This is a genomic window from Halomonas sp. 72 (assembly GCF_052379785.1).
In the GTDB taxonomy this organism is placed as follows: Bacteria; Pseudomonadota; Gammaproteobacteria; order Pseudomonadales; family Halomonadaceae; genus Vreelandella; species Vreelandella citrativorans.
Genome location: NZ_JBQSYY010000015.1, coordinates 1 through 56585, shown reverse-complemented (window position 1 = coordinate 56585; position 56585 = coordinate 1). Strand labels below are relative to the sequence as shown.

Here is a 56585-nt window from a genome sequence, read left to right as displayed (position 1 = left end):
TTGAAAAACCATATTCTCTCTTTATATCGTTTATAAGTGATAAAATCGATTATTTTTCAGGGTAGAATAATATAATCAAGAGCGTTAGCAGGCGTCAAACGGAATAAATGATATGCGCTCACCGGTGGATGAAAGGACCCTACCATGAACCAGTACATTCAGCCCTCCACAACGACAGCATCTAGCCGTATTTACGATATTTTACGCAAAGACCTGGTTAATGGGCGTTTTGCTGCTGGCGAAAAGTTGGCAATCAATGCGCTTAAAGAGCTGTATCAAGTGGGCTTAAGCCCCTTGCGTGAAGCGTTAAACAAGTTGGCCGCCTATGGTCTGCTGATACAGGAAAATCAGCGCGGTTTTCGGGTGCCGACTCTTTCACGCAGTGAACTGGATGATATTGTAAAAACGCGCTTGGCCTTGGAAAGTATGGCATTTGAACAGGCAATTTCGCTGGGGGATGCGGCGTGGGAGGCAAACCTTCTCGCGGCAGAGCATCGCCTGAAATGTGCCGACATGACGCTGGATAATGACGATGAGTGGGAGCGATTGCATACCCAGTTTCATCGCACGCTGGTCGCATCGTGCGGCTCTATATGGTCGCTGCGGTTTATTGAACAGCTGCACGATCAATTTGATCGGTACCGGCGCTTGGGCCCCAAAATGCCGGTCATTCGCCAGGAGTTGGATCAGCAGCACCATGAGCTAGTGGCGCTCGCTTTAAAGCGCGACGTGAAAGCAGCGCGAAAGCTTCTTGATGAGCATATCCTTAAATCCTATGAGGCTGCACTAACGTGCTTTGCGCAGCACGGCTAAAAGCACCAGCTAAGCCGTCAGCGATCAGTGTACACTGGCGCGTACTAAACACGATAAAGTGGATGTAAAAGAGCGATGCAATATTCAGATAGTGATGTCATTGAGCAAACGTTGAGCTGGGTGCGCAACTTTATTGTGGCTGAAAACGTATGTCCCTTTGCTCAGCGAGAAGTAGAACGTGACACTATTCGTGTGGGCGTCGTACGCTCAAAAAAGCTTGAGGTGGCATTGGAAGAGCTGATGGTCGAAGTGCAGTGGTTGGATGAGCATCCGGAAACAGAAACCACGTTGCTGGTCTTTCCCACGCTTTTTAAGCACTTTGACCACTATCTGGACTATGTAGAACTGGCAGAAAGCATGCTGGCCGAACAGGGCTATGAAGGTGTTTATCAGCTGGCGACTTTTCATCCGGACTACTGCTTTGAGGACGCCACGCCAGAGGACGCCTCGAACTACACCAACCGCTCACCCTACGCAATGGTGCACCTATTGCGCGAAGCGAGCGTTGAAAAAGCCATTGAGTTTTATGGTGATACCTCGGTCATCCCGGAACGCAATGTGGCCCACTTGACCGCGATGGGGAGCAGTAGGGCAGAGCGCTATCTTCAGGATGCGTTAGCGCAACGGGCATTTCCGGGTAAAACGCCATAACGCCTTATTCGTGCTGTTTATGTAAAGCTCAAACGCCCTTGCTTTGGATCGATTGTTGCGCTTTTCTCTGCTTGTATGCCAAGCGCCGCCACTACAATCAACATGACAACGAGTAAACCTAATGCACCTGCAAGAGCATAGTTCACAGGTAGATCTTTCTTTACGTTAATCTCTCACTTAAGGGCAGTGGAGCAGGAAAGGGACAACCGCTTCTTAATGAATCAGGAAGGCTCATCGGGGTGGTTGTAATATCGATTAAAAATCATAAAAATTAATATGTTAGTCGATTAATTTATAAAAATTTATGCATCACGTAGCTGTCTACGAGTCCTTGTGCCGCGTGACAATAAGCCTTCGGCACCGTGCCCACAATACTAAATCCTAAACGCTGCCAAAGCGCTACCGCTGCGTCGTTCGTAGCTACGACAGCGTTAAACTGCATGGCTTTAAAATCATGGGTGCGGGCGAGTTGCTGAGAGTGTTCACACATCGCGCGCGCAACGCCTTTACCGCGGGCGGCAGCGGTGACCATATAGCCGCAGTTACACACATGGCTACCCGGGCCTGCCGCATTGGCTTTTAGGTAGTAGCTTCCCACCAGTTCGCCTGCTGAGTCTCTTACGGCATACGTGGCTTTGGGTACTTGGCACCATAGTGAGTAGGCCGCCTCGTAGCTAATGTCGGGGTCAATGGCATAGGTGTGTTGTTCCGCCACAATCGCCTTAAAAGTGGGCCAGAAAATAGCGAAGTCGTCTTGCGTCATCAAGGTGAAGGTAAGTGTAGACATGGTTAATACCTGGTAGAGATAAGCCGCGTAGCATGTGATGGGCGTTAATGGTACCAGGCCGCAGCGATACATGCGGCTGTCAACATGGAAGGGGCATCTGCTGAAGCCCCTTAAGCGGCTGCACGTTGCACTTATTTTGCTACTTGAGCAACGATTTCGTAGCTACGCACGCGGTCGGCATGATCAAAAAAGTCACTATTAATCATTAATTCATCGGCGCCTGTACGTTCCTGAAAGTCTTCAAGTCCCGCTTTAACTGTTTCTGGACCACCAATAATCGCGGCACCCAGGAACTGGTTGACTTGCGACTGCTCCATGGGTGACCAGTCCAGCTGCTCTACCGGGGGCTGCGACTGAGTCGGCTTGCCACGAATAAGGTTCAGAAACTTCTGCTGGGCGGAGGTAGCAAGGTAATGCGCCATGGCATCATTTTCAGCGGCCATCACCGGCAGTCCGACCATGGCATAAGGCTTATCCAGATGCTCAGACGGGCGGAAGTTATCGCGGTAGAGGCGTAACGCTTCAAATAGATAGCCGGGTGCAAACTGCGCCGCAAACGCAAAGGGCAGGCCCAGCCTGGCGGCCAGTTGGGCGCTGTAGCCGCTTGAACCCAACAGCCAGATAGGCACGTTAGTTCCTTGGCCAGGTACCGCTTTCACCTGCTGGCCGGGCTCTGCATCACCCAGGTAACGACGCAGCTCGCTTAGTTGCTCGGGGAAATCATCTACGCCAGAATGCATGCTGCGCCGCATGGCACGCATAGTGGCACCGTCAGAACCAGGCGCCCGCCCAAGCCCCAGGTCAATGCGCCCAGGGTAGAGCGTTTCCAGCGTGCCAAACTGCTCGGCAATCACAAGCGGAGGATGATTAGGCAGCATTACCCCGCCCGAGCCTAGCCGTATAGTGGAAGTGTGGCCTGCCAAATGGCCAATCAGAACGGACGTGGCGGCACTGGCGATTCCAGGAATGTTGTGATGTTCGGCAAGCCAGTAACGGGTATAGCCCAACTGCTCGGCTCGCTGTGCCAGTGAAACGCTATCACGGAACGTTTCAGCAGCGCTGCCGCCTTGGCGTATAGGGGCAAGGTCGAGAACAGAGAGCGCGGTCGAAGAGAGTTGGCTCATATTTCACCTACTAATAAAGACGTGGAGCATGCTTAAGAATTTGGGCGCGTATGCAATGAGACGGTACGCGGTTAAATCATTAGCACGCTTGTTAGTAGAGTGTATGCGGGCTACGAAGGCCAAATGCAAGGAGCAGCCCTTTTGGGCTGCGTAACCTGTTTGATCGGTTAGTCACTCGGCGGGGTGGGGCGAACCAGGATCTCGTTAACGTCGACATGAGCCGGTTGAGAGAGCGCATAAATAACCGCGTTGGCAATATCGCGAGCTTCCAGCGCCGTTTCAGGCGGTCCATCAAAAAAGGGCGTATCGACATGCCTGGCTCAATCAAACGAGGTGACATCAGTGGATGGCCCGTTTAGCGTGAGTATGCTGGAGCCTCTTTGAGCATGGAGGAGAGGTCGAGAATGGCTTGCGCCATGTCTGCCATGCTTTTGCTTTGATCCATTGATGTCTTGCGAAGGAAGCGGTAAGCCTCCTCTTCACTCATTGATTGGTGCGCCATAATAAGCCCTTTAGCGCGTTCAATAAGCTTGCGCTCGCGCAGTGCCTTACGGGTATTTTCCAGCTCATCGCTTAATCCTTGTAGGCGGCTGGACTGGGTCTGGGTTAACGCTATCAGGGAGCGGCCAAGCGGTGAGGTCAGCGCGCTGGCCGTTAAATCACCCGACGGCTGAGGATGGTTAAGGGCCAGTAACGGTTCGCAAGGCGCGGGTTTATGCGCGTAAGGCTTGGCTTTGGTCTGCTCAAGCGTTGCTTCTGCCTGGTGTATTTTGCGATAGCAAAGCGCGGCTAGCTGTGCGTTTAACGTATCTTCGACGCTTTTGATTGCATCAATGCGCAGCGTGGTTAGCTCGTACCAGGTTTCACCCAGCGGGTTAGACGCTATGTGCGGCGACGCTGGCTGGCAGGCGGCCTCGCGCAGTTGTTGAATGCCGGTTAGCGCGCTGGTTGAAACGGCTTGCTGCCAGGCAAGCGCGGCGTCTGGAGTAGCAAATTCGATAAAAGTGTCAAAACAGCGCTGCTGGTCGTTAACCAGTTGGCCGAGAAGTTGGCGGTGACTGTCATCAAAATGGCCAAGGGTATAGCCAAAGGCGCCACAGGCACGCTCTTGTCCGGCCAGCTCCTTGCCTTGCATGAGATGGAAAATAGCCACCAGCGCGCGGGTAATATCTGGATCGTCTGAAGTGTCGGCAGCTTCGAAGACAATCGCTAACAAACCGCCAATAAGGTGATTAAAGGCTTGGGTGGCGGCATCGGGAGAAATAGCAACGTTATCAATGGCGCTGCGCAGTGCGCTTAAGTCGTCCAGGGCGTTCCACATGGCGGCTATTCGGCGCAGCAGGCGCGCCGCTGCCTGTGGGCGTGCTTCCTGGCTTAGCGCCTCTAAGCGCCTGCGCATCAGCGCTTCGGCCTCTTTGCTCTTGTTAATATACGTCTGGCGGCGTGTTTTAAAGCGCTGACCTTGAGAGGCGAGATAAATCGTTGAGGCACCGCGTTCGCGCTGAAGCACATGGATAAAACGGCTAATATCCGCAACGATTTCTGAGGTCGTTGCTAAATAGCGAAAATTGTCGATATCGCAACGAATGGCGGTTAAGAGTAGCTGCAGGGCAGATGACATAACGATTTCCTTTTACTCGCCGCGTTGCCCCCTTCTCCCATGGCTGGCTTGCGGCGGAGAGTAGGGGGCTGCTTGAGTGTAATGCCTGGTGTTAACGTAATGCCTAGCGCTAACGTAATGAAAGGGCCCCCGCACCGGTATCATCGCCCACGGCATCACGGTAAGCGTTTGCTTCTTGTGCTTCCGTTATGTCGTTAAACCGAACGACTAATACACACGAGGCCAGTACCAGAACGGTCACGCCCAGGTAAAATAGCCCTTGTTGATAGCTTAAGCTTTCACTGCGAAACAGAAAGGCTGCCGAGACGGCGCCGACATTTCCGCCTGCACCCACAATCCCGGCAACTGCGCCCAAGGCTTTTTTATTGATAAACGGCACGACACCGAACGTGGCGCCTTCGGCCATTTGTACGAAGAGGCTAAACACCAGCATGATGCCAATGGCCAAGCTTAGAATGTGCATTTGCGAAAAGGCGACCAGCGCAATGCCTTCACAAAGCAGCGCAATAAATAGCCAGCGCACGCGTCCTTTTAACCCGCCCTGTTTGGCGAATAGGTCCGAGAAAACACCACCCAGTGTGCGGGCAAAAATATTCATCAACCCAAAAAGCCCTGCAATCATGCCAGCCATTGCCAGCGTTAAGTCGAATTTGTCGAAGAAGTAGATAGCCGCAATATTGTTGATCGTAAGTTCAACACCAAAACAGAGCCCATAAACGACAAACAGTGCCCAAACGCGGATGTCTTTCGCCGCTGCTAAAAAGCATTGAGTGGCGCTGTTCTCGCCCGTTGCCTCGGGCAATTCACCCCGTGCGCGCAGGTCACTAAAGTTGCCGTCAGGCGCATCCTGCGTGAGGAACCAGTAACCGAGCCCGGTGATAAACATCACAATGCCGGGCACGACCATGGCAAGACGCCAGCCTAGCGCTTCGTTAACGCCCAGCATTAGCATGCCTGCAAAGATAAGCGGCATGAGAATTTGCGTGGTACCGCCTCCCAGATTACCCCAGCCCGCACTCGTTGCATTGGCGGTACCCACGACATTGGGCGCAAACATCATGGTGGTGTGGTACTGCGTAATCACGAATGAGGCACCGATAGCGCCAATGGCTAAGCGGGCTAGCAGGAACGTCTCAAAACTATTGGCAAAGCCGATGCCCATGACCGGTAGGGAGCCTAAAATGAGCAGGCCCGTGTAGGTTTTGCGCGGTCCTAATCGGTCACACAGCAATCCGATCAGGAGCCGTACGATAACGGTAATCGCGACAGACGCGATGATCGTGTTGCCAATTTGTGTCTGTGTCAGGGAAAGGTCATCGCGCACCACCGCCATGAGTGGCGCGATGCCGAACCAGCCAAAGAAACAGATATGAAAAGCAAACCACGACAGGTGGAAGGCACGCATCTGAGGCGTGGAGAACGTCAGCAGTCGAATACGATTGGCTTTATTGCGTATGTCCATGAGATGGCCTCGGGGATCTTGAACCAGTTGAGCATCACGCAACGCTAAATCGCTTTGCTGCGTTACGTGTTCACGAGAACATGCCTTCGTCATTGAAGGTCAGGCTCGACGCACTCGTACCCGGTTGGGCCTGGTCTACGCCTACCATCACAAGAGATAGTTAAGCAATTAATTCGCCATCGGGGTTTTTTGTAAGCCTTATCAGTTGGTTACTTTTTATAGGCCGGAGATTTACAGAAAGAGGAACAGCCCCACGCGCTGTTGATGGGCATGCCGTAGGCGGCATGCATCACAATAGTGCTGTTTAGTCGTGCAGGTAAACGGCGTCGATATCCAGCGTTGAGTGATTGCCGATTGCCTCGAAGTGCTCATCCAGCCAGCGCTGCGCGGCGTCTCGGCCTTGTTCAAAAAGATGTGAAAGAAACGCCCATTCCGAATTCATCTTGCTGGAAACGGAAAGGTTTTCCAGCGCCTGCTCGCCGCTAATACGATGAAAGAGTGCCTGCTGGTAACAGTTTTTAATCCCTTGCTCTTCCAGGGCGTGTTGCAGCAGTGCAATCATGCGTATCTCTTTAATCAGCGCGGCGTTAAAGGTAATTTCATTAAGTCTGTTCAGGATGGATGACGCACAGGTCGGCACTGAGTCGCGGCTGATAGGATTAATTTGTACCAGCAGGATATCGCGTGAACTGCACTCCTCCATTAAGGGAAACAGCGCGGGGTTACCCATGTAGCCGCCATCCCAGTAGGCCTCACCATCAATTTCAACGGCCTGGAACATCAAGGGTAAACAGGCAGAGGCCATCACGGCATCAAGGCTCATCTCTTCGCGACGAAAGACACGCTGTTTGCCCGTGCGCACATTGGTGGCTGCCACAAACAGCTTAAGCTGCTCGCATTGTCGCACCCGCTCGAAATCAATGTGTGCATCAACGATGTCACGCAGTGGGTTAACGTTCAACGGGTTGAATTGATAGGGCGAGATCAGGCGCGTCATAAGGTCCATCGCGATATAGCCAGGCGAATGATCAAGGCTCCAGTTGCCTGTCCAGACATCCATCGGCGAACGGCGTACCGGGCTTGCCATACCCGCGCGGCTGACCGCCTGCCAAAAATCTGTAAGTGCTTGCCTGGCTAACGGCTTGCCGCCCCTGGTAAGGGCATCTGCCATCACCACGCCATTCATGGCGCCGGCGCTGGTGCCGCTAATACCTTCTATTTCGATGCGCTCATCTTCAAGCAGGCGGTCAATGACGCCCCATGAATAAGCGCCGTGCGCCCCACCGCCTTGCAATGCGAGATCCAGCTTCTTGACTTGAGTCATAAGGCCTCATGCGTTAGTAAGCTTATTTATGCTGCACTGCTTCTCAGCATGGCATAAGAACCAACACATGCCACCACCAACGCGTATGAGACGAATTTAACGCTGCGCTAAATGGGGGGAGCCTGGCGTTTGGCAGCGTAAGAAATCTGAGCTGGCGAGCCACTCTTCATCGGGGTAATAGGCAAACACATACTGATCTTCTCTTAAGCTATCAATCAGCGGGTAAGTGATATCCTCGCGTACAGCGGGGCAGCCATGGCTGCGGCCGAGACGACCTGTTTGCGCAATAAAGTCGTCGCTAACGTAGTCGGCTCCATGAATCACAATGGCACGTTCGTAGGCGAGGTCGTTGACCTCGGGTTCCAGCCCGTTAAGTCTAAGGGAGTAGCCGTTGCGTCCGTAATAGCTATTCATGGTACGAAACAAGCCAAGACTTGATTGATAACTTTCAGGAATATTCGAGAAGGTTTCGGCTTGCGTATCACCAGAACCCTGACCATGGGAGACCAATTCCTCAAACAGTAGCGTGTGCTGGCGCAGGTCAAAAACCCACAAGCGCCGCTCGGTGGAAGGCAGTGAATAGTCGATAACTGCCAGCCGCTCGACATTGGGGTCCGCACAGCTGAGCGCTTGGGCGGCAAGGCGCAGCGCTTCTGGGGTAGCCGAAGGCGCTAATTGAAGCAACTGATGATTAAGCGATAACACACCGGGAGGGGGCGTTGAGGCGACATCAGAAAAGAAACTGCTCGCGTATAAAGGGAGGCTAATGAACGCGAAAGGTAAACAGCATGACAACGATAGTGGGCGCAAACGGGTTACCATACAGAACAATCCTGCTGACAAGAGCGACGACGAAAAACAGTAAACGGCTATGATGAAAGTAAGCATGCCGCGAATGGGAATTCATAGTAACGCAAGGAGAGGGTGATGAACGAGATGCAGTCACTAAGACAATGGGCGATAGGGGCCGCTCTAGGTCTAGCACTGTCCCATATCCCCTTCGGTGTAACACCGGCGTATGCGGCCTCTGAGCCGCTTAAACAGGCACTTATACAGCGCTTGGCGGCTGAAGATCAGGCGTCGCTGCCGATCCGTGAATTTTATGAATTGCGTAATGAGCAGCTAGCTTGGCGCGAGGCTTCATCGGTTGAGGCGTTAGCCAATGCGCTTAACCTGCTTGAAAGTGATGGTTTGACCCCTAGTGACTACCGTGCCGATAGATTGTTGAGCGCTTTCCAGAGTAGCCAAAACGCTGGAGAGTCCGCTCAGGTCGCGTTTGATATTCAGGCAACGTCGTCGCTGTTATTGGCGCTCGATCACTTGGAGCGTGGCAAGGTCAACCCGCGTGACGTTGAGCCAAATTGGGATGCCCCACGCCCTGAGCGTCGCTATTCGCTGGCTCGCGTTGCTCAGGCCGTTGATGACCAGGCGTTGGAGCGCGCCTTTGAGCTGGCTCGCCCAGCCTCAAGTGAGTATCAGCAGTTGCGAGAGGCGCTCAGTCGCTATCGCCAGGTGGCCACGCTAGGCAGCACCCCGTATTTGCCGTCGCGCGAAGACTCGCTGCGCCCGGGTGATAGGGATGATGCCGTAATCCTGCTGCGCCAACGCTTGGCGATGTGGGGAGAAGATGGCCTGGTCTCGGCAGACAGCAGCGCCTATCCCATGATTGGCGTTCAGGCGCCAGGCGGCGATAGACGCACCTTTGATACTGAACTCGAAATGGCCGTAAAACGCTTTCAGCGGCGCCATCAACTAACCGCCGATGGCGTCGTCGGTGATCGTACTCGCTTGGCGCTTAATGCACCTGCCGCCTCACGTGTTGATCAGTTGCGGGTTAATCTGGAGCGTGCTCGCTGGATAGGCCCCCAGCAGTCTAGTGAGCCGCGGGTCTGGGTAGATATCGCAGGCTACCAGTTGCACTATATTCGGCCAAACGGCCAGCAGTGGAATGCCCGGGTGGTCGTTGGGTCGCCGCGCCGTGAAACGCCTATTATTCACTCATCCATCAGCCACCTAACGATCAATCCCAGTTGGACGATTCCGCCTACCATCCTGCGTGAAGATGTTCTGCCCCGGATACGTCAGAACACCGACTATTTAGCCCAGCATAATATGCAGGTGATCAATATGTCCGGTGCGCAGCTAGACCCCGCCGAGGTCGATTGGCAACGCCCTGGGGGCGTTATGTTGCGCCAGGTAGCGGGGAGCAGTAACCCTTTGGGTCGGGTAGTGGTGCGCTTTCCCAATAATGACATGATCTATTTACACGACACACCAGCACAGGGGCTTTTCCAGCGTGATCAACGGGCATTGAGCTCGGGCTGCGTACGCGTGGAAGGGGTGCGCGAATTTGCCCAAATGCTCTTGCAAGATAGTGGCAGTCGTTACCAGCTCAGCACACTAATAAATAGTGGTGGCAGCGACCGTAATGTGAACTTGCCTCAGCGCATTCCTGTCGCGCTACATTACTTAACCGCATGGCCCAACGCCCAAGGGGAAGTGGAGTTTCGCACGGATATCTACCGGCGAGATGCGTCACTATTGGCAGCACTCCAGCGTTCTGTATGAACGTAGAGGAGCAGGCCCGCGAGTAGATAGCGCAAGGTGCGTGGCTACCGTTCAGAGGGTAAAAACGACAATGCCGCCCTTGGGGGCGGCATTGTTATAGGGTGTTAAAGCTTGGATTACAAAACTTGGATTACAAAAACCTGGATTACTCAGTATCGCTTTCTGACTGGTAGCCCGCCACGCTAATCGTGCCGGTTTCGCCACTTTCAAGCGCAGCAAGCATCGGCTCGGCCTGGCGTTGGAAGGCAATTAGTGTGTCGCCGTTTAAGCCCATGTTTTCAGGAAGGTCTATCGTCATTGCATTAACGGGCGAGTTATTAACGATGACCTCGTAATGCAGGTGAGGGCCTGTACTGCGGCCAGTGTTACCCGAAAGCGCGATGCGCTCGCCCATGGTGACGCGCTGCCCCTGGCTTACCAACTGCCGGGACAAGTGCAGGTAGCGCGTACGATAGCCATTGTCATGGCGGATAATAATATAGCGGCCTGCGGCTGGGTGGTTGGCAATTTTCTCAACACGGCCATTGGCGGGGGCAGTCACCGGCGTACCAATAGGCATTGCAAAGTCAGTACCGTTGTGCGGGCTGATCCGACCCGTTACCGGATGTTTACGGCGTGGATTGAAACCGGAGCTAAGGCGGTAACTACCGTCAAAGGGGTAGCGTGCAAAAGAGGGATCCAGGCTATTGCCTTCGGGCGTATAGAAGTTATTGTCGGTGGCATTACGTACGACAGTGAGGTCCATGCGCTCTCCGGCATACTTTACTGCTAGTACGCGGGAGCCCAGCGTTTCTCCATCAATCATGTCGGACTCAACCAGCACCTGGAATTGGTCGCCACGGCGACTGTCCCGGCGAAAATCAAGTTTCTTCTCTAGCAAGTGAGTAAGCTCGGTAACCGAGCTGCTGCTCAAACCTGTTGCCTGAGCTGAACGGGCGAAACTACCGCTAACACTACCCGCAAAAAGGCGTTGAACCGGCTCACCCTGTCGCTCAATAGACGTAATGGCGAAACTGTCAGTATCGCTTTCTATTAATACCCCGTCGCGCATGTTTTTCATCATGCGAAGCGCAAGCAGGCGGCCGTCCTCATCTAGCTGGTAGTCGAAGCTGTGGCCTGCACGCCAGTTTGTCAGCATTTGAGATTCTGGCATGTCATCTAACAGTGCCAGTACTTCGCTATAGCCTAGCCCCAGCTCATCTTGTGCCAGAACGGCAAAGGTTTCACCTGGCTCAACAAGGTGGGTCTTCCATTCAGGGGCATAGGGCTCTTCAGCAGCCAGTTCCAACTCAAGAAAAGAGACGTCATCGAACAGATCAATGCCGTAATCTTCATAAGAAGTAGCATCTGCGATTTCGACAGAGGACGACGGATCGATATCGAGCATGCCGCTTGAAAGTGTGCCTACGACAATCGACATATGCAGTGCGCCGTTATCGATTGCGCTGTCGTTGAGTACTGCACTGGGCGGCTGGTGTTCTGCTACCGCCGCATCCGCACTAGAGATAAGATCAAGATCAACGATTTCTGTTGCCGCTAAATCGCTAAGGGGAATATGTTCGCGGGTGGCATCAATGGCCCTTGAGGCGCGATTGATGGCATCAGCAACCGGCGCTCGTTCCTGACCAAGGGAAGGCAGACCTGGCGCTGAATCGCTGGGAAGCGGTACTAACACGCTTTCAAGCGGTGTATGGGGTTGGTTTAAATCGTGATACGTTGTAATTAATTTTTGTGCGCCCAGCACAGTGACCATTGTAGCCACAGGTAACAGTAACAACTTATGCGTGCGGGGCAGCGAATGAAGGATTCGCAACATGGGTAAATAGACCGCCGAGTTCGTGATCGAAAACGAATATGAAAGTAAACAAACCCCGGAACCATACCCCATGGAGCAAAAGGTGCATAGACTGTATGTCTATACATAAAAGATACTTTTGCTATATGAGCATAAGTAAATGGCAGATATCACTGTTTGTGAACACTGTTTGCTAACAAAGGTAAATAAAAGCTTGGATAAAGCGAGTCGGCTACCTCTGTGTATTGCATACTTCTGATCATGAAAAACATGAGAATTACTAACCTAACCATAGACAGGCAGAGAGTAGTGTAGAGGTTTTGTGGCGGTTAGGAGTGTCGGGTAAGTAAGGTCTAATAGGAATTATTATTGTTGTTGTTTGAAAACAAGAACTTAAGCTATTGTTAATATTAGTTAAGAATTTTTAGGTTGGGCGAAGATAATACCGTGAGCCGTGGATACTGTCTGTCAGACTTAAGGCGGGGTTAATCTTGACGTTTTTTTTGTAACAAAAGGTTAATTGCGGGTTTTTTAGCGTTTTAACGTGGTTAGGGCGTTGGCCAGACGAGCAATAGAGCGCGCTGCGTATTTGAGCGACGCAGATAAAACCAACATGCACTGGCAGGTCTTTGCTGATAGGCGCTTTCAAGCAAGCCCTTTCAAGCAAGCTCTTTCAGAAAGAGGCTGTATCGTGCCGGGTGGCATAAATAAGCGCTGAATAAGCGGTACTTTTTATTGATTACTGGCATTCTAGTGAGATTTTTTCGAAGATTAAGCGGATTGTATCGCTGTATAGCATCGAGGAAATCGAAATGTCCCGGGTAACACTTGCGCAATGGCAAATGCTGGCAGCCGTGGTAGACCATGGAGGATTTGCGCGTGCAGCGGAAGCGATCCATAAAAGCCCCTCTACGTTGAACCATGCCGTTCATAAGCTGGAAGAGCAGTTAGGTGTTCAGGTGCTTGAGCCGGTTGGGCGTCAGGTGCGCTTGACGGAGGCCGGTGAATTACTGCTGCGTCGCGCACGTCAATTGGTAGAAAGCGCAGCCTCTTTAGAAGATGTGGCGTCAAGGCTGGCGGCAGGCCTGGAAGCTGAAATTATCGTGGCAATCGAGCAGATATTCCCTGCGGCGGTCCAGGCGAAGGCGCTAGAGCGCTTCTCGGAAGAGTACCCACAAGTACGCGTGCAGCTACATGAGAGCGTGCTCCACGGTGGAATTGAAATGCTCTATGACGGCCGTGCAGACCTCGTGGTTTCGGGTATATCGGCGCAGGGTTTTTTAGGCGAGCCTCTGGTGCTCGTTCGCTTTATTGCGGTTGCCCATCCGGATCATGCCCTACACCAGTTGGGGCGATCACTGGACCTCCGCGATCTGGCGCAGCATCGCCAGTTGGTGGTTCGTGACTCAGCCTTGCGTCAGCCTTTGGATGCAGGGTGGTTAAAGGCCGAGCAGCGTTGGACGGTAGGTCATTTGAACACCTCTCTGGATATGTTAAAGCGTGGCCTGGGGTTCGCTTGGATGCCTGAATCCCATATTACAGAAGAGCTAGCGCGTGGCGAGTTAAAGCCGCTACCGCTTCCGGCGGGTGGCATACGTGAAGTACCTGTTCAGATGATTTTTCGGGATCGTGATCGTGCGGGGCCTGCCGCTCATGCCATGGCTACTGCGTTAAAGCAGGCGGTCGACGAACTCTATTCTCATGGTTCGATTATCTCGAATGAAACACCGTAAAACATCCGCTTGAGCATCTGTGCACCGGGGGTATGCTGAAGGTAGCGTCGTCAGATACTTATTACCCCCTTTAGGAGATGCCTTATGGGCTTGCTTGTTAATGGTGAATGGCACGACCAGTGGTACGACACGAAAAAGAGCGGCGGTGAATTTGTGCGTGAGTCTGCTCAGCTGCGTGATTGGGTCGGTGATCAACCGGGAACTGACGGGGCCTGCTATCCCGCTGAAAAGGACCGCTACCATCTATACGTTTCGTTAGCCTGCCCTTGGGCGCATCGCATCCTCATAATGCGTAAGCTAAAAGGGCTGGAGTCGTTGATAGGCGAGTCACATGTGAGCCCTTTGATGTTAAATAAGGGGTGGACCTATGAGCAGAATGAAGGCTCAAGCGGTGACGCCGTTAACGGCGTTGATTACCACTATCAGCTATACACCATGACTAACCCCACCTATACCGGTCGGGTAACGGTCCCGGTGCTCTGGGATAAAAAGCGAAGTGCCATCGTTAATAATGAGTCGGCCGACTTGTTACGTATATTGAATGTCGCGTTTGATGATCTTACTGGCAACCACTTGGATTTTTATCCGGAGGATTTGCGCGAACAGATCGATCAAGTGAATGCCGATGTCTATGACCATATTAACAATGGCGTCTACAAGACCGGTTTTGCCACCGAGCAGGCTGTGTATGAAAAGCATGTTCACGCGCTATTTGAAGCACTAGAGCGTGTGGAAAAACGCTTGGGTAACCAGCGTTACTTGGCGGGGGAGTGGCTAACAGAAGCGGATATCCGCCTGTTTACGACGCTGATTCGTTTTGATGCCGTGTATTACGGCCACTTCAAATGCAATTTTAAGCGTATTGAAGACTTTCCCAACTTGTCCAACTATGTGCGTGAGATCTACCAGTGGCCGGGGGTGGCTGAAACGGTTGATATGGATCATATAAAACGTCACTACTACTATAGCCACGATACGATTAACCCAACACGCATTGTACCCGCTGGGCCGCTGCTTGATTTTGAACGCCCCCATGATCGAGAGCGCTTGCCGGGACGTGGGGTACGTTCTAAGCAGAGCGCTTAGGCAGCCTGTTCAGCACAGCCGCCGTTGCAAACCAGAAGACCGCCGAAAAGGCGGTCTTCTGTTATTACGTTAGCTTGATGATTAACGGTGTTAATCGTGATCTGAAATGGCTTCACGTGTTGATTGCCAAGCGCTTTGTGCGCCATCGCGGGTAGTTTCCCACGCATCGCGCGCATTTACTTTGGTTTGTTCCCACCAGTCATGGTTGTAGGCAGGAAATTCTTCAACTTCTTCGGGGGTTGCATCAAGAATAATGCGGTGCTCGGTATCCCCGTCGCTCTCAGTGTGAGTTTCAAGCGAGAAGTAATCAGTGCCTACAACGATCTCACGACCACCAAGGCCTAATACGGCGCCACTCTCAATGACCAGCGCATTGATACGCATCTCTTCATCGAACAGAATATTATCGACTTCACCGATCTCATCGCCGGATCCATTGTTGAAGTAGACGTCAGCGTCAAGGATATCTTTAGCGGAGTACATGCCTTGGGGCTCTTCTGACGCTTGCACTCCGAAGGCCAGACTGCCTAGCAGGGCGGTACCGATAGCGGTGGTTAACATTGTCTTACGCATAGCTTCTCTCCATGTGGCTAAAATACAGAATGGTCAACAATTGGCTGCCCATTCATTACTCGTCACCAATAACTTGCAACGTTTGACTAAAATAGAAGCGAGTAGGCTTATGGCGCTGACGGGTTATAGCGTGTTGGCCCAATCATCAGCACGTCTTTCAGCTTCTTCACGCGTCAGACCATATTTTTGCTGAAGCTTGCCCACTAGCTGATCTTTCCTGCCACCAATCTGATCAAGCTCATCATCGGTAAAGTCGCCCCAGCTAGTGCGTGCTTTACCTTTCATTTCCGTCCACTTGCCTTCAATTTGATCCCAGTTCATACATCACTCCTTGAATGGCTGAACGTGTTGAGGCATCTAATTAAGTTAGACGATGTTTACACAAGTGCAAGTGAAGATGTTTGTTTTGGGTGAAGTAAAAGAAGGTGAAGTAAAAAGGCTGGTCATTCATTATTTGAGGTGTTAGGATGCGCGCTCCTCGCATGTGTTGACCCCTCCATCACGACGATAAGCGATGTCTACGTAGTTTTTATATTTGATGCGTAGCAAGGCTTGCTGGAACATCTCTATGATTGCAGATGTTCATTGCTGTGAAGATGGCGCGCCTCCAGCATTTCACCAAACGGGTGAAATCGGCGCAGAAGGTCGCCACAGCGGTTGGCCCTTTATATAGATTTGAAAATATATAGGTTTGCCAGCCGTATGCCAGGTGCGACCGGCGTCTCCGACTCCACTGATGACATTATCCGCTTATTGACGGAACCTGTTTTTCGATGCTGCCTTTTAGCGCACGTCGATGTCAGAGTCAGAGACGCTTACGATGCTCTTTTGCCGGTACTGCCGGCCTACCAAGGTGTGATTAATGACCTCGACTTCTGTCGCCTCGCCGAGCTTCGGCGATCTGGCTCTATTGCCTGCCGTTCTGTCTGCTGTTGAAGCACAGGGCTATGTAACCCCTTCACCTATCCAGGCGCAAACTATTCCTGCGTTGCTGGAAGGTCGCGATATGCTGGGCCAAGCACAAACGGGTACCGGTAAAACCGCAGCATTTGCTTTACCGTTATTGTCACGACTGGAACTTCAACGTCGTGTACCCCAAGTATTAGTCATGGCCCCAACCCGCGAGCTTGCTCAGCAGGTGGCAGCCTCATTTAGTAAGTATGGCCAAAACCTGCAGGGCCTTGAAGTGGCAATCCTGTGTGGTGGCCAAGAGTACCGTGAGCAGTTAGGCGCGCTGAAGCGCGGTGCCCAGGTTATCGTTGGCACCCCCGGCCGTATTATTGATCACCTGGATCGCGGCAGCTTGAAGTTGGACGGCCTGTCAGCACTCGTGTTAGACGAAGCTGATGAAATGCTGCGCATGGGCTTTATCGACGACGTTAAACGCGTGGTCGCCGATACCCCGAAAGATGCACAGCGTGTGTTTTTCTCGGCCACACTGCCAACTGAAATTGAGCGCATTGTTAACCGCTACCTGGTTGACCCGGTAAAAGTGGCGATTGAGTCGCGCACGACCACTGGCGAAAACATTGAGCAGCGCATTGTACGCGTTGACGGCGGTGCCAAGCTTGAAGCGCTGGCACGTATTCTTGAAGTCGAGCCGGTCGATGCCGCTATTGTCTTCGTACGTACTCGCGCCGCTTGTACTACCCTGGTTGAGCAACTGACGGCTCGTGGCGTCAACGCCGCTGGCCTGTCCGGTGACCTGGACCAAAGCCTGCGCGAGCGTACGATTACTCGCCTGAAGCGTAGCAAGGTCGACGTACTGATTGCGACTGACGTTGCTGCCCGTGGTCTTGACGTGCCGCGCATTACGCACGTTATCAACTACGATCTTCCGCAAGATGCAGAAGCGTATACGCACCGTATCGGCCGTACTGGTCGTGCTGGTCGTAGCGGCATCGCGATTACCTTTGCCGGTTTCCGTGAAGGTCGTAAAGTAGGCTGGATGGAGCAGGCAACCGGTCAGAAAATGACCGAAATGCCGCTGCCTGACGAAGCTGCTATTCGCGCTCACCGTGACGAAGTTTTCCACCACCGTGTGGTGGCAGCGCTTACCAAAGGTGCAGAAGAGCAGCAGGCACTGGTAGAGCGCCTGGTAGAAGAAGGTCACGACGCTATTCAGCTGGCCTGCGCCTTTGCTGCCATGGCACGTGCTGATGAAGCGCCGATTGGCCGCTTGCAAGCGCCGCGTAAAGAGCGTGCACCGCGTGAAGGTGGCAGCGCCAAGCCAGGTGCTCGCCGTGAGCGTGGCGAACGTGGTGAGCGTCCGCGCGCACCTAGCGAAGGCATGACTCGCTACCGTGTATCCGTTGGCCATAAAGATGGCGTTAAGCCTGGCCAGCTGGTTGGCGCGTTAGCGAATGAAGGCGGCATTGAAGGTGCGCGTATCGGTCGTATCGATATCCGTAACGCCTTCTCAGTGGTTGAGCTGCCTAGCGGTTTGCCTTCCACTATTCTGACCAAGATGGCCCGTGCTCGTGTCGCTGGTCGTCCGTTGGAAATCAGCGAAGACCGTGCGCCTGAGCGTGCTCCGCGCCGTCGTCGTGATGATGGCGATGCGCCGATCCGTCGCCGCGAAGCGTAATCGCTTAAGCATGCGATAGCGGTATTAACCGCGCCTAAAATGCCCTCGTACCGGTTTCCGGTGCGGGGGCATTTTTTTGCTACGCTAAAAGATGACACACCAAAAAAGCGACAGGGAGTCGACAGTGAAAGCAGCCTTGCATGAATGGAACCTGGCGCCTAAAGAGGCTATCGCGCTTCAGAAAGAGCTTGCTACACGGTTAGAGTCTGATGACCGTATTGCGCCGGTAACGCACATCGCCGGGATGGATATTGGCTTTGAAGACAACGGAGATACCACGCGGGCAGCCGTGGTGGTGCTCAAGTGGGACCCACAAACAGCACCTGACTTAACGCTTGTTGAGCACGTTGTTCATCGTGAGCCGACGCGAATGCCGTATATTCCAGGACTGCTCTCTTTTCGCGAAATACCGGCGGCTCTGGGCGCCTTTGAGCAGCTCAATATACTGCCCGAATTAATCATGGTGGATGGACAAGGGATCGCCCACCCCAGAAGGCTCGGGATCGCCGCGCACTTGGGGTTGTGGCTGGACCTGCCTACCATCGGCGTTGCCAAATCACGCCTTTACGGCAAGCACGATGAGGTAGGCGAGGTACGTGGGGATTGGGTGCCACTGCGAGCCGGTAACGAGACGATTGGCGCCGTACTGCGCTCGCGTGACAAGGTGAAGCCGGTATTTGTCTCGCCTGGCCACCGAATTAGTCTTGAAACATCGCTTGATTGGGTAATGCGTTGCCTGGGGCGTACCAAGTTGCCAGAGCCTACCCGCTTGGCCGACAGGTTGGCTTCAAGGCGCGACCAGCATGTCAAAAAGCCACAGAATTTGCTGTTTTAAGATGTCTGGCCCACGTGACCATGTGATGAGCGTTTTATAAAAGCGTGATAAAGCGCTTGAGTAAGCTTGTAGCCTCCTGTGTTTCAACCACCTGAGCGGCAATTGCCTCTGCGTCTTGTTGCTGTTCAAGCAGCACTTCGCGCTGATGCGCTATATAAGCGCGCATGACAGGTACAGTGAACTCAGGGTGAAACTGCACGCTCCACTGGCGCGGTCCGTAACGCAGTGCCTGGTGCGCATCGTGGGAATTACAGGCCAGCACCTGGGTATTGGAAGGCAACCCTAACACAGACTGCGCATGGGTCAGGTGGGCCATGAAATGTGCGGGTAACTGGCTAAACAGGGGGTCTTGAAGGCCCGCATCCGTCAGCGTAACGCTATGCGTACCCAGCTCACGCCCCTTGGGATGGAAGTCGCTGACACCTCCAAAAGCCGCTGCCATTAACTGATGGCCGTAGCAAACGCCTAACATGGGAATGTCCGCTTGAAGCGCCTCCTGTAGCCAGGGTTTTAAGCGTTCGCTCCAGGGCTCTTGGTGGCTCACCATGCTGTGGGAGCCAGTAATGAGAATGCCTGCCAGCGCGTTTAGCGGTAGCGGCGAAGACTCCGTTCGGGCGTCCCATACGCGAAGTGTTAAATGCTCAGGCAGCGTATCGTTTAGCTGTTGCCCAAAGAGGGTTTCAAAGTCACCGTGCTGTTCGGCAACGTCAGAAAATGCATCGCCGGTTTTAATAATGACGACAGAGGCCATATTGATTCCTGTGAAAAAAGGCAGCCTGGTGCGCACACTGTTGATGCGAGCACCAGGGGGATAAAGCATGTCATTATGCGACAGGGCGAATAGGATGTAACCGCCATTCAGTGAGTAACGCCAATAATGAGCGATCCTGCTCATTAAGCTTTAATAAGGAGATGACAATGCAACACGTGACGCGTGCCGGTGAACCGATGGATGTCGCCGGGGTAATACCTTCCGTTGATCAAGCCGCGCCAGAGATGGTATTAACCGATGGCAATCTTCAAGACGTAACGCTGGATACCTACGCAGGCAAGCGGAAAGTCCTCAATATAATTCCCAGCGTCGACACGCCGACCTGCGCCATGTCGACACGGCGTTTTAATGAGCTTGCTTCTAATTTGGACGATACCGTGGTGTTGGTGGTGTCAGCTGATTTGCCCTTTGCCGCTCAGCGATTTTGCGGTGCGGAAGGGTTGGACAATGTTAAAACGCTTTCCACCTTCCGCCATCCCGAGTTTTTAGAAGCCTGGGGTGTCGCGCTGCGTAATAACCCTATGGAGGGCTTATGTGCACGTGCCGTGGTGGTGCTGGATAGCGATAATCGCGTACTGCATAGCGAGCTGGTCAGTGAAATTAAAAACGAACCGAACTACGATGCGGCGCTGGCCGTACTTACGGCGTAGCTGACTGCTGACAACGTTTAGCGGCCTCCAGCAGCGCACTAATCAGGCGTTGCTGGGGGCGATTAAATATCAGCCATTCGGGGTGCCATTGAACCCCGATTAAAAAATCATGTTCGCGCGATTCGATGCCTTGCACCAGGCCATCACGGTCACGCGCGACAATCTCTATCCCTTGGCCCGCTTGGTTAACGGCCTGATGATGAAGGCTATTTACCCGGCACCAGGTGACGCCGAGTAGTTGATACAGTTGGCTTGCCCCCACGATATCGACCGTCTTACGGGGAAGTACCGTGCGTCGACGTTTTAAGCCTTCGTGGGTGGTGTAAATATCGGGGTCCAGCGTGCCGCCTAAATGCACGTTGATTAATTGCGCACCTCGGCAAATACCCAAAACGGGTGTGTTTAAGGGAATGAATCGTTCGAGCAAGGCAAGTTCTAGGGCGTCGCGTGCTGGGTCAAGACGTACATCCAACTGGAGTTCACCGCCGTAAAGGGTCGCCTGAATATCATCGCCACCGCCAATAATTAACCCATCCAGATACGCTGGCAACGGGCGGGAAGGGGATAGCCGTAAGGGTTTTCCGCCATGCCGCCATACGGCAAACCAGTCAAACCACCAGGCAAGGTGGCTTTTATAATCCGAGGTGGTAATTCCAATAAGCGGCCGTTGCATTCAGATAGGTTCTCTTGAGTCGTCAAAAATAGCCGTGCTGCTGACATGGAACGCTGTCTTAACGGCGCATCCACGTTGTCAGTTTGTCTTTTAAGCGCATCATGAACGGTCGATTTTGCTTGGCGATATATTCATCACAGCGTGTTTGAAGACGCGGAGTGTCCGCCGCGAGTTGTTCCACTTCAACCCAGCGGTTCCATTCCACTACTGCCCCCCAGCCTGGCTGAGAGAGCTGTGTATTGGGTAATCGGTAATGAAACGCGGGACGCGGCTTTATAAGTTTGGTATGCAGCAGCGCGTGAGGATGCTCTGGACACAAATATGCAAATAATGGCAGTAGGTCAAACTCACGATTTCGCGTGGCGTTATAGTGCAGGTAATCGTTAATAAACGATGCAAGGTCTGGTTGGTAGCGCCTATCCAGCACCTTTAATGCGTACTCCTTGGGGAAAGGATTAGCATGGGGCAACACTTCACGGGTGATATCCACTTTGATCTCATCGCGCAGCCAATGGGCCAGCAAGAGATAAGCACGCAGCACCGCCAGCAGGTAGTCAACGTCCAGACGCGCTACCTCCAAATTAAGGTGCAAACCAAAACCATACAGCAGGCTAGCATCCGTGCCTTTTGCACCCTGGTCGCGTAATGCCTGAAAAATAGTATCCAGCTCTTCAAGTTCATTCCACGGCACCGGCGGACAAATAAGCTCGGTGGGCACCAGGCCTGTTACCATGTCGCCAATAAATTCGCGGGTCTTTTGGTGAAATTCCAGGCGGCGCTGGTGCCGATGCCGCTCCCATTCGCTATCCTGGTTGGCCTGCTCTTCAAGCAATGCCTGATCGGGGTGGGCATACTGGGTGTCAAGCTCAATGCCAAATACACCCCAGCGGGTTCCCTCAACCAGTAGCCGGTGGGGGCTTACCACGTTAAGCTCACCTTTAAACAGATCGCGGACCACTAATGCCGTGTCGTGGGGTGGCAAGCCGGCAAATTCGATCTCAATGCCCACACGGCGTACCTTACCGTCGCTATTTAACCGGTTTGGGGGAGCTTGCAGCGTCATCTCGGCATCCTGTGAGGTGAACGTTTAGACCATCAGCCTATCATAGTCGCGCAGGTAGGCTGAGCGGATTCCGGGAGGCGAGAGGGAGTAGGCGCGGTGTCATTTTTGAATCCATTTTAGGAGCATGGTGTGCGACAGCACTGGATAATTAACACTGCCATTTACATTGCGTTAACGGTACTGGTCAGCGTAATGGCGGCTCAGGTTCAGGCCCAGGTCGTCTCGCTTTCCGGTTTAAGTGGAAATGAGCCGAACCAGGAAGAAGAGGTCAGCAGTGATGAATTCCAACGCTCGCTGAATGATGTTATCGCCATGCTCGACAATGAAGAGCAGCGTACGGCGCTGCTTAACTCGCTGCGCGAGCTACAGGTAACAACGGATGCTACTCAAGAGGAAGGCATCGTACGCCAAGGGCTGCTGGGCGCGCTTGCCGACACGCTAACGGATCTCGGTGAGCAGGCCCAAGCAGGCAACTCACCGATTGATGAGTGGTCACGGCAACTGGTGCAAGGGGCCGCTGATCTGCGTGCCTTAAATGCTGGCACGGACCGTGGGCAGGCGATCCGCGAAGTTGTTGACGGCGCAGTGATGGGGATTATCTGGGTCACGCTGCTGGTACTGATGATTGCCTTTGGCCGCTTGGTTGCGACGCGCCGAGAGTGGCCCCTGGATTTGCCTCGTGACCCCAAGGCGTGGCTGCTGGCGGCGCATTTTCTACGCCGCATGCTGCCTTGGGCACTGGCCTTTGCGATTATCCTGGGCATTGCCCAACTGCTGCCCTACAGCCCTGGGCGCACGGTGGTGTTGGTTATTGCGTATGTCTGCCTGTTTGGGCGTGCGTTATCGGTAGTGTTCGAGACCGTCATTGCCTTCTTTAGTCGAGGGCACCGCTTTACCGCTGTGCAGCTGTTGCAGCAGCAGGCACTGCGTGGGCTGTTTGTGATCGGGGCGTTGATCGCTTTGGGCGATGCGGTAAATTCAGCGCGCCTGGTGGATCTACTGGGGACCGAACTCTCAAGCCTTGTCTCGATGCTGTCCAATATGCTGGCCGCGCTGCTGGCTGCGCGCTTTATTATCAAGTTCAAGCAGCCAGTACGCCATCTCATTTGTAATCGGCCCTATAAGCAGCGCCGGGAGGCCAGCACGGCCGTTGAGATGGTTCGTACCCTGGGCGGCTTATGGCATATCCCGGCACTGCTACTGGTGGGCGGCTCGTTATTGGCTATTTTTATCACCGTGGGCGATGTCGGGACCGCGCTGGCACGTTCGATAATTTCTGCGAGCTTGCTGGTACTTACCCTGGTGGTTACCGGGTTGATACGCCGTCAATCCGAGCGCTTGAGTAAGCGTCGCCGTCGGCGCTTTAGCCAGTACCGAAAACGCCTCGAGCGCTTTGGGTTTGTGTTGGCGCATATCTGTTCATGGATGGTATTTGCTGAACTCTCCATGCAAGTGTGGGGAGGATCGCTGTTTGGGCTAGGTCAAGAAGCGGTGGCCAGTACGCGTATCGGCCAAGCGCTGGTTAGCCTGGGGGCGACAATTTTGTTGGCATGGTTGGTGTGGATATTTGCCGACACGGCCATTCAGCGGGCGCTGACTTCCTCGGGCCGCGCTCGGGGTCGGCGGGTTAACCAGGCGCGGGCGCAAACCATTACGCCGATGATTCGCAACGTGATCTTTGTCGCCATTTTGATTATCGCGTTTATTGTCGGGCTGGCTAACCTGGGGGTGAACGTGACACCGCTGCTGGCGGGTGCCGGTGTGATCGGCTTGGCGATAGGTTTTGGCGCACAGACGTTGGTTCAGGATTTGATTACCGGCATCTTTATTCTGATTGAAGATTCGTTGGCGGTAGATGATTTTGTGCGCATCAACAACCATATGGGAACGGTAGAAGGGCTGACTCTGCGTACCGTGCGGTTACGCGACCTGGATGGCGTGGTACATATTATTACCTTCAGTCGTATTGAATCGATCCACAATATGTCGCGTCAGTTTGGTATTGCGCTAATGCGGATACGCATTCCCTATGATATGAAAATTGATGATGCCATTACGCTAATGCAGGAAACCGCCCAGGAGCTGCGCAATGACCCGATGATGCGTCATTACATCTGGTCGCCGCTTGAAATGCAGGGGGTCCAGGGATTTGAAGAGGGCTGCCCTATCTTGCGCATGCGCTTTCGGACCGCTCCTGAAATGCAATGGGATGTTTCGCGGGCCTTTAATCTACTGCTTAAACAACGGATGGAAGCGCAGTCCATCGATTTGGGTGTGCCGCGTCTAAGTGTCAGCATGGAAGCGCGCTCAGAAGACCATATGGAGCCGACCGGAGGCACCGACCTATCGCTTGATAATGGGGAAGCCACAACGGGTGAGCACGAGGCCAATAAAAAGCCTGCACCGCCCAAGCCCGCCCCGCAGCCTACTCAAGCAGAGATAGAGCGTGATGAGGGGAGGACGTATCGCGGCTCACCTTAAGCCGCAATCGTCTAGCTCAAGGTGAGTCCCAGCGCAATCCCCAGGCCTGTACCGATGGTGAAAATCGCAATGAGTAGCCAAGCGCCGCGCAAGCCACGCCAACGGTTGTAGAGTTTTACGACGTGGCTGACGCGGTCGACCAATTTATCGTGACGGGAAACTATCTCGTCAGGCGGTACTGAAAAATCGTTGGCAACATCATCCTGCCAATGGGCACCGTGGGTTAGCCCAAGCTGAGTACGCAGCTGCCCAATGTCGCTCAGCGTGGCGTGCAGCTTATCGTAGTCTGCACGCCGCTTGGCGACGGCGAATGCGGCTTCCGCATCCTGGCGCAAAGCGCTGTTGGGGCAGCGAGCAACGGCTTGCTGTAGCTCTTCATTGTTTGCTTGGGGTGGAACGTTAAGGCGTTGGTACAAATCCCGCATAGGTGCATTGTTCTTTTAAGGTTGGAGGTTAACACCAGAGAGTGTGCCTATTTTACCGATAGGTTTGCATCAAGTAATCATAGGCGCTTTTTATACGTTGAAAACGTGCTGAAGCAAGGGCAATTTGATGTTCACTTTGGGTATAGAAGCGATCCGGATGGTGTAGCTGTGCCATGCGCCGGTAGGCACGGCGCACTTCTGCTTGGGTAACGCCAGGTGATAATTCCAGTACCGCCAAAGCGCGGGTGGTGCGATCAGGTGGCGGCGGTGTGGACGAGCGCTGTTGATGGCTGTGCTGATAGCCTTGGCGTGAACCTTGGTATGAGCCCTGCTGTGAGCCTTTTTGCGAACCGCTTTTCGAGTTTTGTTGCTGGCGTTTTGCGCGCTCACGCTCCTCTTTTTTGCGCCGAGCATGTTCCTGCTGCTGTCGAGCCTTTTCGTTGCGCGCTTGGTCTTTACGCGCTTTGTCGTCACGAGACTTGTCGCTGCGGGCTCTCTCACGTTCGGCCTTTTCCTGGGCTTTCGAATGCGCGCGTTGGGCCTCTTCTTCCTGGCGCCTTTTTTCCTGCTGTTCGGCTTTTTCCTGCGCTTCGCGGGCCTGGCGGGCAGCCTCTTCAGCCTTGCGTGCTTGCTGCGCGTAATAGTCAGCGTCATGGACACGCCAATAGGCGTCGCGGCTGGGATCTTCCGGCAGAGCGAGCGCGCGTCCTGTAAGCTCTTTAAATAGCGTGCCAAGTGTTGTGGGCAGCACATTGAGCAAATCTGCCACGAACCGCAATATATAATGGTTCGACAGAGAAAGGTCGCCATTGTCGGTTGCCACTGTGATGGCTTGATGCATGACGCCAAGGCTATGCTCTTCAGAGCACTCCTTGCGAATGACTTCAGCGGCAAGCTGAATAGCCTTGAGGTCGCGCTGCCGCGCAATATGCATGACTGGCGCCAGTTCATGCCCATGACGAAAGTGCGCACACACCTGGGCCAAACGGCGTCGCCGTTGACCTTCTGAAACGTGTTGGCGGTGTACCAATATCCAGGCCAACAGCAGTAGCTTTGCCGTATCCACTTGGCTGCGGCTTTGCAGTAGCAGCAGCTCAAAGGGGGAGAAACGGGCAATGGGCATTCCCAGGCTCCAAAGGGTAAAAGTAAACCATTCCCGCATGAAGCGGACCACCATGACAATTGGTGTCATGGTATATCATCGCTCAAGGCAATGAAGTAGGAGATTGACCAGGTGATTAACGTCGAGCGTAAAAATAGCTACCAGCTACGCCTTACACGGCGGCTCAAGGAAGAGACATCGCATAGGCTTGACGTCTATCTTTTTGTACCTGGCGAGCTGGGTTTAAATGCTCACGTCATCTCGGAAGAGGCATTTTATCACTCATCCATTAGTGTCTCGCGGACGTACTATAGCGATGCCTACCACCTGCCGCTAGTGCATAGCCGGCTCGCCAGCCGTAATCAGTTGGGCAGCGAATCCTACCGATTAAGCTTAAGTCTTTATGCGTATCAGTATGTGACTGCCATGGAGCGGACGACTCAAAAAATGCTGGTCCGTGAGCGCAAACTGCGTAGCGAACGGCAAAAAGAGTCCAGCGATGTGCAGACGCTAAGAGAAGAGCTGTGTGAGCAACTGAATGAAATGCAGAAGCTCAGCGAAAGCATTTTAAGGAAGATGCGCCGCAATCAACCCACGGATGAGCGTTTATACAAATATTTTGCCAATATTGATAACTATCTCTCCTGGTTTACTGAGCAGCAGCTGCTGTCACTAGTGGCCTATATGCCAAGAGGTGGCGAGTTTAGTGATATCAAGCGCCAGTTTATCAATGTTTGCGAACGTGAAAGTGAGTATCGACGCGAACAGAAGTACAACTCAGAGCGTGTGATGGAAGACCCGACACGCATGTCGAATAAAATGCGCTTGCTACGACGCTTGATTGAATATCCGATTACCTTGAAGCAGGAGGCGCTGGAGTTAGGCGGCGGTGAGCAAAAAGCTGTAAAAGCGTTGGCAACCGCACTGGTAATGGCCTGTGTCACGCTGGGAGTATTGCGCGTACGCGAAGTCGTTGGCGATATTACGGCGCTGTTTGTGCTTGCCATGGCGCTGCTGTATGCCTTGCGTGAAGTGTTTAAGGACGACCTGCGCAATACGCTTTGGCGCCTGCTGCGTCGGGGGCGGCCAAAATGGCGTCGCCAATATGTTGACCCCACGCGTAATGCACTGGTGGGGCGTCAGCTTGAATGGTTTGATTACAAGCGCTACACCGCCCTGAATGAAGACATCAAACAGATGCGAAGACGGACCGTGGCTGAGCGGGAAGAGGATGTGCTGCATTACCGCTCCAGTTCGCGTATGTCGCCCACGCGGTTTTTGAGTGGTTACGAGCATACGCGAGAGACGCTGTATATTGATCTCTTGATGCTGACCCGCTTAATGAGCAAAGAGAAGCATCATATCTTTCGGTTAAAAGATGGCCAGGCCGTACGTGAAAGCGTTGAACGGCGCCATTTGTTCAACCTGGTGGTGCGCGAAACCGGCAGTGAAGATGCCCCTTACCTGGCGCGTTGGAAGGTGGTGGTTAGTCGTTCGGGCATTGTCGATGTCGAAAAAGTTGCTGAAAGTGGCGTCTCAGAAGGCACATCCAGTGAGCTCAGTCCTTAAGTGCAGCCTCTGCGCATACGAGTGCCAGCCAGCTGCAGGCGATTCACTCAGAGGCGCCCGAAAAGACGCCTCTGAGCGGATATAGTCAGCGTTAAGCACTGTGTAACGGCTGATTAATTGAATGAATCAAGGGCCTTTTCCAGGTTGTCCACGCTGCGTTTAGTGTGATGCAGTTTATCCAGCCCAAACAGGCCGATACGAAAGGTCTGGAAGTTATCACCTTCATCGCACATTAAGGGCACACCGCCCGCCACTTGAACGCCTGCTTGGGCAAACTTGCCGACAAGCCCGGCGTCCTCGGTGTAGCTGACCACGACACCCGGCGCTTCGAAGCCGTTGGCGGCGACACTGATAAACCCGTGGCGTGCGAGCATGTCCCGAACGCCCTGACCAATCGCCTGCTGCTCTTGCTTCACCTTGGCAAAGCCGTATTCACGAGTCTCCTGCATGATATCGCGCAGCTGGCGCAAGGCATCCGTTGGCATGGTGGCGTGGTAGGCATGTCCACCGTTTTCGTAGGCCTGCATGATCGCGTGCCATTTGGCTAAATCGCAGGCAAAGCTATTGCTTTGCGTTTCGCTTAAGCGCTGTGTGGCGCGCTCAGAAAGCATGACCATGGCGCAGCAGGGTGAGCCGCTCCAGCCTTTTTGCGGTGCGCTGACCACCACATCGATGCCCAAATCCTGCATATCCACCCACAGGGTGCCTGCGGCAATGGCGTCCAGCACAAACAGGCCACCCACCTCACGCGTCGCTTGTGCCACGGTGCGAATATAATCGTCGGGCAGCAGTAAACCCGCAGAGGTTTCTACCTGGGGGGCAAACACCACAGCGGGTTTTTCCTGGCGGATACGCTCGGCGGTTTCTTCCGCAGGTACAGGCATAAACGGCGACTGCGGGTCATCAGCCGTCATGCGGCGTGCTTTGAGCACTGTGTGTTGGTCGGTTAAACGGCCCATCTCGATAATTTGCGTCCAGCGGTAGCTAAACCAGCCGTTACGAATCACCAGGGTTTTCTGGTCCAGGGCGAACTGACGTGCGACCGCTTCCATGCCAAACGTCCCGCTACCGGGAACAATGGCCGTTGCATGGGCGTTATAGACCTCTTTCAGCGTGGTCGAAATATCGCGCATGACGCCTTGAAACTGCTGCGACATGTGATTGAGCGAACGGTCGGTATACACCACCGAGTATTCAAGCAGTCCGGTGGGATCAACGTTGGGCAGTAGGGCCGCCATGGCGTTCTCCTTAATGAGTAAGCGTACAGTTCACGCGAGATAAATTGCCTTACAGGGTTTGAGGAATTAGAGCCCGAGGAAATAGAGTACGAGGAATTGTTAGGCGAGGCCAGTGCTGGCAGTGTGGTTCGTAAGGCAATAAAAAACCGCCGTCATGAAGACGGCGGCAGAGTGACAACCAGCCTGATGCGGCTAACCGCAGTAATGAATGCGGCCTAGCGTTGAGGCAATTGCTCGGGGCCAAAGGCGTCCGGCAGTAATGTTTCCATGGTGTAGGTTTTGAGCACCTCACCCTGGCGGGAGATAACCATGATTTGCGTATCGGGGGTAGCGAACTCACGAATACGCTGACGGCAATCCCCGCAGGGCGTGCACAGGTGCTCGCCTGGCCCCATTACATACACCTTGGCAAGCTCGCGCTGGCCAGCGGTTACCATCGCACTAATGGCCGATGCTTCTGCACAAAGCCCCTTGTAGTGAGCAACTTCGACGTTAGCGCCTACAAACTGCTGGCCGTCCGGGCACTCCATGATGGATGCCACCGGGTGGTCGGAGTAAGGGACATAGGCATTGTTCAGTGCATCAAGCAGTGTGTTGACCAGCGCGGAGTCTGCTTGGCTCATGGATGATTCCTCGGTTTAACCCACTTAGGCATTGTGAACCACTTGGGCATTGTGACCCACTTAGGCGTTGGCGGCGTCATCACGCAGGACGGTATCCAGCGCGATGATCATCATATCGTTGAACGTCGTTTGACGATCGGCGCTGGAGAGCGCTTCACCTTTCAAGATATGATCCGATACGGTGCAGATGGTCAGTGCGCGGGCACCGAACTCGGCGGCAACGCCGTAAAGGCCAGCCGCTTCCATCTCAACGCCTACAATGCCGTAGCGCTTCATCAGCTCGGCCATATCGGTCTGCGGGTTGTAAAACAGATCGGCGGAGAAAATGTTGCCCACTTTCACCGGCACGTTTTGCGCTTTGGCGGCGGCTACGGCGTGGCTTGTCAGCTCAAAATCCGCAATCGCGGCAAAGTCGTGGTCGTTAAAGCGCATGCGGTTCACCTTGGAATCCGTGCACGCACCCATGCCGATCACCACATCACGAACGTTAACGTCGTCGCGTACTGCGCCGCAGGAGCCTACGCGAATAATCGACGTCACGCCGTAATCGGTAATCAGCTCTTTGGCGTAAATAGAGACCGATGGAATACCCATGCCGTGGCCCATCACGGAAATTTTGCGGCCTTTATAGGTGCCGGTATAGCCCAGCATGCCACGCACGTCGTTCACCTGACGCACGTCATCAAGGTAAGTTTCGGCAATGAACTTGGCGCGCAGCGGGTCGCCGGGCATCAACACCGTATCCGCGAAATCACCCTGTTCAGCATTAATATGCGGAGTAGCCATGTGGTTTCCTTATGTCTTGTTAAATAGCGTCATCAGGCAGCATACGATAGAAAGCTTTTGCCATCGTCCATTGCGGGAAGGGCGAAGTAATCCGCCAGTGTCTGGCCAATATCGGCAAACGTATCGCGCGCGCCCATCGGCCCAGGCACGAACCCAGCGCCGCTGACCATCACAGGAACGTATTCGCGCGTGTGCTCAGTACCTTCCCAGCTTGGGTCGCAGCCGTGATCCGCGGTAAGAATCAGCAGATCGTCACTGTTCAACGCAGCCAGCAGCTCCGGCAGGCGAGCGTCAAAGTGCTCAAGGGCGGCCGCGTAGCCCGGCACGTCACGGCGATGACCGTAGACCGAGTCGAAATCGACAAAGTTGGTCATGATCATGGTCGGGCGGTCGCTGGTTTCAGCAGCGGTGCGCGCCACTTCACCCAACGTCGCGTCCATCAGTGCATCGTGGCCGCTGGCTTTGACCTTGTGGGTAATGCCGCAGTGGGCGTAGATATCGGCAATCTTGCCAATCGATACCATTTCACCACCGGCATCGGCGAGCTTTTGCAGTACCGTGGGCGAAGGCGGCTCTATGCTGTAATCGCGACGGTTACCGGTACGCGCAAAGCTTGCGCTGTCTTCACCTATAAACGGGCGGGCAATTACCCGGCCGATATTGTAAGGCTCCAGCAGCTCACGCACGGTTTCGCACAGCGCGTAAAGGCGATCCAGGCCAAAGTGCTCCTCGTGGGCGGCAATCTGGAAGACCGAATCCGCTGAGGTATACACAATCGGTTTGCCGGTTTGCACATGCTCATCACCCAGCCGGGCGATGATCTCGGTGCCTGAAGCATGGCAGTTGCCGATCACGCCGGGCAGGTCGGCTGCCTGAACAATCTTGTCCAGTAGCTCTTGTGGAAAGCTTTCAGCCTTGTCGCTGAAGTAGCCCCAATCAAAACGCACCGGCACGCCAGCGATTTCCCAGTGGCCGGACGGGGTGTCCTTGCCGCTGGAAATTTCCTGGGCGTGGGCGTAGGCGCCTTCAAGCACCTCGGGGAGGGCAACGCCTTCGGCAACCGTGCCGGTGCTATCCCGGTGGGCATGAAACAGGCCAAGTTTGGCCATGTTGGGCAGCTTCAAAGGACCCGAGCGCTCAGCCGTATCGGCGTCGCCACGCGCGCAGGCGGCAGCGATGTGGCCCAAGGTGTCCGAGCCTTCATCGCCAAAGGCGGCAGCATCGGCAGCGCTGCCAATGCCGAAGGAGTCTAGTACCAGCACAATTGCACGTTTCATGGCGTTTTCCTCGTCAGGCGGTGCTCATTAAAGCGCTTCACCGCGATAGGTTTCTTGAAGCAGTGAATCAATCGTCGCTTCGCCCGTGCCAATGGTGATGGCAGCACGCAGCTGGGCAGCGGCGCGGTCAGCTGCTTCATCGCTACGCGCGTGAACGAAGGCTAGCGGCTGCTGGCTATCCACTTGGGTGCCCAGCTCGGCAATCGCACTAAAGCCCACGCTATGATCGATACTGGCGTCGTTACGCAGGCGGCCACCGCCCAGTTCCACAACGCTCATGCCCACTGCGCGGGTATCGATGCGCAGCACATTGCCCGACTGCTCGGCATATACGGGTTTGACCACGTTGGCTTTGGCAAGGTAGCTGTCAGAGCGCTCCATAAAGTCACCCGGGCCGCCCAGCTCACGTACCATGCGTGCGAATACTTCGGCTGCGGCACCTGAGGTCAGGGCTTTTTCAAGCTGGCTCAGGGCGTCTTCACGGCTTTTCGCCAGTTTGCCTGCCATAAGCATTTCAACCGCCAGCTCACGAGTGACTTGCATCACGCGGCTGTTGGGGCGCTCGCCGCGCAGCAGCTCTAGTGTCTCAACGATTTCAACCGCGTTGCCCGCGCACGGTGCCAGCGGCTGGCTCATGTCGGTCAATAGGGCTGTCGTCGGCGTACCGGCCTGGGTGGCGACCGAGGCGATGCTTTTGGCAAGCTCGTGGGATTTTTCGGTGGTGGGCATAAACGCGCCACTGCCGACTTTGACATCCATAACCAGTGCATCGAGGCCGGAAGCAAGCTTCTTACCCAGAATGGACGCGGTAATCAGCGGAATGGACTCAACCGTGGCGGTAACGTCACGCACGCCGTAAATGCGCTTATCCGCCGGTGCCAGGTTGCCGGTCTGGCCGATGATCGCCACACCAGTGGACTTCACCACATCACTGAAGCGCTCAGGAGCTGGGTAGGGGTCGTAGCCGGGGATCGACTCAAGCTTATCCAGCGTACCGCCGGTGTGGCCAAGGCCACGGCCTGAAATCATCGGTACAAAGGCGCCACACGCCGCGACCCACGGGCCGAGTACCAGAGACACCAGATCACCCACGCCGCCGGTGGAGTGCTTATCGACCACCGGGCCTGGCAGGTTTAAGGAGTCCCACTGCATGACGTGGCCGGAGTCACGCGTGGCGGTGGTTAGGGCTACGACTTCCTCACGGCTCATGCCGTTAAGAAATACCGCCATGGTGAAGGCGCCAATCTGAGCATCGCTGATACGGTCATCGGCAATGCCCTGGACAAACGTTTTGATGTCCGCTGCTGCCAGCGGGTTGCCATCACGTTTTTCGCGAATTAATTCCTGTGGGAGCATATTAGTAGCCTTCCTGTGGTGCTGCGCTTTCTACGCCGCCCAGTGTGTTTAATAAATTGGCTAAAAGACTCGATGCACCAAAGCGAAAATGTGCTGGTGTAATCCATGCACTGCCCATGATGTTGCTTGCCAGTGCCAGGTACTCAGCGGCTTCTTCTGTGGTGCGCACGCCGCCTGCGGCTTTAAAGCCAACGTCTTTGCCGCTTGCCTTAATCGCGTTCAGCATAATTTCGGCGGCTTCCAGCGTGGCGTTGGTGGCCACTTTGCCGGTAGAGGTTTTAATAAAGTCGGCGCCGCCTTCAATAGCAAGCTCGCTAGCACGTTTGATAAGCGCTGGGTCTTTGAGTTCGCCTGACTCGATAATGACTTTTAACAGGGCCTGGTCTGCGCAGGCGGCTTTACACATTTCAACCAGCTCAAGGCCGGTTTCTTCGTCACCTGCCATCAGCGTGCGGTAGGGGAACACCACATCGACTTCGTGGGCGCCAGAGGCAACGGCATCACGGGTTTCACGGGCAGCCGCCATAATGTCATCGCCGCCATTCGGGAAGTTGGTAACGGTCGCGATTTTTACCAGCTCGTTGAGTTTGTGGGCAGTCAGCGCACGTTGAGCGGTAACAATAAATTGCGGATAGACGCAGACGGCTGCCGGGTTGCCGTAAGGCGTTTTAAGCTGCTGGCAAAGCGCTTCAATCGTGCTGTCGGTGTCGCTGTCATTCAGGCTGGTCAAATCCATTAAGCTCAGCGCTTGGCGGGCGGCCTGGATGGCGTGGGGAGAGGCTGTCGCGGTCATTGGATTCTCACAAAATTGATAAAAGACAAAACGGGCACTGCGAGATCAAACAGCAGCGCCCGTTGCATGGTGTCGTACTCGCTGCGTTATGTCGTAATACTGCTCAGCGAGATGAAGAAGCCAGCAATAGTGGCTGACATTAAATTGGACAGTGTACCGGCCAGAACGGCTTTGCCCCCAAAGCGGGCAATTTCAGCGCGACGGCTCGGTGCAATACTGCCTAAACCGCCCAACAAAATAGCGATTGAGGACAGGTTGGCAAAGCCGCACAGGGCGAAAGACAAGAAGGCCGTGGTATGAGGCGTCATTAATTGACCCGTCGCGGCAACCACCTGCTCCCCATCAATGTAGGGGGCCAGGTTAATAAAGGCGACGAACTCATTAACCACTAGCTTCTGGCCAATAAAGGAGCCCGCAACGGTGGCTTCAGCCCACGGCACACCCAGCATGAAAGCCAGCGGAGCAAACAGCCAGCCCAGGATCATTTCAAGGCTCAGCGACTCAAATCCAAACCAGCCGCCAACGCCTCCTAAAATGCCGTTGATCAGTGCGATCAAGGCAATAAAGGCCAGCAGCATGGCGCCAACATTGGCCGCAAGCATCAGGCCAGAGGTAGCGCCTGAGGCAGCAGCATCCAGCACATTGGCGGGTTTGTTTTCCTGCTCTTGAAGCTCTTCCTCGACTTTAGAGATGCTGTCGCTGTCAGTTGCGTCCTGGGTTTCCGGCATGATCAGCTTGGCGAACAGCAGGCCCCCAGGAGCTGCCATAAACGACGCTGCGACCAGATACTCCATGGGAATGCCCAGCTGCGCGTAACCGGCAAGTACCGAACCCGCTACCGAAGCAAGGCCACCGCACATAACGGCAAACAGCTGCGAGGGCGTCATGCGAGCAATAAACGGGCGTACCACCAGCGGCGCTTCGGTTTGGCCTACGAAGATATTGGCGGTCGCAGAAAGCGACTCCGTACGCGACGTGCCGAGCGCTTTTTGCAGCCCGCCACCCAGAATACGAATCACCCACTGCATGATGCCCATGTAGTAAAGCACAGCGATCAGCGAGGAGAAGAAGATAATGACCGGCAGGACCTTGATCGCGAAGATAAAGCCAACGTTATCCACATCAGCCAGGCCACCAAACAGAAAGCCAATACCATCGTTGGCGTAAACCAGTACCTGGCTTACTCCCATGGAAATGGTTTGCAAAATGGTTTGCCCAAACGGCACATAGAGGACAAACGCCCCGATGGCTGCCTGGATGCCAAAAGCGCCCAGCACGGTGCGCAAGCGAATTGACTTACGGTCGTAAGAAAAAATCAGAGCGATAGCCACCAGAGTGACCATGCCAACCAAGCTCATAAGGAGGGTCATATGGGAATCCTTTGAGTCCGCTAAGGGGGCTCGTTTAAAGTAAGTTGAGCCTGCTTAAAGTATGTTGAGCTTGATAGAGTAAATCATCGCGTTTTGATAAGCATTCGGCGTGCCGAGCTTATTCTCCGAGTAGCGATACTGAACGCCCGTTGTGATCAAATCGCTGGGGTGCCACCACAGGCTCAGCGCACCGTTGGTGCCTATGCTTCCGGCTTTGCCACCTACATAGTTCTGTTCCAGGTAGTCACTGTCGCGGCCAAACGTTTGCTCGTGCCAGTTGGTGACGCTGAAGTTTTGATTAAGGGCGGCGAAGTCATAGCCCGCGACCCAGCCAGCCATGTAGCCGTTCATGCCAGTATAGCTTTCGCTCTGAACGCGTGCTGCGCCAATAAAGGGTTTAAACCATAAACCGTTGGCGAACGTGGTGCGGTAGCCCAAGCCCAGGATTTGGTCTTGTTCGCGGCTGTTATAGCCGTAGTCACGGAAGTCGTACACGTGGGCGTACAGCGACAGCGGGGTATCCCCCAGGTAAATGTGTGACGTTACCTTGCCTGCCGTGCGGAAGTTATCTTTACCGCTGCTTGATTCATCGAACTGGTCGTTGGTCGGGTTTTCGAAATCAAAGAAACCGTAGAACTCGCCCCAGCTAAAGCCCGCGCCGCCTTCTATCTCTACGTAGGTGAAGTCACTTTTTGCCGCGTTGGAGGCCGTGCGGCGCTCGGTACCGTTAGACCAGTCGAGGTAGTTAACCGAGACATTGGCAAAGGACCAAAGAGGTGTCGTCGGCTGGGGCGGCGCATCGGCAGCTATTGCCGGTGTTGCCAGTGCCAAGCCAGCGGCTAAAACGCCAACGCTGGTGGTGAATGAAAACGTACGCATTGAGATCGGAGCAGTCATGTAAGCCTCAAGAGGGGTTGCCACAGTTTGGCCGTCGTTAGAATTATGTGGGCTGGCGGAAATGTTATAATTATAACATTGCATGTTATTTTTTTAACGCCCATTTGCAATAAACTCACACCAATGCTTATTGGATGCTGCTATCGGGGTATCGCAGGAGGGCTTGCATGTTCCAGACGTTAAGTTTGCGGCTTTAATGTCACGGCCATAGGCTAAGCACGCCGTTGAGTAACAAGGGTCATGGCACCCGCCATGCACGACACATTATAAAGTGAATAATAACGGTAATGAGGAGACGCCTGGTATGAGCGACCGTAGCGCCCAGCGGTTGGCATTGCTTCAGGAAACGCTTGCCGGTGGTGGTACGTTGCATTTACGTGACGCCGCTAGTTTATGCGGTGTTTCAGAAATGACCATACGCCGCGACCTTTCAACGCAGCCTTCTGCGTTAACGCTGCTGGGCGGAAGGTTGGTAATGGCAAGTTACCCAAGTAACACTCCTGCGTACGATTTGGCGGAGCAGCAAGCCAACGACTATCCGTTAAAGCACTTGCTCTGCAAGCGGGCCGCAAGCTTTATTGAAGAGGGCGATACGCTGTTTATTGATTGCGGCTCAACGCTGGTGCCTCTTTTGGGACAGCTGGGGAATTTTCATGAGCTAACGGTGGTGACCTATGCGTTAAATGTCGCCACGGCGGTATCGACGCTACCCAATGTGCGTTTGGTGCTATTGGGCGGGCTATTTTATGCGTCATCACAATCATTTGGCAGCGATGACATGCGCGCCGCCATTGAGCGTATCGGTATCAATAAGGCATTTATTTCCGCTGCTGGGGTTGATTGCACGCGAGGCGTTAGTTGTTTTCACTTTCATGAAGTAGCCCCCAAGCAGGCGGCTATTGCCTGTGCTGCGCAGCGCTTATTAGTAATCGACGCGAGTAAAATCGGCATGATTCGCCCCGCCTATTTCGCATCATTGAACGATTTTGACATTGTTGTGACTAATGAGGGTGCTGCGCCCGCATTATTTACCCATTTTACGGGGCGTGTGCTTACCCACCTTTCTGTTTCATCTACTTATGAACAACCGCGTTAAGAGGGTGCGGCTAGGTGCGTCAAATCGTCGCTTTGATTCGTTGCCTGGATCAAAGGAAGATACGCCGGTTAGAGCGGGCCTCCTTCATGTTAGGATGTCGGTTCAATCCGCTACCTGCTTCTAATCCCGGTAGCGCATGTTTTTCCCGGAGCACAGGCAGTACCTTTGGCAGAGTGTTTTGGGAAGAGTATGGGGTGTTAGTTAGCTGACATATGGCATATCGTTTGGCTTGCTGTTTGACGGCTAGTTTTGTAACGCAACTCTGACGAGATCGCACCATGCAACAACCTTCCTACTGGCGCAGGTCAGGCACTCTGGTGCTCATTGCGCTGTGCTTGCTGCTTGCAGGCTGTAGCTCGGCCTTGATGGACCCAAAAGGTGTCGTTGGTGAAACCCAGCGTTCACTGATTCTGAGTTCATTTGGCTTGATGCTGATCGTGGTCATCCCCGTTATTGTTATGACGATAGTGTTTGGCTGGTACTATCGCCGTAGCAATACGATGGCTGAATACCTTCCTGACTGGGCGCACTCTAACTGGATCGAGGGCATTGTTTGGCTAGTTCCTGTCGTAATCGTCGCTATTTTGGGCGTAATTACCTGGAAAAGTTCACACGACCTTGACCCCCATCGCGCACTTGAAAGTGATACACCTGAGCTTGAAATCCAGGTCGTGGCACTTGATTGGAAATGGCTGTTCATTTATCCCGAGCAAGGTATTGCAACGGTAAATGAAGTGGCATTCCCGGTTGATACGCCCGTCCGCTTCCGAGTGAGCTCCGGTTCGGTGATGAACTCTTTCTTCATTCCTCGACTAGGCAGCCAGATTTATGCCATGGCAGGAATGGATAATGACGTTTATCTCGAAGCTAATGAGATCGGTACCTATAGCGGTCGTTCGACCAACTATAGCGGTGCAGGTTTCTCTGGAATGATCTTCGATGCTCACGCGACATCAGATGAAGACTTTGATGCGTGGGTAGAAGAGGTTCGGCAGTCACCACAAACGCTGACCTACCCAGAAGGCTACTCACAATTGGCTGAGCGCTCTTCGTTCAACCCCGTTGAGTACTTCGCAAGTGTTACACCTGAGTTCTATGAGCGTCTGGTCTCCAGCTTCCGTACTGGCAGCGATCCTGAAACCGACACTCAAGATGCGCCTCGCGCACCAGCTATCGATAGCAATGAAGCCTATCAAACGACCGACAACCAAGCGAGTGGCGAGGCTGAAGAAGGCCAACCTGTGAGCAATGAGGCGGGAGAGTAACCGTGTTCGGTAAATTAACCCTAGAAGCAATTCCCCTTCACGAACCCATTCTGGTTCTTGCGGGTCTCGTGGGGATTCTAGGCGGCGCGGCGTTGTTAGGCGCGCTGACCTATTTCCGTAAGTGGGGCTGGCTATGGAACGAGTGGTTCACCTCCGTTGACCATAAAAAGCTCGGTATCATGTATTTCATCGTGGCGCTTATCATGCTGCTGCGCGGTTTTGCTGATGCCTTGATGATGCGTGTGCAGCAGGCGGTCGCTGCAGGTGGTTCGATGGGCATTTTGCCGCCTGACCACTACGACCAGATCTTTACCGCCCACGGCGTTATCATGATCTTCTTCGTGGCCATGCCTATGGTTATCGGCCTGATGAACCTGGTTGTTCCGTTACAGATCGGTGCGCGCGATGTTGCGTTCCCGTTCCTGAACAACCTGAGTTTCTGGCTGTTCGCGGTTTCGGCGCTGCTGGTCAACATTTCTCTGTTCGTGGGTGAGTTCGCTACCACTGGTTGGTTGGCTTACGCGCCGTTATCGGGGATAGAGTACAGTCCTGGGGTAGGGGTCGATTACTGGATATGGGCGTTGCAGATATCCGGGATAGGTACCACGTTAACGGGTATTAACTTCTTCGTTACTATCCTGAAAATGCGTACCAAGGGCATGACTATGTTCCGCATGCCGATCTTTACCTGGACGTCGCTGTGCGCCAACGTACTGATCATTGCCTCTTTCCCGATTTTGACCGCTACTATTGCCATGCTGACGCTGGATCGTTACCTGGGGATGAATTTCTTCACGAACGATATGGGCGGCAACATGATGATGTACGTCAACCTTATCTGGGCGTGGGGTCACCCTGAGGTTTACATTCTGATTCTGCCGGCCTTCGGTGTGTTTTCAGAAGTTATCGCGACCTTTGCACGCAAGCGTCTGTTCGGTTACCACACCATGGTATGGGCAACGATCGCGATCACGATCCTGTCATTCATCGTTTGGTTGCACCACTTCTTTACCATGGGCGCAGGCGCCAACGTCAATGCCTTCTTCGGCATCATGACAATGATCATCGCCGTACCGACTGGGGTGAAAGTCTTTAACTGGCTGTTCACTATCTTCCGTGGACGCTTGGAAATGACCTCGCCGACACTCTGGACGCTGGGTTTTATTATCACCTTCGTTCTCGGTGGTATGACAGGCGTTATGCTGGCGCTGCCGGCGGCAAACTTCGTGCTGCACAACAGTCTGTTCGTTATTGCCCACTTCCATAACGTTATCGTTGGTGGCGTGGTCTTCGGCATGATGGCGGGTCTGACCTACTGGTTCCCGAAAGCCTTTGGCTTCACGCTTGACGAGAAGTGGGGCAAGCGCTCGTTCTGGTTCTGGGTGTCAGGTTTCTACGTGGCATTCATGCCGCTATACGTACTGAGCTTCTACGGTGCTGTGCGCCGCATGAACTCTTACCCGAACGCTGAATGGCAGCCCTGGTTTATCGTTGCCTTGGTTGGTGCTCTGCTGATTGCTGCGGGTATCGCTTGTACGCTCATCCAATTCTACGTAAGCGTGCGTAACCGCGATAAGTATGCGGACGTGACTGGCGACCCATGGGATGCCCGTACGTTGGAGTGGTCAACTTCATCGCCGCCCCCGTTCTACAACTTTGCGCGTCTGCCCGTCGTTGGTGATATCGACAGCTTCTGGTCACAAAAGCAGCGTGGCAACGAGCAGTTGGACAATGCGCCTTACACGGATATCCATATGCCGAGGAACACGGTGGCTGGACCTGTCATCAGTGTCTTTGCGATGATCTTTGGTTTCGCCATGGTATGGCACATCTGGTGGCTAGCTGGGTTCAGTGCAATCGGCATGCTGGTGAGCTTCCTGATGCGGGTATCTAACGACGATATCGATTACTACGTGCCTGCTGCAGAGGTCGAGCGAATCGAACGTGCTCATCAACAACGTGTGGAGGCCCAGGCGTAATGGCTACTGAATCCCTACATCACGATGCCCATGCTGAAGAGCATGAGCACCACGATGCCGGTCCTACCAAGGTATTTGGTTTCTGGGTCTACCTAATGAGCGACTTAGTGATCTTCGGAACACTATTCGCCACCTACGCCGTGCTCATGAGGGGCACGGCAGGCGGGCCGACCGGTGCGGATATTTTTGAACTACCTTTGATTCTCTTCGGCACCTTTGCACTGCTGATCAGTAGTTTCACCTTCGGCATGGGCGTTCTGGCAATGAATGCTAATCGCGTCGGCCAGGTGAAACTGTGGCTGGGCATTACGTTCGTGTTGGGCCTGATGTTCCTGGGCATGGAAATCTATGAGTTCCATCACTTTATCCATGAGGGATGGGGCCCGGATCGCAGCGCCTTCCTGTCAGCGTTCTTTACCCTGGTAGGTACCCACGGTCTGCACGTAATGTTCGGTATGATCTGGATTCTGGTCATGCTGGTTCAGTTGTCGACTAAAGGTCTGAATGATAAAACGCGTCCGCGTATCCTGTGCTTGAGCTTGTTCTGGCACTTCCTGGATATCGTCTGGATCTGTGTCTTCTCCTTCGTCTACTTGATGGGAGTGCTGGTATGAGTTCGTCTAGCCAACCGTCCGGTCACGGCACCGTAAAGTCCTATGTAACGGGTCTTGTGCTGTCGTTAGTCCTGACTGTCATTCCATTTGGCGCGGTTATGCTGGGTTCGTTCAGCTTACCCGTGAACGTGGGAATCATCACTGTGACGGCCGTTTTGCAGGTGCTGGTTCAGCTTGTGATGTTCATGCACTTGGACTTCAAGACTGAAGATGGCTGGAACATGCTTTCCTTCGTCTTTACGGTGCTGATTCTCGGCCTAGTGGTAGGAGGTTCGCTGTGGATCATGCAGCATCTACATCTCAACATGATGATCGGCTAACCAGAATGCCCAATCGGTGGCACGATCTGCTTGAGCTAACTAAACCAGGAATCATTGGCGGCAATCTCATTGCCGCCCTTGGCGGCTACTTTCTAGCCGCGCACGGTGAATTCGATCTGGTGACGTTTGCTTCGGTCATGTTGGGGATCGCATTAGTGATCGCCTCAGGCTGTGCCTGTAACAACGTGATTGATAGGGACATTGATGCTCTGATGGCGCGCACGCGCCATCGTCCTCTGGTGAGAGGAAGCGTCTCTATCACGCAAGCATTGGGCTTGTCGGCGTTTCTGGGTATCAGTGGTGTGGTCTGCTTGGCATTGGGCACCAATGGGTTGACGGTGGCCTTGGCTGTTATCGGATGGGGCGTGTATGTGGGGCTGTATAGTCTCTATATGAAGCGCAACTCCGAATACGGCACGGTAGTAGGCAGCTTGTCAGGCGCTATGCCGCCCGTGATCGGGTACTGCGCAGTGACGGGTACCTTTGACAGTGGAGCGATGGTTCTGCTGTTAATCTTCTGCCTCTGGCAGATGCCTCACTCCTATGCCATTGCGATTTTCCGCTATGCCGATTACCAACGCGCTTCGATTCCCGTTCTGCCTGTTGTTCACGGGATCAAGCGCGCAAAGCATCACATCCTTGGCTACATTGTGGCGTTTATTCCCGCCTCATTGGCTTTGGTACTGGCAAGTCAGGCAGGTACTGGCTACCTGTGTGTCGCACTGACCATGGGGGGCTACTGGCTCTACCTGGCGATTTGCGGCTACCGGCTGGATGATGATGTACGCTGGGCCAAACGCGTATTTGGCGTATCGATTTTGACCATCACCGCAATGAGCCTGGTGATTGTGTTGGAATCCATGGTGCCAATAATGTGGGCGTGATTGACCCACACCGCTAAGTGGTTGAATGAGAAAAGCCCCGGGCAGTTAAACTGGCCGGGGCTTTTTCTTGTCTTAACGCTTACTTACCATTGGTCGCACCGGCGAAGCTTATCAGGTGCGATGACGGGGTTACGCTTCTCGCTGGCTTGCCTGAATAGCGGTCAGCGCGATGGTATAGACGATATCATCCACCAGTGCGCCTCGGGAAAGATCATTCACTGGCTTGTTTAAGCCTTGCAGCATGGGGCCAACGCTCACTACGCGGGCACTACGCTGCACCGCTTTGTAGGTCGTGTTGCCGGTGTTCAGGTCCGGGAATACAAAGACGGTGGCGCGGCCCGCTACGGGCGAATCTGGCGCTTTCTGTTTGCCCACGCTCTCAATGGCGGCTGCATCGTACTGAAGCGGGCCATCGATCAATAAGTGCGGGGCACGCTCTTTGGCGATGCGCGTAGCTTCACGCACTTTATCGACATCCGCGCCGGTGCCTGAATCTCCCGTTGAGTAACTGATCATCGCCACGCGCGGCTCAATGCCAAACGCTTCTGCGGAGCGAGCGCTTTGCAGGGCTATTTCAGCCAGTGTTTCGGCATCCGGGTCCGGGTTCACCGCACAATCGCCATACACCACTACCTGCTCGGGCAGCAGCATAAAGAAGATCGACGATACCTGGCTATATTCTGGCGCGGTCTTTATCAGCTGAAACGCCGGGCGCACGGTGTTAGCGGTGGTGTGGATAGCACCCGAGACAAGGCCATCGACTTCATCCAACTGGAGCATCATGGTGCCAAGCACTACGTTATCCTGTAGCTGGGCCTCAGCGGTGAGTTCGTTAAGCTTACCACGCCGACGTTCTACCATGGGCGCGATATAGTGAGCACGCGTGCTTTCGGGGTCGATAATCGTCAACTCGCCGGGCAGTGCTAAACCGCGGTTACGCGCCACTTCCTCGATGTTTTCACGACTGCCTAACAGCACGCAGTTGGCAATGCCGCGCCGCTGACAAATAATCGCTGCCTCCACTGTGCGGGGTTCGTCGCCTTCCGGCAGTACGATCCGTTTTTTTGCGTGCTGCGCCTGTTTGACCAACTGATAGCGAAACGCTGAAGGTGATAAGCGCCGTGCATAGCCGTGGCTTAACTTGTCTTTTAGCCATTCAAGGTCGATATGGGCAGCGACAAATCGCGCCACCTGCTCGGCACGCTCGAAATCATCAACGGGGATTTCGCTGCTAAGCTGGCTCAAGTTTTGAGCGGTGGTCAGACTGTCGGTTTCAACCGCCAGCACGGGCAGGCCGGTTCTAAGCGCCGGGCGACACATCTCAATCATATTGTCGTTAGGCAAAAAACCATTGGTCAGCAATATGCCCGCCAACTGAGTGCCGTTCATGGTAGCGAGGGCGGATGCCAGCACGACGTCGTCACGGTCACCAGACGCCACCACCAGGCTACCGGGTGTGAAAATATGCAGGGCATTCGCAGCACTACGCGCGCACAGGCTTGTCGACATTACCCGGCGGCTTGCCGCATCGCCTTCGTTTAGCACCTTGGCACTCAGTGCCCGTGCCACGTCCAGCGTGCGGGGGGCATTGAGTGTTTTGCTGTAAGGCACGATACCGATTAGGTGAAAACTGTCGGTGGCCAGTGACGGTGAATAGCCGCGAAGCTCGTTAAGTACCGACTCTTCAAGCTGCGGCTTAATGGTGCCCGGCGCTGCCGAAAGGTCATCTTCCTGGCCGTAAGGCAGGTTTTTCATGCGCATCAGGATGCCGCCCAACGTGCGGGTCGAGCTAACCCCGCCAAAGCTTCTGGCGTGCATATCAAGCTCTTCAGCAAGTGCCTGTGGCTCGTTTAAATCCCCGGTGCCCACCAGGATGATGCGGGCATTAAGTGCATGCGCCAGTTGAGCATTGGTTTGCGTCGCGTACGTGGTGTACTGGGTAGGCACTACGCCTTCCACTACGACTAAATCCAGCGCGTTACCGTCCCGCTCAGCCTGTTGCGTTACCTGTTCATATAACTCGACCACATTTTCCAATAGCTCATCGGTTTGGTCATCGCGCAGCAGGCGCTCCAGCCGGGTTTGTGAGATCGGCGAAGGCGGGCGCAGGTTGAGCGTGCGAGACACCAGTGCCGTTGAGCGATCAAGGCCTGGGCCGTTCAGCTCTTTTTGCATAAACGGCTTCAAAAAACCGGCTTTAAGGCCAATGGTGTCGAGCGCCTGAATCAAGCCTAAGCAGGCCGAGGTTAACCCGGCCCCCATGCTTGTGGGCACTAGAAGAATGGCTTGGGGTTGAGAAGGGGGCGAACTCATGCGTGGGCCTCCAGGCATTGACGTGTTTCCATTGCGATACGGCCTTCTTCGTCGGTAGGAATAACCCAGGCTTCGGGACCTTGATGATTTGCCCTGTCCAGCTTGCCCTCTTTGCCGCGAATCATCACGTCATTGCTCGCCTCATCAAGGGCAAAGCCAAAGTGAGGCAGCAGGCTGATAACGCGGCGGCGTACAAGAGGAGAGTTCTCACCGATGCCGCCGGTAAAAATGACGCCATCAAGCGTCGGCAGTGCGCAAGATAGAGCAGCAAGCGACTTGGCAATGCGGTAGCAAAACACGTCTAGCGTCAGCATGGCTCTTGCATGACCCTGCTCGGCTGCTTCCTCGACTTCGCGCATGTCGTTGGTTAAGCCAGAAAGCCCCAATAGCCCGCTTTGCTTATTCAGCACATCATCAATCTTGTCCATCGACCAGCCCAGCTGGCGGTGTAAATGGGCGTGCAAGCCTGGGTCGACGTCGCCGCTGCGCGTGCCCATCACCAGGCCTTCCAGCGGGGTAAGGCCCATGCTGGTGTCCAGGCTTTGATTATTCCACACCGCTGCGGTGGAACAGCCGTTGCCCAAGTGGGCTGTTAACCAACCGCCCGCACCGCGAGGGCTAAGCTCGGCTGCACGCTGGCTAACAAAGGCGTGGCTAGTGCCATGAAACCCGTAGCGACGAATGCCGTGTTCAGCGTAGAGGCTCTCTGGCAGGGCATAGCGGTAAGCTTTTACGGGGAGGGTTTGGTGAAACGCGGTATCGAATACCGCAACCTGAGGTAGTGCTGGAAATATCTTTTGAGTAGCGCTGATGCCTGCCAGGTTGGCAGGGTTATGCAGGGGCGCCAGCGCGGCGGTGGCCTTAATCGCACTGATAACATCACTATCAATCAAGGCGGCCTGAGTAAACTTCTCTCCGCCATGAACAATGCGATGCCCAATAGCGCCAGGAATGCGTCCTTCCAGGCTGTTTAAAATGGCGTTGAGCGCTTGAGTATGGTCAGCATTGGGGAGTGCATGGCTAAAGCTTCCCCCCGCGCTATTTATTCCTTTTAAACGGGCATCGGCGCTGCCTAAGCGCTCTGCCAAGCCTGCTAAGCGCGGGGCATCAGGGGCCGGATCGATCAGTGCGTATTTAATAGAGGATGAACCACAATTAATAACCAGCACCGGTGCATTCATAAAGAATCTACCAAAAGAGTAAAGGTTTAGTTTGTACTTTAGTGTGGCAGGCGGCAAGGGGCATTAACGTAGGCGGATATTTGTTTAGCCATTCGACTCAAATCCGGGCATGCTTGGCGGTTAACGTTCTTTTGCTGCCTGGAGCCTATGACTACGTCCTCGTTACCCAACCACCTGCCGCGCCACTTGGCCATTTTGCTGCTAATGACCGTTGGCACCATGTTCGCTGCCAACCATGTATCGGCTAGGCTTGCCTTTGATAACGGTACAGGGTTACTGCTGGCCGTATTAACGCGTTCCGGGGTAGCCTGTTTGATCCTGCTCGCCCTTGTGATCGTTCAGAAGAAACGCTTATGGCTGCCTTCGGGCACTTGGCCCTGGCAACTGGTGGTAGGTCTTCTTATCACCATTCAAAGTGTCAGCCTTTATTCAGCGGTTGCGCGGCTTCCTGTCGTTATTGCGCTACTGTTGGTCAATACCTTCCCCATTCAGTTAGCACTATTGAGTTGGGCGCTGGGCGGGCCGCGTCCAACGCTTCGCAGCTGCCTTATTATGGGGACCATTTTAATCGGGCTGTTGGTCGTGCTGGATATTCCTGCGTGGCTTTCCAGTGCTGACAGTATGGGGCCGGAATGGGTCGCCGGTATTGGATTTGGGTTGCTGGCCGCGTTCGTTTTCGCCTGCGCGCTATGGGTTACCGAGCACCGTTTATCCCAGGTAGGCAGCACGCTGCGCAGTCTTTTAACCATGCAAACCGTGTTTTTCGCCATGGTAATTGGCGGGGTTTTAGGTGTCGTGCCAGGCGGCATGAGCCTACCTGGCAATAGCCAAGGCTGGGTGGGTTTGGGGCTTTTGGCGCTGCTCTACGCCACCGCGTTCTCGACACTGTTTATTTTTGTGCCGCGCCTGGATATGGCGCGCAACGCCCCGGTCATGAATATCGAACCTGTCGCCTCTTTGGTGATCGGCTATTTCGTATTAGGGCAAACGCTAAGCCCAGGCCAGTTATTGGGCGGGGCTGTTGTGGTGGGTGGTATTGTCGCACTTAGCCTATCCAAAGGGCGGTAAACGTTGCGTTCTTTTCGGACATGTACCACAATGAATCTGTGTAAGGAAACACTGTTTTTTAACGGAGGTACAAGACGATGAAGATGACCGTATTATCACTCACTTCTGCGGCACTCTTGGTCGGCGCGGGTGCATTCGCTGCATCAGCCCAGGCACAGCAATCATTTGGTTACCCTGAAGGTTACGTGGCGGGCGACGCCATGTTTTGGAACCTTGACCCTGACCGCGGTTCCTCACGTAACGACGTAGGCCTGCGTTTGCGCGGTGGTGCGCAGTTCAATGATTACTTCGCGCTCGAAGGGCATCTGGGTACCGGTGGCTCCGATGGTGATACCAAGCTGGATTACCTGGTAGGTGCTTACGCAAAAGGCATCGCGCCTATTACCCCCAATGCACGTCTGTATGGTCTGATCGGTGTCACTGAAGTGGATTTCGACCACGACAGTGAAAGCGGTTTCTCCTATGGCGCGGGCGGTGAAATTGATGTCGCCAACAATCTGGCCATCAGCGCTGATTACATGCGTTATCTGGACAAGTCTGCCTACGATTTCGATGCGGCAAGCGTGGGCTTAAAATACCGTTTTTAATGATTAACGCTTAAAACGCGTTAGTGGTTTATCCAACCCCAGGGCCTTTTGGCTCTGGGGTTTTTTATGAATTTTTTCTGGGTAGCCAAGGGCACTACTAAATAACGCTAATAAAGCAGAAGGGTGGCTCATTGTTAGCTTGCTAATCATTTGCTAAAATGCGCTATTCCATTAAGCATCTGCTGGCCACAAGCGCTCTGCGCGTACGTAGAAGGCGCGCAAAACAAAGAGTAAAACTCCATGTCCCCTGATCAAAAATTCGCCCGCTGGGTGAAGGTGGCGCTGGCTGCCTTTGCACTGCTGTTTATCTATTTCTTGATAGCTGACAGCTTCATGCCCATGACGCCCGAGGCCAGGGTAATGCGCCCGGTTGCCCGTGTGGCACCAGAGCTCAGCGCGCCAGTGAAAGAAGTGACCGTGCGTGACCATCAGCAGGTTGCCAAAGGCGATGTGCTGTTTCGTCTGGACCCCGAGCCCTTTCAGCTTGCCCTTGATCAAGCGCGGCTAAACCGTGAGCAGGCTGAGCGCGAAAACACGCGCCTTGAAGCGGAGCTTGCCGCCGCACGGGCGGTGCTGGCCTCTGCCCAGGCAACGGCTGAGGAGCGCAGCAGCGAGCGGCGCCGTGGCGAAGCCCTGGTGGGGCGGCAGAATATTTCACGCCAGCAGTACGAGCAGCAGGTAGCGGCTGAGCATACCGCCCTGGCAGAAGTGGCTTCCGCCGAGGCGAACATACAGAGCCTGGAAGTGCAGCTAGGCGAGAACGGAAATACCAACCTGCGCTTGCGCCAAGCCGACAACGCACTTAAGAAAGCGCAGTTGGACGTCGAACGTACCGAAGTGCGGGCGGCAGAGTCAGGCCAGGTGACGAACTTGCAGCTTCAGGTGGGCGACTATGTTCAGGCGGGGCAGCCAGTGATCGCACTGGTGACTCAGAAGATGGATATCGTTGCCGACTTCCGTGAAAAAAGCCTACGCCACGTACTGCCCAGCGACTCGGCTGCGGTGATCTTCGATGCCATGCCAGGGCATATCTTTGAAGGGCAGGTCAGTGCTTTTGATGCTGGCGTGCGGGAAGGGCAACTGACCGCTGATGGGCAACTGGCGGATATTCCTACCTCTGACCGCTGGGTGCGCGATGCGCAGCGCTTGCGTATTCATATTGTCCTCAACGAACCCATTGCTGCGCTGCTGCCAAGCGGCGCCCGGGCAACGGTGCAACTGCTACCGGGGGAACATGCGCTGGCGCATCCCTTTGCATGGCTACAAACGCATCTGATCAGCTGGCTACATTATGTCTATTAGTGCGGGGTCTACTAATGCAGGGCCCGCTGATACAAAACAGGCTGATGCCAGCGCGTGGTCAATCAATCGCGCGCTGCACGGCTTTTTTAAACGCACGCCTCGCCGTAGCGGTGCTGGCCCTGAAGCGCCTGCTTACCATCGCCTGAGTGAGAATGCCCTGCGCCAGTGTTTGCGGGTGGCCGGTGGTGGCACACTCGGGTTTATCATCAGTCAGTTAATGGGTTGGAACTACGGCGTTTTCTTTACCGTTTTTCCGATGTTTTTGCTGGGTATGGTGCCCATTCTGAATATCAGCATTATTCGCCAGTTTTTAGGTAACGTATCGGTGAATGCGCTGGAAGTCAGCTTGGTGGTCGGCCTGCTCAAACATATGCCGGTGGTGATGACGCTGGTCGTGTTGGGTATGTTCCTGTTTCGGTTTAGCCTGATGGCAAAAGGCCCGCTGTTTCTGTTTGGGGCCAATGGCGTATTAACCTTAAGCATTCTGCTGCATTTTGCGAGCTACCCCAGCGTCGATCTAGCTGATTTGTTGGCCTCCAATTTTGTGGCCAGTGTGCTCGCTGTGTTCATCGCCATGCTGATGTACACGCTTTTCCCCGACGTTGAGCCCCGCCAACCGCCGCCCAAAAGCACCAAGACTAAAGCGCAGATGCGCCATGAAACGCTGATGGGCGGCATTACCGCGACACTTTCCTTTGTCGTTTTTCAGGTGCTTGACCTGCAGGGGTCGCTCTCGGCACAAATGGCGACCATTCTGGTACTGTTCGCGATGGGCTATGCCGGTGCACGCGTATCCGCTCGCAAACGCGCCATCGGCACGCTATTGGGATGTAATCTGGCGCTGATAATGCAGCTTCTGCTTTACACACAAAGCAATCACTTCCTGCTAGCGATTGTGCTTTATTGGTTGGGGCTATTGCTGTTTGGGCGCGAACACATACTTGAAGGTGGCGGTTCCGGCATCGGGTTTGGCGGGATGACCACTTTGGGCATTCTGTTTGGGCAATCATTAGGGCCCAGCCAGGACCTTGTCTATAGCGCCCTGTACCGTTTTTCATCCATGAGCGTGGCGCTGGTAGTAACGCTACTCGTCATGGCTTGTCTGCATTATCTGCTTAATCTTTGGGAGCCAACGCGACTACCCGAAAGTTAGCGTAACACGTCGACAACAGGGGCTTTCAGGCCCCTGTTTGCGTTTAACCCTTGAGTTTTTAAACCGCTTTACACTTCCTGATACAGCTGGCTTCCCGTTTTTCGAAACTTCTCCGCCTGCTCTTCCATGCCGCGCTTAACCGACTCCGCGTCGTTAGTGCTTTCTGGCGTGCGGTCGCGGTAGGTGTCGCGTACTTCCTGGCTAATCTTCATCGAGCAGAACTTGGGCCCGCACATGGAGCAAAAATGCGCTACCTTCGCGGAATCCTTGGGCAGGGTTTCGTCATGGAATTCCCGCGCGGTGTCTGGGTCTAGCCCCAGGTTGAACTGGTCTTCCCAGCGGAATTCAAACCGCGCCTTGGAAAGCGCATTATCACGCCGCTGTGCTGCCGGGTGGCCCTTGGCAAGGTCCGCCGCGTGGGCGGCAATTTTGTAGGTAATAATGCCGGTCTTGACGTCATCTTTATTGGGCAGACCTAGGTGCTCTTTCGGCGTGACATAGCACAGCATGGCACAACCAAACCAGCCGATCATGGCAGCCCCGATGCCAGAAGTAATATGGTCGTAGCCTGGCGCGATATCCGTGACCAACGGGCCGAGTGTGTAGAAGGGCGCCTCGTCGCAGTACTCCAGCTGCTTGTCCATGTTCTCCTTCACAAGGTGCATGGGCACGTGGCCGGGCCCTTCAATCATTACCTGCACGTCGTGCTTCCAGGCAATGTGGGTCAGCTCACCCAGGGTTTTAAGCTCGGCCATCTGCGCTTCGTCATTGGCATCGGCGATAGAGCCTGGGCGCAGGCCGTCACCCAGCGAGAACGCCACATCGTACTGCTTGCAGATCTCGCAGATCTCCTCGAAGTGGGTGTAAAGAAAGCTCTCTTGGTGATGATACAAACACCATTTGGCCATAATCGAACCGCCGCGTGAGACGATGCCCGTCACCCGGTTGGCGGTCAGCGGCACATAGCGCAGCAAAACGCCTGCGTGAATAGTGAAGTAATCCACACCCTGTTCGGCCTGCTCGATCAACGTATCGCGAAACACCTCCCAGGTCAGGTTTTCGGCCACGCCGTTGACCTTCTCCAGCGCTTGATAAATGGGCACCGTACCGATAGGCACTGGCGAGTTACGCAAAATCCATTCGCGGGTTTCGTGGATATTCTGCCCGGTGGAGAGATCCATTATGGTATCCGCGCCCCAGCGAATCCCCCAGGTCATTTTGTCGACTTCTTCTTCAATCGACGAGGTGACGGCCGAGTTACCCAGGTTGCCGTTAATTTTGACCAGAAAGTTACGCCCGATAATCATCGGCTCACTTTCCGGATGATTGATGTTATTAGGAATAATCGCCCGCCCGCGAGCGACTTCCTCGCGCACAAACTCCGGCGTAATCTCTTCTGGGATGCTGGCGCCGAAGCTCTGGCCGCGATGCTGGTGGCCCAGGATTCGCTCCACCTCGGCATCGCCCAGCGCTTGGCGGCGCTGGTTCTCGCGCAGGGCGATAAATTCCATTTCCGGCGTGATAATCCCTTGGCGGGCGTAGTGCAGCTGGGTAACGTTCTTGCCTTCTTTTGCCCGGCGCGGCGTGCGTTTCAAATCAAAGCGCAGCTGGGCCAGCATGGGGTCGTTGGCGCGGCGTTTGCCGTACTCAGACGTATGGCCTTCTAAAAACTCGGTGTCGTCGCGCTCCTCAATCCACGCCCGGCGAAGCGCGGGAAGCCCACGGCGTAGATCAATCTGAGCGTTGGGGTCGGTGTAGGGGCCAGAGGTGTCGTACACCAGCAGCGGCGGATTCTGTTCATCCACGCTGGTCGTTTTGGTCGGCGAGAGGCTGATTTCCCGAAACGGCACGCGGATATCCGGGCGCGAGCCTTCAAGATACACCTTGCGTGAACCGGGTAGCGGGGAAATCGCGGCGGCATCCACTTGGGCGGTTTCGGCTAGAAAGCGGGTTGTCTTCTGGGTAACGGTTTTGTTCACGGTTATATCCTTGTTATTGGAATTAATGGGAAAGGTCCAGGCCCATCTGCCAGAAGTCGATTTCCAAACGCGTGGCATCGCGGAAAATTTTGCTGAGCTCATTAAAGCGGGCAGGGGTGACGTCGGCGAGGCGTGCGTCAAGCCATTCAAGCTCGGCTTGCATGGCCGCCTGAAACTCCTCGCTTTCGTACATCGCAATCCAGGCGTCGAATGGGTTATCGCCGCCACGCACTGTGGAGGATTGCGCGTTCAACCAGTTGGCAATCTCGCCATAGCCCACCAGACAAGGGGCAAGTGCTACGTGTAAATCCAGCAGGTCGCCACGGTTGCCGGTATCCAACACGTAGCGGGTGTAGGCCATGGTCGCCCGAGCTTCTTGTAGCTCGGCAAGCGCCTCCTCGGAAATACCCCACTCGCGACAAAAGCCCACGTGCAAGCCCAGTTCCACATCCACAATGGTTTTTAAACCTTCATGGGCATGGCGCAAATCGGCAAGCGTAGGGCTTTTGTAGGCGGCCAACGCATAGGCGCGAGCGAAGTGAATCAGAAACAGATAATCCTGCTTCAGGTAGTGGCGAAATGACGCTTCAGGCAACGTGGCGTTGCCCAGCTGGCGCACAAAGTCGTGCTCAATGTAGGAGCGCCAATCGTCATGGCAAGCAGTGGTTAAATCAGTAAAGCGGTAGCCCATACATCCTCCGGTGGTGGTGATCCGAAGGGCAGGCGAAAAGATCGAGGAAATGGCACGGAAGGGGGCGAGCGATCATGGGAGAGAGCTAGCCAGCGCCATCGCTTGATCCCTACGCCGGTACCCGCGCTACATCAAAAGCAGCGCATTAGCCGGATCAGGTTCAGCGGGACCAGCACTTGGCAGCAAAATTGCTACGCCCTGCGCCATCTCAGCCGGATATCACCGGCACCCCGTCAAGCATTCAACTCCAGCGAGTCTAGGTGGCGGTGGAAGGAGATGCAAGGGGGCGAACGGCGGTGCTACGTGTTAATTTGAATTGATTATGGCTATCAACACTCGTCATCACAGCATGATGCGATCAGGAAGTACTGACATTGACCACCGATAACAAAACGGGTTGGGAAGCCTTCTATCGCGCCAATCAAACGCGAGCCGCCTCGCCGCTGTTACGGCGCGCTCTGGGGGATGAGTGCTTACCCAAAGGCAACGGCCATGCTATCGATTTAGGATGTGGGGGCGGCATCGAAACCGCACTACTGCTGACGTCGGGGTGGAAGGTCTTGGCGATCGACAAAGCGCCCAATGCCATTGCGCGAATCGAAACACTAAAAGCTGAATTGCCCAGCGCTGATCTGACGGTGATGATTTCGCGCTTCGAGGAATTGAAAGGCCTGCCATCGTCTTCCCTGATCCACGCGGGGTTAAGCCTACCGTTCTGTGAGCCAACGCACTTTCCCATACTGTGGAACATGATCCTTTCAGCGCTTGAGCCGGGAGGCCTATTTGTCGGGCACCTTTTCGGTAATCGGCACGATTGGGCCAGGCATCCAACAATGAGTTTTCACTCGAAGGAAGCTGTAGGAGACCTTTGCGGCGGTTTAGAGATTGAGCTTTTTCGCGAAAGTGAAGGAGAGGGCGGGCTGGTAACGCATCACTGGCATCGATTTGATCTTATCTTGAGAAAGCCAATGGTTTGATTGAATTGCCTTATTTAATGTGGGGGTTGCCACGTGCCTTAATCGCTTAATACCCCAAGCATTACCTCACTTCAGCGCCCGTCATCTGTTCCCTGAAAGCGAATGAAGAAGCGAATCCAGTAGCAATACGTCTTCTCAGTGCGAAAGCCATAGCGTTTTACCCGCAAGGTAGCCCGGACCCTATCCATTAGCTTCATGGGGGTATCCCTTTGTATTTATCTTGGTGTGTATTTATATACAGCGTTATTGAGAATGGCAAATCGTGCCAGCATGCGAATTTTGGATAGGCAGCCAAAATTTGCTTTGCTTGCAATAGAATCAATGAGGTAGATTTGGTTTAGGCGGCTAGATAACCTCAATGAACGCGCTGACGCGTTCATTGAGGTTATGCAGCTGGCTATATAATCACTGTTAGGCGAACATAGCAGAAGGAATAAACTTTGAATCTATTTGATTATCTGTATGTAGACTTGGATAAAGTCATCTCGTTGTATAGTCAGCTCACAGGTGGTGTTGTTGAGTTAAGGGAAACCCAATCCGAAAAAGGGTCTACTTCAGACAATAAAAGAAACTACGATTTCAAAGTTTTCAAACATGATGCTGGTGGGACGACACAAGATAGAGAGCAAGATAAAACAACAATCAAGCCTTATCATGCTTTGTTGCAAGAATTAGAGTCAGAGCTGTCTTCTTCGGGCTACCTTTTGGACTTAGCTAACTTTGAAGAAGGGAAAACATTAAAAGACTCGGATCTTCGGGCTACACTTAAAAATGCCCTTTGTATTAAATGCTCAGGCCGAGTAGTCATAGAAGACTATGAAAGGATGAAGAAAATCGGCCAAGATTTTCCAGACATAGTAAAACTGATAAACAGAAGTCATGCTGACAAATTGAAGGGTTCCCCAGAGTACCAAGAAAGTGAACGGCAAATCCAAGAGCTGGAGAGTACGATCGGAGATAGAAATTCACAGGCTAAAGCTAAGAAGAAGGCAAAGGAGCTAAGAGCTGGACTAGATTCATTACTAGCTTCATCAACAGCAGTTGATGTGGTTCCACAATGGATCTTGGATGGCATGAAAACATGGATTGATGCGTTTCTTCCCAACATAACAAACATTCGTGTTTATCCATTCAAAGATGAAGATGATGAACATATTTTTGGGCACCTAGAGGCTTCAAATTTTACAGTTTCAGATCCCACAGCTTTTCACTTCACTTACGGTTCATTCCCTACCGAAGAGTTTACAATGCTCGGTGTCATAACCTCTGTTCCTTCGGATGAAGGAGAAACCTTTTTGCCACTGCAGGAATTCGAAAAAGAAGACCTTAAAGACTACGAAAGTGTTGAACGTGCATTTCGAGGTATGTTCCGAGGATTTGATGGAATTGAGGCTATGGTAAGAACCTGTCGGTATCCGAGAGTTCTGGTCCATCCAATTTTGGTATATCGCCAAACATCGCCTAACAAGGCATTGCAGCGGACAAGCCGCTGAATGCGACGTTATATGGAAATCGAAATATGAATAATCTGATAGTCCCTGTTTATCTCAATCAAAGGATGGTTTTTGATCTGCTTGCGATGCTCCAAGGGGGAATCTCTACAGTAACTGCGGTTACGAAACAAGAAGGAGGCGAGTCAGGATCGGTGGGTAGTGCATCTGCATCGCTGGGTTTGAGTGAAGCATTATCATCCCTTTTTAGAATTGGTTTAAAAGCTGAAATAGAGGCATCGGATAAATCATCTACCAATAATTCTATTCAAGAGGAGCGCGTTCATACTCCAGCCTCCCTCTTTTATCAGTTGAGAAACACTCTGTCTGAAAAGCAGCTGCTTAAGCAAATCGGTGAGGGGAGCCAAATCAACGCTGGGGAAATCGTGGAGTTCACGGTGAAACTCAAGCGAAACCCCATCATCGAGATCATGGACACGGTGACTGAGATGATGTCGATTGCAGTCCTTTTTGAAGACAAGCCCCAAAATAATAGCAAAGGTGGAAAAGCAGGAAAGGGAAAATCTGATGAAAATTCCCAAATCAAAAAGCAGATGGAAGATTTTTCTAAAGCGTTGAAATCAGGTAATACAGTGGACTTAACTGCAAGTAATCTCCCGTCTGGTCACAAAGCAGTAATTACGGTGGAATCGCTTTACTTGAATGATCCAGTTATGTCGGATCTGGTTGATGGGGAATTTAAAGTCGTTGGCAAGGTTGTGAGAAGTATTAGCGACGCATCAGAATCGATCAACCTGATCAGAAAGACAGCGTTGAGTCGAATGCCCAGCCATCTATTAGAACAGGTTTTTCAACAGTTTGCGGCGTTGGGTACGACTCAGGGATTTGACATTCCTGAACTCACAATGGAAATCGAAGGTCCAGCGATTCAGGTTCTACCAATTGCTATCTACGCGTAGCCATTGTCCATATAACCAGTCACGGAAGGCGGAAGCGTGAGACGCGCCGCTTCGTTCAGCGTTAAATTTTCAACCGAGTTTAGTGATGAATATTGAGATCGTAGAAAAAGCAGACCACCTTAAGCTGATAGACGTCTGGGAAGCGTCGGTCAGGGCAACGCATAATTTTCTGGCTGAAGATGATCTACAGGAGTTAAAGCCGTTAATTCTGGAGCAGTATTTTGACGCAGTTGATTTAAGGTGCGCTAAAAACGGTAACGGTGAAATACAGGGATTCTGTGGAGTACATGACGGTAATATTGAGATGTTGTTCATCTCACCTGATGCACGCGGAAAAGGTATTGGTGCCATGTTAGCGGCCCATGCTATCAAAGAGCAGGGAGCATCAAGGGTCGATGTAAACGAGCAGAATGAACAGGCGGTAGGTTTTTATCAGCATATTGGCTTTAAAGTGACAGGTCGGTCCCCAGTCGATGGTCAGGGTAAGCCTTATCCGCTGTTGCATATGGCGCTATAAAAAGTTAACACCTATGAGCCTTCTGCCTGTCAATAGGCCGCAGCATTTTTTATTGGCCGCGTAAGCGGTCAATCTCAAGTCCCTGAGCCAGTGATCCTACTTCATCTGTCATCGTTGGCTGTTGGTGGCTTACAGCAAACACCTATTGAGGCTCTCTAACGTGGTAGTTCACCACTGCCAAACCGGGTTGCTCCTTGCAGGTGGGTCTGGGGCAC

52 protein-coding genes, 1 pseudogene and 1 riboswitch are annotated in these 56585 nt (G+C 53.8%); of the genes and pseudogenes, 24 read left to right on the top strand and 29 right to left on the bottom strand.

The window, feature by feature from the left end; genetic code table 11:
• Positions 1–144 precede the first annotated feature (144 nt).
• Both ACT3T6_RS13280 and ACT3T6_RS13275 read left to right on the top strand, forming a co-directional pair.
• On the top strand, positions 145–813 hold the full coding sequence (locus ACT3T6_RS13280; RefSeq protein WP_192526683.1) for a GntR family transcriptional regulator: 669 nt from the start codon (positions 145–147) through the stop codon (positions 811–813).
• A 75-nt stretch (positions 814–888) separates the two neighbouring features.
• A complete protein-coding gene (locus ACT3T6_RS13275) occupies positions 889–1464 on the top strand; it encodes a DUF1415 domain-containing protein (RefSeq protein ID WP_192526684.1) in 576 nt (191 codons plus the stop codon).
• A 17-nt stretch (positions 1465–1481) separates the two neighbouring features.
• Here ACT3T6_RS13275 and ACT3T6_RS13270 read toward each other — a convergent pair whose 3' ends face one another.
• The 8 genes and pseudogenes from ACT3T6_RS13270 to ACT3T6_RS13235 all read right to left on the bottom strand — a co-directional run bounded on the left by ACT3T6_RS13270 (position 1482) and on the right by ACT3T6_RS13235 (position 8604).
• The gene (locus ACT3T6_RS13270; protein WP_264299230.1) at positions 1482–1610 is read right to left on the bottom strand and encodes a hypothetical protein; all 129 of its coding nucleotides are present in this window, start codon (positions 1608–1610) and stop codon (positions 1482–1484) included.
• Between the two features lie 146 nt (positions 1611–1756).
• On the bottom strand, positions 1757–2251 hold the full coding sequence (locus tag ACT3T6_RS13265; RefSeq protein WP_087108423.1) for a GNAT family N-acetyltransferase: 495 nt from the start codon (positions 2249–2251) through the stop codon (positions 1757–1759).
• A gap of 131 nt (positions 2252–2382) precedes the next feature.
• Positions 2383–3375 (bottom strand): LLM class flavin-dependent oxidoreductase, encoded by a 993-nt coding sequence (locus ACT3T6_RS13260; protein WP_192526685.1) that lies wholly within the window; start codon positions 3373–3375, stop codon positions 2383–2385.
• 167 nt (positions 3376–3542) lie between these two features.
• Positions 3543–3715, bottom strand: a pseudogene (locus ACT3T6_RS13255) (short-chain dehydrogenase); the annotation flags it as partial.
• A 15-nt stretch (positions 3716–3730) separates the two neighbouring features.
• Complete coding sequence (locus ACT3T6_RS13250) at positions 3731–4996, bottom strand: nitrate regulatory protein (RefSeq protein ID WP_193053457.1); 1266 nt, start codon at positions 4994–4996, stop codon at positions 3731–3733.
• Between the two features lie 109 nt (positions 4997–5105).
• A complete protein-coding gene (locus ACT3T6_RS13245) occupies positions 5106–6458 on the bottom strand; it encodes an MFS transporter (RefSeq protein WP_192526687.1) in 1353 nt (450 codons plus the stop codon).
• A 304-nt stretch (positions 6459–6762) separates the two neighbouring features.
• Complete coding sequence (locus ACT3T6_RS13240) at positions 6763–7782, bottom strand: patatin-like phospholipase family protein (RefSeq protein WP_192526688.1); 1020 nt, start codon at positions 7780–7782, stop codon at positions 6763–6765.
• 96 nt (positions 7783–7878) lie between these two features.
• Positions 7879–8604 (bottom strand): murein L,D-transpeptidase catalytic domain family protein, encoded by a 726-nt coding sequence (locus ACT3T6_RS13235; protein WP_192526689.1) that lies wholly within the window; start codon positions 8602–8604, stop codon positions 7879–7881.
• Positions 8605–8709: 105 nt separating this feature from the next.
• On the opposite strand from ACT3T6_RS13235, the gene ACT3T6_RS13230 reads away from it, so the two are divergent.
• Positions 8710–10350 (top strand): L,D-transpeptidase family protein, encoded by a 1641-nt coding sequence (locus ACT3T6_RS13230; protein ID WP_192526690.1) that lies wholly within the window; start codon positions 8710–8712, stop codon positions 10348–10350.
• A 145-nt stretch (positions 10351–10495) separates the two neighbouring features.
• On the opposite strand, the gene ACT3T6_RS13225 is transcribed toward ACT3T6_RS13230, so the two are convergent.
• Positions 10496–12166 (bottom strand): peptidoglycan DD-metalloendopeptidase family protein, encoded by a 1671-nt coding sequence (locus tag ACT3T6_RS13225; protein WP_192526691.1) that lies wholly within the window; start codon positions 12164–12166, stop codon positions 10496–10498.
• A 791-nt stretch (positions 12167–12957) separates the two neighbouring features.
• Between ACT3T6_RS13225 and ACT3T6_RS13220 the strand changes: the two genes are divergently transcribed.
• Together ACT3T6_RS13220 and ACT3T6_RS13215 are read left to right on the top strand one after the other, a co-directional pair.
• Positions 12958–13878, top strand: a complete 921-nt coding sequence (locus ACT3T6_RS13220; RefSeq protein ID WP_192526692.1) for a LysR family transcriptional regulator — start codon at positions 12958–12960, stop codon at positions 13876–13878.
• A gap of 84 nt (positions 13879–13962) precedes the next feature.
• Entirely contained in the window at positions 13963–14964 is a 1002-nt protein-coding gene (locus ACT3T6_RS13215) for a glutathione S-transferase family protein (RefSeq protein ID WP_087108331.1), read from the top strand.
• Between the two features lie 90 nt (positions 14965–15054).
• Here the strand turns inward: ACT3T6_RS13215 and ACT3T6_RS13210 are convergent, their stop codons facing one another.
• Positions 15055–15537 (bottom strand): PRC-barrel domain-containing protein, encoded by a 483-nt coding sequence (locus ACT3T6_RS13210; RefSeq protein WP_087108333.1) that lies wholly within the window; start codon positions 15535–15537, stop codon positions 15055–15057.
• Between the two features lie 123 nt (positions 15538–15660).
• Complete coding sequence (locus ACT3T6_RS13205) at positions 15661–15858, bottom strand: CsbD family protein (RefSeq protein ID WP_087108335.1); 198 nt, start codon at positions 15856–15858, stop codon at positions 15661–15663.
• Positions 15859–16399: 541 nt separating this feature from the next.
• Here ACT3T6_RS13205 and ACT3T6_RS13200 point away from each other — a divergent pair.
• Together ACT3T6_RS13200 and nfi are read left to right on the top strand one after the other, a co-directional pair.
• Complete coding sequence (locus ACT3T6_RS13200; protein WP_192526693.1) at positions 16400–18124, top strand: DEAD/DEAH box helicase; 1725 nt, start codon at positions 16400–16402, stop codon at positions 18122–18124.
• A 124-nt stretch (positions 18125–18248) separates the two neighbouring features.
• On the top strand, positions 18249–18959 hold the full coding sequence (gene nfi / locus ACT3T6_RS13195) for a deoxyribonuclease V (protein ID WP_192526694.1): 711 nt from the start codon (positions 18249–18251) through the stop codon (positions 18957–18959).
• Between the two features lie 34 nt (positions 18960–18993).
• Here the strand turns inward: nfi and ACT3T6_RS13190 are convergent, their stop codons facing one another.
• Complete coding sequence (locus ACT3T6_RS13190; protein ID WP_193053458.1) at positions 18994–19710, bottom strand: glutamine amidotransferase; 717 nt, start codon at positions 19708–19710, stop codon at positions 18994–18996.
• A 167-nt stretch (positions 19711–19877) separates the two neighbouring features.
• Here ACT3T6_RS13190 and tpx point away from each other — a divergent pair, with 167 nt between their 5' ends.
• Positions 19878–20381, top strand: coding sequence for a thiol peroxidase (gene tpx, locus ACT3T6_RS13185; RefSeq protein ID WP_087108345.1), 504 nt, complete (start codon positions 19878–19880; stop codon positions 20379–20381).
• On the opposite strand, the gene ACT3T6_RS13180 is transcribed toward tpx, so the two are convergent.
• A complete protein-coding gene (locus ACT3T6_RS13180; protein ID WP_087108347.1) occupies positions 20371–21054 on the bottom strand; it encodes a gamma-glutamyl-gamma-aminobutyrate hydrolase family protein in 684 nt (227 codons plus the stop codon). The two genes, tpx and ACT3T6_RS13180, sit on opposite strands and share 11 nt — an antisense overlap.
• Before the next feature lie 58 nt (positions 21055–21112).
• Positions 21113–22117 (bottom strand): amidoligase family protein, encoded by a 1005-nt coding sequence (locus tag ACT3T6_RS13175; RefSeq protein WP_193053995.1) that lies wholly within the window; start codon positions 22115–22117, stop codon positions 21113–21115.
• 129 nt (positions 22118–22246) lie between these two features.
• Between ACT3T6_RS13175 and ACT3T6_RS13170 the strand changes: the two genes are divergently transcribed.
• Entirely contained in the window at positions 22247–24598 is a 2352-nt protein-coding gene (locus ACT3T6_RS13170) for a mechanosensitive ion channel family protein (RefSeq protein ID WP_193053996.1), read from the top strand.
• Between the two features lie 11 nt (positions 24599–24609).
• On the opposite strand, the gene ACT3T6_RS13165 is transcribed toward ACT3T6_RS13170, so the two are convergent.
• Both ACT3T6_RS13165 and ACT3T6_RS13160 read right to left on the bottom strand, forming a co-directional pair.
• Positions 24610–25023, bottom strand: coding sequence for a hypothetical protein (locus ACT3T6_RS13165; protein ID WP_193053997.1), 414 nt, complete (start codon positions 25021–25023; stop codon positions 24610–24612).
• A gap of 52 nt (positions 25024–25075) precedes the next feature.
• The gene (locus tag ACT3T6_RS13160) at positions 25076–26146 is read right to left on the bottom strand and encodes a DnaJ domain-containing protein (protein ID WP_193054017.1); all 1071 of its coding nucleotides are present in this window, start codon (positions 26144–26146) and stop codon (positions 25076–25078) included.
• 111 nt (positions 26147–26257) lie between these two features.
• Here ACT3T6_RS13160 and ACT3T6_RS13155 point away from each other — a divergent pair, with 111 nt between their 5' ends.
• A complete protein-coding gene (locus ACT3T6_RS13155) occupies positions 26258–27694 on the top strand; it encodes a hypothetical protein (protein ID WP_193053998.1) in 1437 nt (478 codons plus the stop codon).
• Between the two features lie 113 nt (positions 27695–27807).
• Here the strand turns inward: ACT3T6_RS13155 and ACT3T6_RS13150 are convergent, their stop codons facing one another.
• The 8 genes from ACT3T6_RS13150 to ACT3T6_RS13115 form a co-directional block, all read right to left on the bottom strand.
• Complete coding sequence (locus ACT3T6_RS13150) at positions 27808–28932, bottom strand: aminotransferase class V-fold PLP-dependent enzyme (protein ID WP_193053999.1); 1125 nt, start codon at positions 28930–28932, stop codon at positions 27808–27810.
• Positions 28933–29147: 215 nt separating this feature from the next.
• A complete protein-coding gene (gene cdd, locus ACT3T6_RS13145) occupies positions 29148–29555 on the bottom strand; it encodes a cytidine deaminase (protein WP_018919042.1) in 408 nt (135 codons plus the stop codon).
• A 60-nt stretch (positions 29556–29615) separates the two neighbouring features.
• Positions 29616–30341, bottom strand: a complete 726-nt coding sequence (gene deoD, locus ACT3T6_RS13140) for a purine-nucleoside phosphorylase (protein WP_193054000.1) — start codon at positions 30339–30341, stop codon at positions 29616–29618.
• Between the two features lie 32 nt (positions 30342–30373).
• Entirely contained in the window at positions 30374–31618 is a 1245-nt protein-coding gene (locus ACT3T6_RS13135) for a phosphopentomutase (protein ID WP_193054001.1), read from the bottom strand.
• A 27-nt stretch (positions 31619–31645) separates the two neighbouring features.
• On the bottom strand, positions 31646–32974 hold the full coding sequence (gene deoA, locus ACT3T6_RS13130; RefSeq protein WP_172118019.1) for a thymidine phosphorylase: 1329 nt from the start codon (positions 32972–32974) through the stop codon (positions 31646–31648).
• Position 32975: 1 nt separating this feature from the next.
• Positions 32976–33767, bottom strand: a complete 792-nt coding sequence (gene deoC, locus ACT3T6_RS13125; protein ID WP_172118018.1) for a deoxyribose-phosphate aldolase — start codon at positions 33765–33767, stop codon at positions 32976–32978.
• Between the two features lie 86 nt (positions 33768–33853).
• Complete coding sequence (locus ACT3T6_RS13120; protein WP_172118017.1) at positions 33854–35137, bottom strand: NupC/NupG family nucleoside CNT transporter; 1284 nt, start codon at positions 35135–35137, stop codon at positions 33854–33856.
• A 54-nt stretch (positions 35138–35191) separates the two neighbouring features.
• Positions 35192–36034, bottom strand: a complete 843-nt coding sequence (locus ACT3T6_RS13115; protein WP_412767870.1) for an outer membrane protein OmpK — start codon at positions 36032–36034, stop codon at positions 35192–35194.
• Positions 36035–36338: 304 nt separating this feature from the next.
• Here ACT3T6_RS13115 and ACT3T6_RS13110 point away from each other — a divergent pair, with 304 nt between their 5' ends.
• From ACT3T6_RS13110 to cyoE, 6 genes are all read left to right on the top strand, one after another.
• Positions 36339–37130, top strand: a complete 792-nt coding sequence (locus ACT3T6_RS13110; protein WP_193054002.1) for a DeoR/GlpR family DNA-binding transcription regulator — start codon at positions 36339–36341, stop codon at positions 37128–37130.
• A gap of 278 nt (positions 37131–37408) precedes the next feature.
• The gene (cyoA, locus tag ACT3T6_RS13105; protein ID WP_193054003.1) at positions 37409–38395 is read left to right on the top strand and encodes a ubiquinol oxidase subunit II; all 987 of its coding nucleotides are present in this window, start codon (positions 37409–37411) and stop codon (positions 38393–38395) included.
• 2 nt (positions 38396–38397) lie between these two features.
• On the top strand, positions 38398–40374 hold the full coding sequence (cyoB, locus tag ACT3T6_RS13100) for a cytochrome o ubiquinol oxidase subunit I (protein WP_193054004.1): 1977 nt from the start codon (positions 38398–38400) through the stop codon (positions 40372–40374).
• Entirely contained in the window at positions 40374–40988 is a 615-nt protein-coding gene (gene cyoC, locus ACT3T6_RS13095) for a cytochrome o ubiquinol oxidase subunit III (protein WP_193054005.1), read from the top strand. Before cyoB ends, cyoC begins: the two co-directional genes overlap by 1 nt.
• A complete protein-coding gene (gene cyoD / locus ACT3T6_RS13090; RefSeq protein WP_087108378.1) occupies positions 40985–41308 on the top strand; it encodes a cytochrome o ubiquinol oxidase subunit IV in 324 nt (107 codons plus the stop codon). The genes cyoC and cyoD overlap by 4 nt, the downstream gene beginning before the upstream one ends.
• Positions 41266–42192, top strand: coding sequence for a heme o synthase (gene cyoE, locus ACT3T6_RS13085; protein ID WP_172118012.1), 927 nt, complete (start codon positions 41266–41268; stop codon positions 42190–42192). Before cyoD ends, cyoE begins: the two co-directional genes overlap by 43 nt.
• A 129-nt stretch (positions 42193–42321) precedes the next feature.
• Here the strand turns inward: cyoE and pta are convergent, their stop codons facing one another.
• Together pta and ACT3T6_RS13075 are read right to left on the bottom strand one after the other, a co-directional pair.
• On the bottom strand, positions 42322–44505 hold the full coding sequence (pta, locus tag ACT3T6_RS13080; protein ID WP_172118011.1) for a phosphate acetyltransferase: 2184 nt from the start codon (positions 44503–44505) through the stop codon (positions 42322–42324).
• A complete protein-coding gene (locus ACT3T6_RS13075; protein WP_193054006.1) occupies positions 44502–45686 on the bottom strand; it encodes an acetate/propionate family kinase in 1185 nt (394 codons plus the stop codon). The genes pta and ACT3T6_RS13075 overlap by 4 nt, the downstream gene beginning before the upstream one ends.
• 147 nt (positions 45687–45833) lie before the next feature.
• Here ACT3T6_RS13075 and ACT3T6_RS13070 point away from each other — a divergent pair, with 147 nt between their 5' ends.
• The 4 genes from ACT3T6_RS13070 to ACT3T6_RS13055 all read left to right on the top strand — a co-directional run bounded on the left by ACT3T6_RS13070 (position 45834) and on the right by ACT3T6_RS13055 (position 49796).
• Entirely contained in the window at positions 45834–46754 is a 921-nt protein-coding gene (locus ACT3T6_RS13070) for an EamA family transporter (protein ID WP_193054007.1), read from the top strand.
• A 77-nt stretch (positions 46755–46831) separates the two neighbouring features.
• Positions 46832–47341: a porin family protein gene (locus tag ACT3T6_RS13065; RefSeq protein ID WP_193054008.1), complete on the top strand. Its 510-nt coding sequence runs from the start codon at positions 46832–46834 to the stop codon at positions 47339–47341.
• A gap of 240 nt (positions 47342–47581) precedes the next feature.
• Positions 47582–48643, top strand: coding sequence for an HlyD family secretion protein (locus tag ACT3T6_RS13060; RefSeq protein ID WP_193054009.1), 1062 nt, complete (start codon positions 47582–47584; stop codon positions 48641–48643).
• Positions 48633–49796: a DUF2955 domain-containing protein gene (locus ACT3T6_RS13055; RefSeq protein ID WP_193054010.1), complete on the top strand. Its 1164-nt coding sequence runs from the start codon at positions 48633–48635 to the stop codon at positions 49794–49796. The genes ACT3T6_RS13060 and ACT3T6_RS13055 overlap by 11 nt, the downstream gene beginning before the upstream one ends.
• A gap of 68 nt (positions 49797–49864) precedes the next feature.
• On the opposite strand, the gene thiC is transcribed toward ACT3T6_RS13055, so the two are convergent.
• Entirely contained in the window at positions 49865–51775 is a 1911-nt protein-coding gene (thiC, locus tag ACT3T6_RS13050) for a phosphomethylpyrimidine synthase ThiC (RefSeq protein WP_287076955.1), read from the bottom strand.
• A 22-nt stretch (positions 51776–51797) separates the two neighbouring features.
• Positions 51798–52466, bottom strand: a complete 669-nt coding sequence (gene tenA / locus ACT3T6_RS13045; RefSeq protein WP_193054011.1) for a thiaminase II — start codon at positions 52464–52466, stop codon at positions 51798–51800.
• Positions 52467–52555: 89 nt separating this feature from the next.
• A riboswitch (TPP riboswitch) is annotated at positions 52556–52709 on the bottom strand.
• A gap of 131 nt (positions 52710–52840) precedes the next feature.
• Between tenA and ACT3T6_RS13040 the strand changes: the two genes are divergently transcribed.
• On the top strand, positions 52841–53443 hold the full coding sequence (locus ACT3T6_RS13040; protein ID WP_193054012.1) for a class I SAM-dependent methyltransferase: 603 nt from the start codon (positions 52841–52843) through the stop codon (positions 53441–53443).
• Between the two features lie 71 nt (positions 53444–53514).
• Here ACT3T6_RS13040 and ACT3T6_RS13035 read toward each other — a convergent pair whose 3' ends face one another.
• Positions 53515–53631, bottom strand: a complete 117-nt coding sequence (locus tag ACT3T6_RS13035) for a phage integrase N-terminal SAM-like domain-containing protein (protein WP_353744589.1) — start codon at positions 53629–53631, stop codon at positions 53515–53517.
• A 252-nt stretch (positions 53632–53883) separates the two neighbouring features.
• On the opposite strand from ACT3T6_RS13035, the gene ACT3T6_RS13030 reads away from it, so the two are divergent.
• The 3 genes from ACT3T6_RS13030 to ACT3T6_RS13020 all read left to right on the top strand — a co-directional run bounded on the left by ACT3T6_RS13030 (position 53884) and on the right by ACT3T6_RS13020 (position 56370).
• Positions 53884–54936, top strand: coding sequence for a DUF6414 family protein (locus ACT3T6_RS13030; RefSeq protein WP_193054014.1), 1053 nt, complete (start codon positions 53884–53886; stop codon positions 54934–54936).
• Positions 54937–54962: 26 nt separating this feature from the next.
• On the top strand, positions 54963–55853 hold the full coding sequence (locus tag ACT3T6_RS13025; RefSeq protein WP_193054015.1) for a DUF6414 family protein: 891 nt from the start codon (positions 54963–54965) through the stop codon (positions 55851–55853).
• A gap of 85 nt (positions 55854–55938) precedes the next feature.
• The gene (locus tag ACT3T6_RS13020; protein WP_193054016.1) at positions 55939–56370 is read left to right on the top strand and encodes an acetyltransferase; all 432 of its coding nucleotides are present in this window, start codon (positions 55939–55941) and stop codon (positions 56368–56370) included.
• Positions 56371–56585 lie beyond the last annotated feature (215 nt).

Excerpts from the sequence above, each read along its gene's own strand:
- ACT3T6_RS13280 (WP_192526683.1), top strand. The coding sequence starts at position 145 with ATGAACCAGTACATTCAGCCCTCCACAACGACAGCATCTAGCCGTATT.
- ACT3T6_RS13275 (WP_192526684.1), top strand. The coding sequence starts at position 889 with ATGCAATATTCAGATAGTGATGTCATTGAGCAAACGTTGAGCTGGGTG.
- ACT3T6_RS13265 (WP_087108423.1), bottom strand. The coding sequence starts at position 2,251 with ATGTCTACACTTACCTTCACCTTGATGACGCAAGACGACTTCGCTATT.
- ACT3T6_RS13260 (WP_192526685.1), bottom strand. The coding sequence starts at position 3,375 with ATGAGCCAACTCTCTTCGACCGCGCTCTCTGTTCTCGACCTTGCCCCT.
- ACT3T6_RS13250 (WP_193053457.1), bottom strand. The coding sequence starts at position 4,996 with ATGTCATCTGCCCTGCAGCTACTCTTAACCGCCATTCGTTGCGATATC.
- ACT3T6_RS13245 (WP_192526687.1), bottom strand. The coding sequence starts at position 6,458 with ATGGACATACGCAATAAAGCCAATCGTATTCGACTGCTGACGTTCTCC.
- ACT3T6_RS13240 (WP_192526688.1), bottom strand. The coding sequence starts at position 7,782 with ATGACTCAAGTCAAGAAGCTGGATCTCGCATTGCAAGGCGGTGGGGCG.
- ACT3T6_RS13235 (WP_192526689.1), bottom strand. The coding sequence starts at position 8,604 with ATGGTAACCCGTTTGCGCCCACTATCGTTGTCATGCTGTTTACCTTTC.
- ACT3T6_RS13230 (WP_192526690.1), top strand. The coding sequence starts at position 8,710 with ATGAACGAGATGCAGTCACTAAGACAATGGGCGATAGGGGCCGCTCTA.
- ACT3T6_RS13225 (WP_192526691.1), bottom strand. The coding sequence starts at position 12,166 with ATGTTGCGAATCCTTCATTCGCTGCCCCGCACGCATAAGTTGTTACTG.
- ACT3T6_RS13220 (WP_192526692.1), top strand. The coding sequence starts at position 12,958 with ATGTCCCGGGTAACACTTGCGCAATGGCAAATGCTGGCAGCCGTGGTA.
- ACT3T6_RS13215 (WP_087108331.1), top strand. The coding sequence starts at position 13,963 with ATGGGCTTGCTTGTTAATGGTGAATGGCACGACCAGTGGTACGACACG.
- ACT3T6_RS13210 (WP_087108333.1), bottom strand. The coding sequence starts at position 15,537 with ATGCGTAAGACAATGTTAACCACCGCTATCGGTACCGCCCTGCTAGGC.
- ACT3T6_RS13205 (WP_087108335.1), bottom strand. The coding sequence starts at position 15,858 with ATGAACTGGGATCAAATTGAAGGCAAGTGGACGGAAATGAAAGGTAAA.
- ACT3T6_RS13200 (WP_192526693.1), top strand. The coding sequence starts at position 16,400 with ATGACCTCGACTTCTGTCGCCTCGCCGAGCTTCGGCGATCTGGCTCTA.
- ACT3T6_RS13190 (WP_193053458.1), bottom strand. The coding sequence starts at position 19,710 with ATGGCCTCTGTCGTCATTATTAAAACCGGCGATGCATTTTCTGACGTT.
- tpx (WP_087108345.1), top strand. The coding sequence starts at position 19,878 with ATGCAACACGTGACGCGTGCCGGTGAACCGATGGATGTCGCCGGGGTA.
- ACT3T6_RS13180 (WP_087108347.1), bottom strand. The coding sequence starts at position 21,054 with ATGCAACGGCCGCTTATTGGAATTACCACCTCGGATTATAAAAGCCAC.
- ACT3T6_RS13175 (WP_193053995.1), bottom strand. The coding sequence starts at position 22,117 with ATGACGCTGCAAGCTCCCCCAAACCGGTTAAATAGCGACGGTAAGGTA.
- ACT3T6_RS13165 (WP_193053997.1), bottom strand. The coding sequence starts at position 25,023 with ATGCGGGATTTGTACCAACGCCTTAACGTTCCACCCCAAGCAAACAAT.
- ACT3T6_RS13160 (WP_193054017.1), bottom strand. The coding sequence starts at position 26,146 with ATGCCCATTGCCCGTTTCTCCCCCTTTGAGCTGCTGCTACTGCAAAGC.
- ACT3T6_RS13150 (WP_193053999.1), bottom strand. The coding sequence starts at position 28,932 with ATGGCGGCCCTACTGCCCAACGTTGATCCCACCGGACTGCTTGAATAC.
- cdd (WP_018919042.1), bottom strand. The coding sequence starts at position 29,555 with ATGAGCCAAGCAGACTCCGCGCTGGTCAACACACTGCTTGATGCACTG.
- deoD (WP_193054000.1), bottom strand. The coding sequence starts at position 30,341 with ATGGCTACTCCGCATATTAATGCTGAACAGGGTGATTTCGCGGATACG.
- ACT3T6_RS13135 (WP_193054001.1), bottom strand. The coding sequence starts at position 31,618 with ATGAAACGTGCAATTGTGCTGGTACTAGACTCCTTCGGCATTGGCAGC.
- deoA (WP_172118019.1), bottom strand. The coding sequence starts at position 32,974 with ATGCTCCCACAGGAATTAATTCGCGAAAAACGTGATGGCAACCCGCTG.
- deoC (WP_172118018.1), bottom strand. The coding sequence starts at position 33,767 with ATGACCGCGACAGCCTCTCCCCACGCCATCCAGGCCGCCCGCCAAGCG.
- ACT3T6_RS13120 (WP_172118017.1), bottom strand. The coding sequence starts at position 35,137 with ATGACCCTCCTTATGAGCTTGGTTGGCATGGTCACTCTGGTGGCTATC.
- ACT3T6_RS13115 (WP_412767870.1), bottom strand. The coding sequence starts at position 36,034 with ATGACTGCTCCGATCTCAATGCGTACGTTTTCATTCACCACCAGCGTT.
- ACT3T6_RS13110 (WP_193054002.1), top strand. The coding sequence starts at position 36,339 with ATGAGCGACCGTAGCGCCCAGCGGTTGGCATTGCTTCAGGAAACGCTT.
- cyoA (WP_193054003.1), top strand. The coding sequence starts at position 37,409 with ATGCAACAACCTTCCTACTGGCGCAGGTCAGGCACTCTGGTGCTCATT.
- cyoC (WP_193054005.1), top strand. The coding sequence starts at position 40,374 with ATGGCTACTGAATCCCTACATCACGATGCCCATGCTGAAGAGCATGAG.
- cyoD (WP_087108378.1), top strand. The coding sequence starts at position 40,985 with ATGAGTTCGTCTAGCCAACCGTCCGGTCACGGCACCGTAAAGTCCTAT.
- pta (WP_172118011.1), bottom strand. The coding sequence starts at position 44,505 with ATGAGTTCGCCCCCTTCTCAACCCCAAGCCATTCTTCTAGTGCCCACA.
- ACT3T6_RS13075 (WP_193054006.1), bottom strand. The coding sequence starts at position 45,686 with ATGAATGCACCGGTGCTGGTTATTAATTGTGGTTCATCCTCTATTAAA.
- ACT3T6_RS13070 (WP_193054007.1), top strand. The coding sequence starts at position 45,834 with ATGACTACGTCCTCGTTACCCAACCACCTGCCGCGCCACTTGGCCATT.
- ACT3T6_RS13065 (WP_193054008.1), top strand. The coding sequence starts at position 46,832 with ATGAAGATGACCGTATTATCACTCACTTCTGCGGCACTCTTGGTCGGC.
- ACT3T6_RS13060 (WP_193054009.1), top strand. The coding sequence starts at position 47,582 with ATGTCCCCTGATCAAAAATTCGCCCGCTGGGTGAAGGTGGCGCTGGCT.
- ACT3T6_RS13055 (WP_193054010.1), top strand. The coding sequence starts at position 48,633 with ATGTCTATTAGTGCGGGGTCTACTAATGCAGGGCCCGCTGATACAAAA.
- tenA (WP_193054011.1), bottom strand. The coding sequence starts at position 52,466 with ATGGGCTACCGCTTTACTGATTTAACCACTGCTTGCCATGACGATTGG.
- ACT3T6_RS13035 (WP_353744589.1), bottom strand. The coding sequence starts at position 53,631 with ATGGATAGGGTCCGGGCTACCTTGCGGGTAAAACGCTATGGCTTTCGC.
- ACT3T6_RS13025 (WP_193054015.1), top strand. The coding sequence starts at position 54,963 with ATGAATAATCTGATAGTCCCTGTTTATCTCAATCAAAGGATGGTTTTT.
- ACT3T6_RS13020 (WP_193054016.1), top strand. The coding sequence starts at position 55,939 with ATGAATATTGAGATCGTAGAAAAAGCAGACCACCTTAAGCTGATAGAC.